The organism is Nocardiopsis sp. NRRL B-16309 (assembly GCF_001279585.1).
In the GTDB taxonomy this organism is placed as follows: Bacteria; Actinomycetota; Actinomycetes; order Streptosporangiales; family Streptosporangiaceae; genus Nocardiopsis.
The window spans coordinates 57672-115342 of record NZ_LGEC01000075.1 but is presented as its reverse complement, the minus strand read 5'-3'; the positions used below and the strand labels follow the sequence as shown (position 1 = coordinate 115342).

The 57671-nt window shown below is 73.5% G+C and carries 47 protein-coding genes and 1 pseudogene (2 of these 48 cut by a window edge); 18 read left to right on the top strand and 30 right to left on the bottom strand.

Annotated elements, in window-relative coordinates; translation table 11 throughout:
- Positions 1 to 280, bottom strand: partial view of a hypothetical protein gene (locus ADL05_RS15605; protein WP_053617690.1) — the 5' portion only. The gene continues 227 nt to the left of window position 1, outside the view; 280 of the gene's 507 nt are visible here — the first part of the coding sequence; the start codon lies at positions 278 to 280; its stop codon lies beyond the left edge, outside the window.
- Positions 281 to 556: 276 nt separating this feature from the next.
- Here ADL05_RS15605 and gndA point away from each other — a divergent pair, with 276 nt between their 5' ends.
- Positions 557 to 1996: an NADP-dependent phosphogluconate dehydrogenase gene (gene gndA / locus ADL05_RS15600; protein WP_053617689.1), complete on the top strand. Its 1440-nt coding sequence runs from the start codon at positions 557 to 559 to the stop codon at positions 1994 to 1996.
- A 151-nt stretch (positions 1997 to 2147) separates the two neighbouring features.
- On the opposite strand, the gene ADL05_RS15595 is transcribed toward gndA, so the two are convergent.
- The gene (locus ADL05_RS15595; protein WP_053617708.1) at positions 2148 to 2852 is read right to left on the bottom strand and encodes an HAD family phosphatase; all 705 of its coding nucleotides are present in this window, start codon (positions 2850 to 2852) and stop codon (positions 2148 to 2150) included.
- A 377-nt stretch (positions 2853 to 3229) separates the two neighbouring features.
- Positions 3230 to 6703 carry a methionine synthase gene (gene metH / locus ADL05_RS15590; protein ID WP_082376438.1) on the bottom strand — a complete coding sequence of 1158 codons (3474 nt, stop codon included), beginning with the start codon at positions 6701 to 6703 and terminating at the stop codon, positions 3230 to 3232.
- Between the two features lie 282 nt (positions 6704 to 6985).
- Here metH and ADL05_RS15585 point away from each other — a divergent pair, with 282 nt between their 5' ends.
- Entirely contained in the window at positions 6986 to 7825 is an 840-nt protein-coding gene (locus tag ADL05_RS15585; RefSeq protein WP_053617688.1) for a PAC2 family protein, read from the top strand.
- A 114-nt stretch (positions 7826 to 7939) separates the two neighbouring features.
- Here the strand turns inward: ADL05_RS15585 and ADL05_RS15580 are convergent, their stop codons facing one another.
- The 3 genes from ADL05_RS15580 to ADL05_RS15570 all read right to left on the bottom strand — a co-directional run bounded on the left by ADL05_RS15580 (position 7940) and on the right by ADL05_RS15570 (position 10295).
- A complete protein-coding gene (locus ADL05_RS15580) occupies positions 7940 to 8524 on the bottom strand; it encodes an HhH-GPD-type base excision DNA repair protein (protein WP_053617687.1) in 585 nt (194 codons plus the stop codon).
- A gap of 70 nt (positions 8525 to 8594) precedes the next feature.
- Positions 8595 to 9005 (bottom strand): ABATE domain-containing protein, encoded by a 411-nt coding sequence (locus ADL05_RS15575; RefSeq protein WP_156365863.1) that lies wholly within the window; start codon positions 9003 to 9005, stop codon positions 8595 to 8597.
- Between the two features lie 114 nt (positions 9006 to 9119).
- Positions 9120 to 10295 carry a hypothetical protein gene (locus tag ADL05_RS15570; protein ID WP_053617685.1) on the bottom strand — a complete coding sequence of 392 codons (1176 nt, stop codon included), beginning with the start codon at positions 10293 to 10295 and terminating at the stop codon, positions 9120 to 9122.
- 117 nt (positions 10296 to 10412) lie between these two features.
- On the opposite strand from ADL05_RS15570, the gene ADL05_RS15565 reads away from it, so the two are divergent.
- Both ADL05_RS15565 and ADL05_RS15560 read left to right on the top strand, forming a co-directional pair.
- Complete coding sequence (locus ADL05_RS15565; RefSeq protein ID WP_053617684.1) at positions 10413 to 10931, top strand: nitroreductase family deazaflavin-dependent oxidoreductase; 519 nt, start codon at positions 10413 to 10415, stop codon at positions 10929 to 10931.
- 226 nt (positions 10932 to 11157) lie between these two features.
- Entirely contained in the window at positions 11158 to 12456 is a 1299-nt protein-coding gene (locus ADL05_RS15560; protein ID WP_053617683.1) for a PHB depolymerase family esterase, read from the top strand.
- A 287-nt stretch (positions 12457 to 12743) separates the two neighbouring features.
- On the opposite strand, the gene ADL05_RS15555 is transcribed toward ADL05_RS15560, so the two are convergent.
- A complete protein-coding gene (locus ADL05_RS15555) occupies positions 12744 to 13685 on the bottom strand; it encodes a C45 family autoproteolytic acyltransferase/hydolase (protein WP_053617682.1) in 942 nt (313 codons plus the stop codon).
- A gap of 403 nt (positions 13686 to 14088) precedes the next feature.
- On the opposite strand from ADL05_RS15555, the gene ADL05_RS15550 reads away from it, so the two are divergent.
- Complete coding sequence (locus ADL05_RS15550) at positions 14089 to 15441, top strand: TrkA family potassium uptake protein (RefSeq protein WP_053617681.1); 1353 nt, start codon at positions 14089 to 14091, stop codon at positions 15439 to 15441.
- A gap of 236 nt (positions 15442 to 15677) precedes the next feature.
- Here ADL05_RS15550 and mshC read toward each other — a convergent pair whose 3' ends face one another.
- From mshC to ADL05_RS15530, 4 genes are all read right to left on the bottom strand, one after another.
- Positions 15678 to 16901: a cysteine--1-D-myo-inosityl 2-amino-2-deoxy-alpha-D-glucopyranoside ligase gene (gene mshC, locus ADL05_RS15545; protein ID WP_082376436.1), complete on the bottom strand. Its 1224-nt coding sequence runs from the start codon at positions 16899 to 16901 to the stop codon at positions 15678 to 15680.
- Between the two features lie 92 nt (positions 16902 to 16993).
- A complete protein-coding gene (locus ADL05_RS15540) occupies positions 16994 to 17206 on the bottom strand; it encodes a hypothetical protein (RefSeq protein ID WP_053617706.1) in 213 nt (70 codons plus the stop codon).
- A gap of 115 nt (positions 17207 to 17321) precedes the next feature.
- Positions 17322 to 17726 carry a hypothetical protein gene (locus tag ADL05_RS15535; RefSeq protein ID WP_053617679.1) on the bottom strand — a complete coding sequence of 135 codons (405 nt, stop codon included), beginning with the start codon at positions 17724 to 17726 and terminating at the stop codon, positions 17322 to 17324.
- A gap of 178 nt (positions 17727 to 17904) precedes the next feature.
- The gene (locus ADL05_RS15530) at positions 17905 to 18507 is read right to left on the bottom strand and encodes a TetR/AcrR family transcriptional regulator (protein ID WP_231640764.1); all 603 of its coding nucleotides are present in this window, start codon (positions 18505 to 18507) and stop codon (positions 17905 to 17907) included.
- Between the two features lie 29 nt (positions 18508 to 18536).
- On the opposite strand from ADL05_RS15530, the gene ADL05_RS15525 reads away from it, so the two are divergent.
- Entirely contained in the window at positions 18537 to 19445 is a 909-nt protein-coding gene (locus ADL05_RS15525; protein ID WP_053617678.1) for an alpha/beta hydrolase, read from the top strand.
- A gap of 243 nt (positions 19446 to 19688) precedes the next feature.
- Here ADL05_RS15525 and ADL05_RS15520 read toward each other — a convergent pair whose 3' ends face one another.
- Entirely contained in the window at positions 19689 to 20474 is a 786-nt protein-coding gene (locus tag ADL05_RS15520) for an NRDE family protein (RefSeq protein WP_053617677.1), read from the bottom strand.
- Between the two features lie 440 nt (positions 20475 to 20914).
- Between ADL05_RS15520 and ADL05_RS15515 the strand changes: the two genes are divergently transcribed.
- Complete coding sequence (locus ADL05_RS15515; protein ID WP_369800945.1) at positions 20915 to 23422, top strand: HAD-IC family P-type ATPase; 2508 nt, start codon at positions 20915 to 20917, stop codon at positions 23420 to 23422.
- A 143-nt stretch (positions 23423 to 23565) separates the two neighbouring features.
- The gene (locus ADL05_RS15510) at positions 23566 to 24828 is read left to right on the top strand and encodes a multidrug effflux MFS transporter (RefSeq protein ID WP_082376435.1); all 1263 of its coding nucleotides are present in this window, start codon (positions 23566 to 23568) and stop codon (positions 24826 to 24828) included.
- Positions 24829 to 24876: 48 nt separating this feature from the next.
- Here the strand turns inward: ADL05_RS15510 and ADL05_RS15505 are convergent, their stop codons facing one another.
- From ADL05_RS15505 to ADL05_RS15495, 3 genes are all read right to left on the bottom strand, one after another.
- Positions 24877 to 26046, bottom strand: a complete 1170-nt coding sequence (locus ADL05_RS15505; RefSeq protein ID WP_053617675.1) for a PP2C family protein-serine/threonine phosphatase — start codon at positions 26044 to 26046, stop codon at positions 24877 to 24879.
- A 358-nt stretch (positions 26047 to 26404) separates the two neighbouring features.
- Complete coding sequence (locus ADL05_RS15500) at positions 26405 to 27502, bottom strand: nitronate monooxygenase family protein (protein ID WP_053617674.1); 1098 nt, start codon at positions 27500 to 27502, stop codon at positions 26405 to 26407.
- Positions 27499 to 28098 (bottom strand): flavodoxin family protein, encoded by a 600-nt coding sequence (locus ADL05_RS15495; protein WP_053617673.1) that lies wholly within the window; start codon positions 28096 to 28098, stop codon positions 27499 to 27501. The genes ADL05_RS15500 and ADL05_RS15495 overlap by 4 nt, the downstream gene beginning before the upstream one ends.
- 131 nt (positions 28099 to 28229) lie before the next feature.
- Here ADL05_RS15495 and ADL05_RS15490 point away from each other — a divergent pair, with 131 nt between their 5' ends.
- A complete protein-coding gene (locus ADL05_RS15490) occupies positions 28230 to 28829 on the top strand; it encodes a TetR/AcrR family transcriptional regulator (RefSeq protein WP_053617672.1) in 600 nt (199 codons plus the stop codon).
- Positions 28830 to 28988: 159 nt separating this feature from the next.
- Positions 28989 to 29660 carry a hypothetical protein gene (locus ADL05_RS15485; protein ID WP_156365862.1) on the top strand — a complete coding sequence of 224 codons (672 nt, stop codon included), beginning with the start codon at positions 28989 to 28991 and terminating at the stop codon, positions 29658 to 29660.
- Positions 29661 to 29704: 44 nt separating this feature from the next.
- On the opposite strand, the gene ADL05_RS15480 is transcribed toward ADL05_RS15485, so the two are convergent.
- Together ADL05_RS15480 and lnt are read right to left on the bottom strand one after the other, a co-directional pair.
- Positions 29705 to 30277, bottom strand: a complete 573-nt coding sequence (locus ADL05_RS15480; protein WP_053617670.1) for an FxsA family protein — start codon at positions 30275 to 30277, stop codon at positions 29705 to 29707.
- 104 nt (positions 30278 to 30381) lie between these two features.
- Positions 30382 to 32040 carry an apolipoprotein N-acyltransferase gene (lnt, locus tag ADL05_RS15475; protein WP_053617669.1) on the bottom strand — a complete coding sequence of 553 codons (1659 nt, stop codon included), beginning with the start codon at positions 32038 to 32040 and terminating at the stop codon, positions 30382 to 30384.
- Between the two features lie 612 nt (positions 32041 to 32652).
- Here lnt and ADL05_RS15470 point away from each other — a divergent pair.
- The 3 genes from ADL05_RS15470 (at position 32653) to ADL05_RS15460 (ending at position 37938) form a co-directional block, all read left to right on the top strand.
- Positions 32653 to 33873 (top strand): ABC transporter ATP-binding protein, encoded by a 1221-nt coding sequence (locus ADL05_RS15470; RefSeq protein ID WP_053617668.1) that lies wholly within the window; start codon positions 32653 to 32655, stop codon positions 33871 to 33873.
- A gap of 249 nt (positions 33874 to 34122) precedes the next feature.
- Entirely contained in the window at positions 34123 to 36501 is a 2379-nt protein-coding gene (locus ADL05_RS15465) for a prolyl oligopeptidase family serine peptidase (RefSeq protein ID WP_053617667.1), read from the top strand.
- 234 nt (positions 36502 to 36735) lie between these two features.
- The gene (locus ADL05_RS15460) at positions 36736 to 37938 is read left to right on the top strand and encodes a JmjC domain-containing protein (protein WP_053617666.1); all 1203 of its coding nucleotides are present in this window, start codon (positions 36736 to 36738) and stop codon (positions 37936 to 37938) included.
- Between the two features lie 20 nt (positions 37939 to 37958).
- On the opposite strand, the gene ADL05_RS15455 is transcribed toward ADL05_RS15460, so the two are convergent.
- Positions 37959 to 38759 carry a TetR/AcrR family transcriptional regulator gene (locus tag ADL05_RS15455; RefSeq protein ID WP_053617665.1) on the bottom strand — a complete coding sequence of 267 codons (801 nt, stop codon included), beginning with the start codon at positions 38757 to 38759 and terminating at the stop codon, positions 37959 to 37961.
- 101 nt (positions 38760 to 38860) lie between these two features.
- Here ADL05_RS15455 and ADL05_RS15450 point away from each other — a divergent pair, with 101 nt between their 5' ends.
- The 3 genes from ADL05_RS15450 (at position 38861) to ADL05_RS15440 (ending at position 42019) form a co-directional block, all read left to right on the top strand.
- On the top strand, positions 38861 to 39844 hold the full coding sequence (locus tag ADL05_RS15450) for an ATP-binding cassette domain-containing protein (protein WP_053617664.1): 984 nt from the start codon (positions 38861 to 38863) through the stop codon (positions 39842 to 39844).
- Positions 39841 to 40698: an ABC transporter permease gene (locus ADL05_RS15445; RefSeq protein WP_053617663.1), complete on the top strand. Its 858-nt coding sequence runs from the start codon at positions 39841 to 39843 to the stop codon at positions 40696 to 40698. Before ADL05_RS15450 ends, ADL05_RS15445 begins: the two co-directional genes overlap by 4 nt.
- Before the next feature lie 460 nt (positions 40699 to 41158).
- Entirely contained in the window at positions 41159 to 42019 is an 861-nt protein-coding gene (locus ADL05_RS15440) for a ferric iron reductase (protein ID WP_053617704.1), read from the top strand.
- Between the two features lie 21 nt (positions 42020 to 42040).
- Here the strand turns inward: ADL05_RS15440 and ADL05_RS30580 are convergent, their stop codons facing one another.
- The 10 genes and pseudogenes from ADL05_RS30580 to ADL05_RS15395 all read right to left on the bottom strand — a co-directional run bounded on the left by ADL05_RS30580 (position 42041) and on the right by ADL05_RS15395 (position 50590).
- Positions 42041 to 42817, bottom strand: a complete 777-nt coding sequence (locus tag ADL05_RS30580) for a hypothetical protein (RefSeq protein WP_156365861.1) — start codon at positions 42815 to 42817, stop codon at positions 42041 to 42043.
- 304 nt (positions 42818 to 43121) lie between these two features.
- Positions 43122 to 44429, bottom strand: a complete 1308-nt coding sequence (locus ADL05_RS15430; RefSeq protein WP_053617703.1) for an MFS transporter — start codon at positions 44427 to 44429, stop codon at positions 43122 to 43124.
- Positions 44430 to 44478: 49 nt separating this feature from the next.
- The gene (locus ADL05_RS30575) at positions 44479 to 44649 is read right to left on the bottom strand and encodes a hypothetical protein (RefSeq protein WP_156365859.1); all 171 of its coding nucleotides are present in this window, start codon (positions 44647 to 44649) and stop codon (positions 44479 to 44481) included.
- Between the two features lie 87 nt (positions 44650 to 44736).
- The gene (locus tag ADL05_RS15425) at positions 44737 to 45063 is read right to left on the bottom strand and encodes a hypothetical protein (protein WP_082376443.1); all 327 of its coding nucleotides are present in this window, start codon (positions 45061 to 45063) and stop codon (positions 44737 to 44739) included.
- 597 nt (positions 45064 to 45660) lie between these two features.
- A pseudogene (locus tag ADL05_RS15420) lies at positions 45661 to 45896 on the bottom strand (hypothetical protein).
- Between the two features lie 113 nt (positions 45897 to 46009).
- A complete protein-coding gene (gene panD / locus ADL05_RS15415; RefSeq protein WP_053617660.1) occupies positions 46010 to 46414 on the bottom strand; it encodes an aspartate 1-decarboxylase in 405 nt (134 codons plus the stop codon).
- Between the two features lie 236 nt (positions 46415 to 46650).
- The gene (locus ADL05_RS15410) at positions 46651 to 47598 is read right to left on the bottom strand and encodes a carbohydrate kinase (protein ID WP_053617659.1); all 948 of its coding nucleotides are present in this window, start codon (positions 47596 to 47598) and stop codon (positions 46651 to 46653) included.
- Positions 47595 to 48443 carry an ATP-binding cassette domain-containing protein gene (locus ADL05_RS15405; protein ID WP_053617658.1) on the bottom strand — a complete coding sequence of 283 codons (849 nt, stop codon included), beginning with the start codon at positions 48441 to 48443 and terminating at the stop codon, positions 47595 to 47597. Before ADL05_RS15405 ends, ADL05_RS15410 begins: the two co-directional genes overlap by 4 nt.
- Positions 48440 to 49495: an ABC transporter permease gene (locus ADL05_RS15400; protein WP_156365858.1), complete on the bottom strand. Its 1056-nt coding sequence runs from the start codon at positions 49493 to 49495 to the stop codon at positions 48440 to 48442. Before ADL05_RS15400 ends, ADL05_RS15405 begins: the two co-directional genes overlap by 4 nt.
- A gap of 45 nt (positions 49496 to 49540) precedes the next feature.
- On the bottom strand, positions 49541 to 50590 hold the full coding sequence (locus ADL05_RS15395) for a substrate-binding domain-containing protein (protein WP_053617657.1): 1050 nt from the start codon (positions 50588 to 50590) through the stop codon (positions 49541 to 49543).
- Between the two features lie 332 nt (positions 50591 to 50922).
- Between ADL05_RS15395 and ADL05_RS15390 the strand changes: the two genes are divergently transcribed.
- Both ADL05_RS15390 and ADL05_RS15385 read left to right on the top strand, forming a co-directional pair.
- Entirely contained in the window at positions 50923 to 53043 is a 2121-nt protein-coding gene (locus ADL05_RS15390) for a glycoside hydrolase family 32 protein (protein WP_053617656.1), read from the top strand.
- Between the two features lie 104 nt (positions 53044 to 53147).
- A complete protein-coding gene (locus tag ADL05_RS15385) occupies positions 53148 to 54221 on the top strand; it encodes a LacI family DNA-binding transcriptional regulator (RefSeq protein WP_053617655.1) in 1074 nt (357 codons plus the stop codon).
- 184 nt (positions 54222 to 54405) lie between these two features.
- Here the strand turns inward: ADL05_RS15385 and ADL05_RS15380 are convergent, their stop codons facing one another.
- Entirely contained in the window at positions 54406 to 57249 is a 2844-nt protein-coding gene (locus ADL05_RS15380; RefSeq protein WP_053617654.1) for an RNA helicase, read from the bottom strand.
- 129 nt (positions 57250 to 57378) lie between these two features.
- Positions 57379 to 57671: the 3' portion of a diacylglycerol kinase family protein gene (locus ADL05_RS15375; RefSeq protein ID WP_053617653.1), read on the bottom strand. Its footprint extends 601 nt past the window's final position; 293 of the gene's 894 nt are visible here — the last part of the coding sequence; its start codon lies beyond the right edge, outside the window — the gene reads right to left on this strand; it ends in the stop codon at positions 57379 to 57381.

The following is a 57671-nucleotide window of genomic DNA, read 5'->3' as shown; positions in this document are numbered from 1 at the left end:
CGTAGAGGACCACCGAGACCCCCACCATGGCCGCACCCGCCCAGACCAGCGGGTTGAACACCAGCCCGGCCACGATGCCCACGAGACTGAGGACGAACTGCCAGATGGCGTTCATCAGCCCGAGCAGGCCCGCGGCCAGCGGAAGCAGGGACCACGCCACACCGCGCAGACCCGAGGCGGCGCCCTTGCGGCGCCAGACGAAGAAGGTGATGAGCAGCCCCACGATGGTGAGGGCGGCTCCCAGGGAAAGGCCGGCGGTTGCTGTGAGGTCGTCAGGCATGGCACCAGTCTCCCATCCGGCGCCGCTCCGCACATCAGGACGATCCCTTAGGGCGAGCCCCCTGGCCCGGCGCCTCGCTCCCGGAGCCCTCGCCCGGTCTCCCCCTCGTCCCCACGCTACCCGCGGCCCACGCGCCCTCACAGGGCTCCGCCCGACGGCTGTGAGGTACCGGACACGCGTGGACGGCGACGCGCGGCCCTCCAGCGGACCACAGCGGCGGCCTCCGCCCTAGTGTGATCGGCAGGGTCCCCCTACAGCCACTCAGGAGTCACGCAGATGAGCACGCAAGCGCAGATCGGTGTCACCGGCCTCGCGGTCATGGGTCGCAACCTCGCCCGCAACCTGGCCCGGAACGGCTTCACCGTCGCGGTCCACAACCGCACCGCGGCCCGGACCGACGCCCTGGTCGCGGAGTTCGGCGAGGAGGGCGACTTCGTCGCGGCCCGCACGGCCGAGGACTTCGTCGCCGCGCTGGAGCGCCCGCGGCGACTGGTGGTCATGGTCAAGGCCGGGGAGCCCACCGACGCCGTCATCGACGAGTTCGCGCCCCTGCTGGAGTCCGGCGACATGATCATCGACGGCGGCAACGCGCACTTCGCCGACACCCGCCGCCGGGAGCGCCGGCTGCGCGAACAGGGCCTGCACTTCGTCGGCACCGGCATCTCCGGCGGCGAGGAGGGCGCCCTGCACGGGCCCAGCATCATGCCGGGCGGCTCGGCGGAGTCCTACGCCGTGCTCGGCCCCATCCTGGAGCGGATCGCGGCCAAGGCCGAGGACGGCACCCCGTGCGTGTCCCACGTGGGCCCCGACGGCGCGGGCCACTTCGTCAAGATGGTGCACAACGGCATCGAGTACGCCGACATGCAGCTGATCGGCGAGGCCTACCAGCTGCTGCGCGACGTGGCGGGCTACACCCCGGGCCGGATCTCCGACATCTTCCGCACCTGGAACACCGGCCGGCTGGACTCCTACCTGATCGAGATCACCGCCGAGGTGCTCGCGCACGTGGACGAGCGCACCGGGCAGCCGTTCGTGGACGTGGTCGCCGACGCCGCCGAGCAGAAGGGCACCGGCCGCTGGACGGTGCAGACCGCGCTCGACCTGGGCGTCCCGGTCTCCGGTATCGCCGAGGCGGTCTTCGCCCGCTCCCTGTCGGGGCACGTGCCGCTGCGCGAGGCGTCGCGGTCGCTGGAGGGGCCCGTTCCCAAGGCGCTGTCGGAGGAGGAGGCCGCCGCCTTCGCCGACCGCGTCGAGCAGGCGCTCTACGCCTCCAAGATCATGTCCTACACCCAGGGCTTCCACGAGATAACCGCGGGCGGCGAGGAGTACGGCTGGGGCATCGACCCGGGCGCGGTCGCCGCCCTGTGGCGCGGCGGCTGCATCATCCGGGCCGCGTTCCTGGACCGCATCCGCGCCGCCTACGACACCCGCCCCGACCTGCCGAGCCTGCTCTCGGACGCCACGTTCGCCCGTGAGGTCGCCGAGGCCCAGGACGACTGGCGCGAGGTCATGGTGGCGGCCACCCGCCAGGGCGTGCCCGCTCCGGGCTTCGCCGCCGCGCTGGCCTACTACGACTCGCTGCGCGCCGAGCGCCTGCCCGCCGCGCTCGTCCAGGGCCAGCGGGACTTCTTCGGCGCCCACACCTACCGGCGCACCGACCGGGAGGGCTCGTTCCACACCCTCTGGGGCGGTGACCGCTCCGAGGTCGAGGCCTGAGGCACGCACCGGGGGCGGGGCCGCGCGCGGTCCCGCCCCCGGTGTCACGTATGCGCGCGATCCGATGACGAAGAAGTCCAACCGGTTCGTGCTCGGCCCGCTGTCACGCGTGGTCACGCGTGCGCGCGCGATCCGGTCGCGCGCCGGGTCCTCAGCGGTCGGCCACCAGGGACTCCAGCCACTCCACGTCCACGCCCACCAGGCTGTCGCGGAAGACCACGCCCTCGCGCGGGGGGATCACGACGTGGTCGGGCACGGCGACGGTCACGCAGCCGGCGTCGGCCGCGGCGGTCACGCCGACCACGGAGTCCTCGAAGGCCACGCACCGGCGGGCGTCCACGCCCAGGCGGCGGGCGGCCCGCAGGTAGGGGTCGGGGTCGGGCTTGTTGGCGGCGACCTCGTCACCGGCCACGGAGTCGTCGAAGCTCTCCAGTCCGATCCCCCCGATGGCGGCCTCGACCAGCTCGCGCTCGGTGGAGGTGACCAGGGCGACGGGGATGCCCGCCTCGGAGACCGTCCGGACCAGCTCCTTGGCGCCCGGTCGCAGCCGGGCCCCGCCCTCCAGCTTGCTCCGGAACTTCGCGTACAGCTTCCGGGCGACCTGGCGCGGGGCGAGGTCGGCGCCGGTCAGGTCGATGATGTACCGGGCCACGGGCTCGGCCGCGTTGCCGACGTTGCGGGCGTGGTCCTCCTCGGTCCACACCCCGCCCAGCTCGGCGACCAGCTCCGACTCGGACTCCCCCCACAGGTGCTCGCTCTCGATGAGCGTGCCGTCCATGTCCAGCAGGACCGCCTGGAGGCGCCTCCCGGTCTCGGCCGCGGACGCGTCTCTGTTCAGCGTGATCGGTTCGCTCATGCGCACGGCGGTGCCCGCGGGCCGGTCGGCCACGGGTGGCACCACGCACTCCCCTCCAGTGTCGGGACTCCCCCGGTCGCCCTCGGGGCGCTCAGGCATTCCTGTGTTCCTGTCGTCCACCCGTCTCCCGACGACGCCCGTGGGGCGCTTCGCGGGGGGTGGGGGCCTCCGCCCTCGGCGGAAAGCCTCCGGTTCCGGTTCCTTCCCCATCGTCCTGGTCCGGCGGCACACGGCCAGTGAAGCGCGACCGTCGGTGCGGCGACCGGTCGGCGAACTCTGGGCGCCACGCGGCCCGGCTCCGGCTCCACCCTCATCGTGGGGGGCGGAGCCGGCCGCGTCGACCCCCGCCCGCCGCGTGGGAGGCGGATCACACGAGGTCAGACGTTGAAGTAGGTCGCCTCGGGGTGGTGGATGACGATCGCGTCGGTGGCCTGCTCCGGGACCAGCTGGAACTCCTCCGACAGCGTCACGCCGACGCGCTCGGGCTCCAGCAGCCGCATGATCTTGGCCCGGTCCTCCAGGTTGGGGCAGGCCCCGTAGCCCAGGGAGAAGCGGGCGCCCCGGTAGCCGAGCTTGAAGAAGGCGTCCAGCTCGGCCGGGTCCTCCCCGGCGAAGCCCAGCTCGGCGCGCACCCGTGTGTGCCAGTACTCGGCCAGGGCCTCGGTGAGCTGCACCGACAGTCCGTGCAGCTCCAGGTAGTCGCGGTAGGCGTTCTTCTCGAACAGCTCCGCGGTGGCGCGGCTGATCGCCGCTCCCACGGTCACCACCTGGAAGGACACCACGTCCAGCTCACCGGACTCCTTGGGCCGGAAGAAGTCGGCCAGGCACAGGTGGCGGTCGCGGCGCTGGCGCGGGAACGTGAAGCGCGTGCGCTCGGTGGCGCCCTCCTCGTCCAGCACGACGAGGTCGTCGCCCTCGCTGTAGCAGGGGTAGTGCCCGTGCACGACCGCGGCCTCCAGCAGGCCGTCGGTCTGGATGCGGTCGAGCCACATCCGCATGCGGGGCCGCCCCTCGGTCGCCACCAGCTCCTCGTAGGTGGGGCCGTTCCCGCCGCGGGACGCCTTGAGCCCCCACTGGCCCATGAAGGTGGCCCGCTCGTCGAGGAAGGCCGCGTAGTCGGCCAGCGGGATGCCCTTGCTGATCCGGTCGCCGAAGAACGGCGGGACGGGCACCCGGTTGTCGGTGGCCACGTCGCTGCGGGCGGGCATGTCCTCGGGCTCGGTCACCTTCAGGGTGGCGCCCTTGCGCACCCGGCGCTGGCGCAGCGCGGGCAGCTCGGCGCCCTCCTCGCCGCGCTTGACGGCCATGAAGGTGTCCATCAGGCGCAGGCCCTCGAAGGCGTCCTTGGCGTAGCGGACGTGGCCCTGGAACATCTCCGCCAGGTCCTGCTCCACGTAGGAGCGGGTCAGGGCGGCGCCGCCCAGCAGCACGGGGAAGCGCTCGGAGATGCCCCGGGAGTTCATCTCCTCCAGGTTCTCCCGCATGATCACGGTGGACTTGACCAGCAGGCCGGACATGCCGATGACGTCGGCGCGCTCGGCCTCGGCCGCCTCCAGGATCGCCGAGACCGGCTGCTTGATCCCGATGTTGACGACGTCGTAGCCGTTGTTCGACAGGATGATGTCGACGAGGTTCTTGCCGATGTCGTGGACGTCGCCCTTGACGGTCGCCAGGACGATCCGGCCCTTGCCGTCGTCGTCGGTCTTCTCCATGTGCGGTTCGAGGTAGGCCACCGCACCCTTCATGACCTCGGCGGACTTGAGGACGAACGGCAGCTGCATCTGGCCGGAGCCGAACAGCTCACCGACGGTCTTCATGCCCGCGAGCAGGGTCTCGTTGACGATGGCCAGCGCGGGCTTCTGCGACAGCGCCTCGTCGAGGTCGGCCTCCATGCCGGCCATCTCGCCGTCGATGATCCGCCGCTCCAGGCGCTCCCAGAGCGGCAGCGCGGCCAGCTCCTCGGCGCGCGAGGCGCGCATGGCCTTGGCGTCCACGCCCGTGAACATGTCGATGAAGCGCGAGAGGGGGTCGTAGTCGTCCGTGCGCCGGTCGTAGACCAGGTCCAGGGCGACCTGGCGCTGCTCCTCGGGGATCTGGTTGATCGGCACGATCTTGGAGGCGTGCACGATCGCCGAGTCCAGGCCCGCCTCGACCGCCTCGTGCAGGAACACCGAGTTCAGCACGATGCGGGCGGCGGGGTTGACGCCGAAGGACAGGTTGGACAGGCCCAGGGTGGTCTGCACGTCCGGGTAGCGGCGCTTGAGCTCGCGGATGGCCTCCAGCGTCTCGATGCCGTCGCGGCGGGTCTCCTCCTGCCCCGTGGTGATGGGGAAGGTGAGGCAGTCGATGATGATGTCGCTGGTGCGCAGGCCCCACTCGCCGGTGATCTCGTCGATGAGGCGGGTGGCCACCCGCACCTTCCACTCGGCGTCGCGGGCCTGGCCCTCCTCGTCGATGCACAGGCCGACCACGGCGGCGCCATGCTCCTTGACCAGGCGCATGATGCGCTGGAAGCGGGAGTCGGGGCCGTCGCCGTCCTCGTAGTTGACGGAGTTGATGACCGCGCGCCCGCCCAGCGACTCCAGGCCCGCCTCCAGGACGGCGGGCTCGGTGGAGTCGAGCATGATCGGCAGGGTGGAGGAGGTGGCGAAGCGGAAGGCGAGTTCGCGCATGTCGCGCACGCCGTCGCGGCCCACGTAGTCGATGTTGAGGTCGAGCAGGTGGGCGCCGTCGCGGATCTGGTCGCGGGCGATCTCCACGCAGGCGTCCCAGTCCTCGGCGAGCATCGCGTTGCGGAACTTCTTGGAGCCGTTGGCGTTGGTGCGCTCGCCGACCGCGAGGTAGCTGGAGTCCTGGCGGAAGGGGACGCTCTGGTAGAGCGAGGACGCCGAGGCCTCCACCAGGGGCTTGCGCTGCCTGATCCCGCGGCCCTGGACGCGCTCGACCACCTGGCGCAGGTGCTCGGGGGTGGTGCCGCAGCAGCCGCCGACCATGCTGAGGCCGAACTCGGTGGTGAAGGTGTCGTGGGCGTCGGCCAGCTCGGCGGGCGTGAGCGGGTAGACGGCGCCGTTGGCGCCCAGCTGCGGCAGGCCGGCGTTGGGCATGCAGGAGATGGGCACGGTCGCGTGGTGCGAGAGGTAGCGCAGGTGCTCGCTCATCTCGGTGGGACCGGTGGCGCAGTTGAGGCCGATGACGTCGATGCCGAGCGGCTCCAGGGAGGTCAGCGCGGCGCCGATCTCCGAGCCCATCAGCATGGTGCCGGTGGTCTCGATGGTGACCTGGGCGATGATCGGCACGTCCCGGCCCAGGGCGCGGCGGGCGCGGTCGGCGCCGACGACGGCCGCCTTGACCTGGAGCAGGTCCTGGCAGGTCTCGATGAGGATGGAGTCGGCGCCGCCGTCGATGAGGCCGCGGGCGCACTGCTCGTAGTAGTCGCGCAGGTGCGCGTAGGGGGCGTGCCCCAGGGTCGGCAGCTTGGTGCCGGGACCCATCGAGCCCAGCACGTAGCGCGGCTGGTCCCTGGTGGAGTAGGCGTCGGCGGCCTCACGGGCCACGCGGGCGCCGGCCTCGGCGATCTCGTAGGTGCGGTCCTCGATGCCGTACTCGGACAGGCCGCCGAAGTTCGCGGAGAAGGTGTTGGTCTCGACACAGTCCGACCCCACGGCCAGGAAGGCGGCGTGGGTGTCGCGCACGATGTCGGGCCGCGTGACGTTGAGGATGTCGTTGCAGCCCTCGTGCCCCTGGAACTGGTCGAGGTCGAGGTCGTGTGCCTGGAGCATGGTGCCCATGGCGCCGTCCGCGACGATGACACGCTGGGACAGTGCTTCACGGAAGTTCAGGCGAGCGCTCATAGTGCACAACTCTAGTCTCGGGGCACCGCGGGAACCCAGTCTGTTCCCGGCGGGTGCGGCGCTGGATCGACCCCCGGTGCGGGCGGGTCGGGACGTCCGGGGACAGCTGTGTCCTGGGCGTTCACTGCTGGCGAGGCTACCTCATGGCCAGTATCGCCAGTTGAGACAACCGTCCCAAAATTTGTCAGGTTCCGGGCTCGGGGGGCTGCCGGGTCCCACGGTTTCCCGGGCGGCGCGCCACCCCATAGGGTGGAGTGCGTCCGCGGCAGGAAGGGGCCACCGATGATCAAGCTCGCACGCGAGCTCGTCGAGCCTGTCATGGTGGCGGCGTTCGAGGGCTGGAACGACGCGGGTGAGGCGGCCAGTCTGGCCATCGAGCACCTGGCGGAGCAGTGGGACACCTATGACCTGTGCGAACTGACTCCGGACGACTACTACGACTTCCAGGTGACCCGGCCGAGGCTGACGGTCGTGGAGGGCCTGGCCTCCGCGGTCGAGTGGCCGACCACGACAGTGAGAGTCGCCACTCCCCCGGGTGCCGAACGCGACGTCGTTCTCGTCACCGGTCCGGAGCCGAACATGCGGTGGCGGTCCTACACGGCCGACCTGCTGGCGATCGCCCGCGAGCTGGGCGTGCGGCGGGTGCTCATGCTGGGCTCGCTGCTGGCCGACGCCCCGCACACCCGGCCGATCCCGATCACCGGGATGGCCTCGCCCGTCGAACTGGGCGAGCGGTACGGCCTGGAGGCGACCACGTACTCCGGACCGACCGGGATCGTGGGCGTGGCCCACGAGACCTTCGCGTCGGTGGACGTGGAGACGGTCTCGCTGTGGGCGGCGATTCCGCACTACGTCGCGCAGCCGCCGTGCCCGAAGGCGACCCTGGCGCTGCTGGCGTGGGTCGAGGACTACCTGGACGTGCGCGTGCCGCTGGGCGAGCTGCCCGAGGACGCCGTCACGTGGGAGGCCAACGTCAACGAGCTCACGGCGGAGGACGAGGACATCGCCGCCTACGTGCGCGGCCTGGAGGAGGCCAAGGACACGGCCGAGCTGCCCGAGGCCTCCGGCGACGCGATCGCGCGGGACTTCGAGCGGTACCTGCGCCGCCGCGACGAGAGTTGACGCGCGCCCACCGAACCACCGGGCCCCGGAGACCGTGCGAACGGCCTCCGGGGCCCGTTTCGTGTGCGTGGAACCGGTTCCGGGCCCGCGCGGGGCCGTGGTCCGGTCTCGGCGTCAGCCCTTCTTCTCGGCGGCCTTCGCGGCCTTGGCGGCCCGCTTGGTCTCGCGGACCTCGGTGAGGGACTGCTCGTCGACGATGTCGGCGACCGAGCGCCGCGAGCCCTCCTCGCCGTAGGGCCCGGCGGCCTCGCGCCAGCCCTCGGGCCGCACGCCCCGCTGCTTGCCGAGCAGGGCGAGGAAGACGCGCGCCTTCTGGTCGCCGAATCCGGGCAGGGCCTTGAGGCGGCGGAGCAGTTCCCGCCCGTCGGGGTCGCCGGAGGTCCAGACCCGCTCCGCGTGCCCGTCGTAGTCGCTGACCAGGGCCGCGCACAGCGCCTGCACCCGCTTGGCCATCGAGGAGGGGAAGCGGTGCACCGCCGGGGTGCGCCCGAAGACCTCGGCGAGTTCCTCGGGGTCGCGCCCGGCGAGGTCGGCGGCGTCCAGGGAGCCGAGCCGGTCGGCGATCTTCCTCGGCCCGGCGAAGGCCACCTCCATGGCGACCTGCTGGTCCAGGAGCATGCCGATCATGAGCGCCAGCGGCTCCCTCGACAGCAGGGCGTCGGCCTCGGCGTCACCGGTGATGTGCAGCGTGTCGTTCATGCCCACGATCCTGCCACCGCCGCCGCCCGTACCCGCCCGCGACGAGCCGGGGACACCGGTCCCCGGGGCCTCAGTCGCGCAGGTCGCGCCACTCCTCCGTGGCCAGGACCGCCGCCCACGCGCCGGCGACGCGGGCCAGGCCGCGCCGCACCTCGTCCACCACCGCCGGGGCCAGCGGCACCGCGCCGTCCGGGTCGGGCTCCATGCGCACCGTCACCCGCAGCCCGTCCAGCACCTTCTGCCCGCGCGCGACCGCCTCGGGGTCGGTGTCCGACCCTCCGTCCAGGACCGCGCGGATGCCGTCGCGCAGCGCGACCGCCTCGTCGAGGTCGGCCAGGGTGATGGGAATGGCCCCCTCGGTGACCAGACGGTACTTGCGCAGGAAGCGGGCCAGGTCGGCGCGGTCGGCGAGGTGCCCCTCCGCGGAGACGAAGTCCTTGATGAGTTCGGCGGCCCGGCCGGGCCGCGTGGGGGTCGTCATGCAGGCCATGACACCACGGTTCGGCCGCCGATACAGGAGAACACGGTACTCGGTGGCCACCTGTGGCCACCGAGTGCACGCGAAGGGCCGGAACGGCTCCGCTTCCTCGCGGTGTCAGGCGTCCACGAGCTCCTGGACGCCCTCGCGGTCCATCGGCAGCCCCAGGGCCTTGAGCCGGACGGAGAAGTTGGCGACCGTGCCGGCCCAGATGTCGTCGTTGTCCAGCAGCGCCCGCAGGTAGGCCTTCTGGACCGCGGTCGGCTCGTGCGGGGCGCCGTTCCCGGGTGCGCGGGAGAAGGCCAGGTCCAGCAGCGGCCCGCAGTCGGCCTCGGCCGTGTAGGCCGACGACAGCGCGGCCATCCGGCGGTGGACGGGCAGCAGGCGGGCGGCGTCCTCGGGGCCCGCCCGCTCGGCGAGGGTCCGCACCAGGGTGAACCTGACGTGGCCGCCGAAGGCCGCGGGCCGGTTCCCGAACCACTGGTCCGCCTCGCGCGGGTCCTCCAGAGCCTCGACGAGGACACGGGTCGCCCGGGGGTCGCCGCTCAGGGCGGGGGCGAGCGCGGCGCAGGCGCGGATGGCCGGGTCGGCGTGGGTGAGGAACTCGGAGGTGTCGCCGCCCGCCTCCCCCTTCGCCAGGACGATGACGGCCGCCTCGTCGCGGGTCTCGGCCATGTCGGCGGCCCCGGACAGGTCCAGGTCCAGCCCGCCCAGGGCGGCGACGGCCGCGGCGGCCTCCACCGCGCGCGAGCGCAGCAGGGCGTCCGGGCAGGTGAGCAGGGGCTGGACGGCGTCGCGCAGGACGGGCGCGGCGGCGCGCAGGTCCACCACGGCCTGCCACGTCAGCGCCTCCAGGGCTGGCTCCTCCCACACCTGCTCGTCATCGGCTCGGATCGCCCCGAGGACGCGGTCGCGTTCGGACGGCGACAGCCGGGCGCGCTCGGCGAGTTCTGCGTCGGTGCCCGGGATGGCGGCGCTCTCGGCCGTGTCCCGGAGGAAGCCCAGCAGCGCGGCGCGCAGCGGTTCGCGGCCGGCCCCGGCCTCCGGGTGCGGCCGGCCCGTGTCGGGGCGCTCCAGCAGCCCGGCGACGAACAGGACGGTCGGCACGGTCGCCGGGTAGAGCGTGCCCTGGTGGAGCATGGCGCTGTACAGGTAGTCCAGGCTCCGCGTGAGTGTGTCCGGGTCGTCGGCGAGGAGCCCGGACAGTCGCCCGGGCGCGTCCCCGGACACACCGTAGGCGTGGAAGGTCCGGTCCCAGTCGGTGGTGTGGAGTACGTCCAGTCCTGTCTGCATACGCGCATCCTGCCAGCGGGCACCGTCGTTCCATGGGCGTGCCTACCGTCGGCCCGGCGCGCCGGACGAGTACTGTCGTCTCCTCCGCCCCTGCCCCGTCACAGGAAGGTCCCGCCGATGTCGATCTCCCGGCCGCCGACCACACCGATGCGCAAGGCCCTGTTCCGGGCGCCGATCTGGATCTACCGGCTGGGGCTGGGACCGCTGATGGGACGCCGCTTCGTCCTGCTGACGCACAAGGGGCGCACGACCGGCACGGCCCGCCAGGCCGTCCTGGAGGTGATCGGCTCCAACGAGGCCACCGGCACGGTCCTGGTGGCCTCGGGGTACGGGCGCCGGTCGCAGTGGTACCGCAACATCCTGGCCGAGCCGCGGGTGATGTTCCAGGTGGGCGCGCGCCGCCACCGGGGCCGGGCCACGCCGCTCCCGCCCGAGGAGGCGGGGAGGGCGCTGGCGCACTACGCCCAGCACCATCCCGCGGCCGCGCGGGCACTCCTGGGCGGGCTGGGCTTCGAGGTGGACGGCTCGCCGGAGTCCTTCGCGCGGGTGGGCGCCGACCCCGAGGGCGTCCCGATCGTCCGGCTCGCGCCGACCGACCCCCCGCGGTCGGACTTCCCGGACCTCTCGGACCGGTAGGCACCCGCCCCCACCGGGGCTCGGTCCGCGAGGTCCGCCCCCGGGCGTGAACGGCCCGTCACTGCGGGGGTTGACGGAGAGCGCGAGGGCCCGGATAGTTTTCGGGAGCGCTCCCATACGGCGGCTCCCACCGCCGGGCGCGCTGGGGCCGCCCGGTGGCACACCGGCTCCGCCGGCGCGGCGCCCGGACGATCCCCACCCCCGCAGCCGGGAAAGGTCCAGGCACGTGACCAACGAACGCAAGAACCCCCTGGCCAGGGTGAGCGGCATCCTCGCCGCCACCGTCCTGCCCCTGTTGGCGGCCCTGCTGTGCGCCGCCCCGTCGGCCTCGGCCGCCACGCTGACCGAGATCGACGACTTCGGCTCCAACCCCAGCGACCTGCGCATGTTCCTCTACGTCCCGGACAGCGTCGCCGAGGATCCACCGGTCCTCGTCGCGCAGCACTGGTGCACCGGTACCGGGCCCGTCTTCCACGCCAACACCGAGTACGCCGCGCTGGCCGACCAGTACGGCTTCATCGTCGTCTACCCGTCCGTCACCCGCAGCAGCCAGTGCTTCGACGTCTCCTCCCCGGAGGCCCTGCGGCGCGACGGCGGCAGCGACCCGGTGGGCATCCGCTCGATGGTCGACTACACCGTCCGCACCCACGACGCCGACAGCGAGCGCGTCTTCGTCACCGGCGTCTCCTCCGGCGCCATGATGACCAACGTGATGCTGGCCAACTACCCCGACGTGTTCGCGGCCGGATCGGCGTTCGCCGGGGTGCCGTTCGGCTGCTTCGCCACCACCGACGGCTCGGGGTGGAACAACGAGTGCTCCAACGGGCGGATCGACCGCACCCCGCAGGAGTGGGGCGACCTGGTCCGGGACTCCTACCCCGGCTACGAGGGCCCGCGTCCGCGCATGCAGCTGTGGCACGGCAGCGAGGACGACGTGCTGCACTACGCGAACTTCGCCGAGGAGATCGAGCAGTGGACGAACGTCCACGGCCTCGGCACGGACCCCGCCGCCACCGACCGGCCCCAGCCCCACTGGGAGCGGACCCGCTACGGCTCGACCGGTGACCAGGCGCCGGTGGAGGCGATCAGCGTGGAGGGCGTCGGACACAACGTGATCACCTCCGGCATGGCCGCCCACGTGATCACCTTCTTCGGCCTGGACCAGGACACCGGCCCGGGGCCCGGACCCGACCCGGACCCGGTCGAGGGCGAGTGCCGGGTCACTGCCTCTGCCAACGGGTGGAACACCGGCCTCACCGCCGCGCTGACCATCACCAACACCGGCGACGCGCCCGTCGAGGACTGGTCCCTGGAGTTCACCCTCCCCGGGGGGCAGAGCATCGGCTCCGGCTGGAACGCCACCTACAGCCCGAGCAGCGGGACGGTCGTGGCCACCCACGTCGCGCACAACGCCACCATCGCCCCGGGCGCCGAGGTGGGCATCGGCTACCAGGCCTCGCACACCGGCGACGCCGGTGCGCCGACCGGCTTCACCCTCAACGGAACGGAGTGCACCACGGGCTGACTCCGGCCCGGCGCGGCTCCGCTCCGGCGGGGCCGCGCCCCCGGATCCCGGTCCCGGACCAGGGAGGGCCGGCCCGGGGAGAGCCAGGCCGGGGAGCCGGACCAGGGTTCCGCGAGCCGCCGTTCACCGCGTCCCCGCCTCCGAGTGCTCGGTCCACGGTGGCGGCGGCACCGCCGGACGGGACGACCAGCGCGTCCTCCCGGGTGAGCGAGCCATCCCGTCCCCCGACGCCCGGAGGAGGGGGCGCGTCGCGCGCCCGTTCCTCCGAGGGCGGAGACCGCGCGGGCTCAGCCGACGGCGCCCAGCGCCACCGTGCGCGATCCCGTCGCGAACCCGCCGAAGGACTGCTCCCAGCGCTCCCCCGGCCAGTAGTAGGTCACCCGGCCCTCCGCCGGTCGGTAGTCCGCGGTGTACAGCGTGCCCAGACCCTCGTCGTAGGCGATCATGTACAGCGGCGGCCGCAGCATCGCCGCCACGTCCGCGCCCGCGGCGCGCACGCGCTCCAGCCGCTCACGGGTTCGGGAGAACCGCTCCTGCCCCTCGGGCACCGGCGCCATCTGATGGTTGGCCGCGCAGGCGTCCGGCGCTTCGGTCAGTGCGATGTCCGGCCCCGTGTACACGGTGACAGCGCGGTGGGAATCGGCCAGAGTGAGGTTCTGGGCGGTGCTGACCGGGATCGTCCGCAACCGGCCGAGCGCCTCGGCCACGGTCGCGCAGGTCTCCAGCAGGTAGCGCAGGACGAGGGGGACGGCGAACCCGGGACCGTGGACGAACCGCCCGCCGAACGTGAGCGAGACCGCCAGTCCGGCGTCGTTCATCCCGTCGAGCAGGCCCCAACCCGCCTCCTGCGTTCCGATCACCGGGCGCAGGAAGCGGGAGTGCGTGATCGTTCCCTCACAGCGCTCGGGCGCGAAGTCGTAGTTGCGCAGAAGCCGGCCCGCGCCGCCGGTCTGGGTGCAGCCGGCGAAGGACGTCCGCATGTTCGCGAAGGTGAGGAAGGAGTCGCCGTCCGGCCGGTCCAGCTGGGCCGCGAGCCGCTCGCGGACACCGACCAGCTCCGGCATGTGCTCCGCGAACAGTTCGCGGCCCCGGGCCGCGTGTTCCGGCGTCCGCCGCTCCGGGTCCAGCCACCAGGACAGCTCCGGCCACCGGGAACGCGCGTAGTCGGCCCAGCGGCCGTCACCGCCGTCGCCGACCTCGATCGCCCTGAACGTCTTGCTGTGGCCCATGACCGCCCGCTCCCTCGCCCGCACCGCCGTGTCTCCGGACGATCCAACCCTGTTCCGGAGCGGCGCGCCAGACCCTGGAGAGGCGCCTTCGGCGCGCCCCGCATCCGCCGAGCGGACCCCGGGCAGGTCACCGGCGGCGCCGGCCTCTACACTCTGACCCCAGATGACGGCTTCGTCCCGAATCACGGGCCCGGAGCCGTCGCCTCCCCCTGCCGGTCACGGCGCGCCGTGCGCGCCCCCAGGGGAAGGTCGCACCGCTCCCGGGAGAGACGACCACGCATCCCGCCCCGGACCGGAGCCAGGACCGACGCCGCCGCGCTCCGCGGTGCGCCATGCCCGGGATCATCCGATCACCCCGACACCGGTCGGCGGCAACGAGGCCGTCCGACCAGGGAACCGACCCATGAGTCACGTGCCCGACCCCCTCCAGCACCGATCCTTCGCCATCGTCGGCGACACCAACCTGGCGCGCCGGGTGTGCGCGTCGCTGCGCCAGGAGGCCTACGCCGTCCAGCACCTCGCCCGGCCAGGGGACGAGGAACTGCGCGAGGCGATGGCCGCACCCCACGACGCCGTGGCGGTGCTGCTGCACGACGACGCCGCCGCCCTGCGCTACGCGCTGGCGATCGCGCACATGTGCGCCGACGTCCCGATCGTCGTGACCGTCTTCGACCGCACCGTCGCCGACGAGCTGCTCCGGCTCCTGCCGCAGTGCCATGTCACCTCACCGGCCGATCTGGCCTCCCCCGCCCTGGCCGGGCCCTGCGCGGACGCCGGCGTCGCCGCGCTCCACGGCCGGGCCGGACGCGGTCGAGCGGTCCGGCTCGACGGGACGGGCAGGCCCCGCGCCGAGGACTGGACACGTCGGCGCGCGGGCTGGCGGGCCTGGTGGAGCCGCCTGGCGAGTCAGCTGCGCTCGCACGACGCGGGCACCCGCCTCATGCTCGGCGGGCTGACCGGGATACTGGCCTCGCTGCTGGCCGACTGGGTGTGGCTGCTCGGCCTCGGCCATCCCCCCGCCGAAGCGCTCTTCGACGCCGCCCGCGTGGTCTCGACCGTCGGCCCGGCGACCGACGTGCACTCCACCGCCTACCAGCTGGTGTCCAGCCTGCTGATGCTCGGCACGATCGTCTTCACCGCCATGTTCACCGCGGGCCTGGTCGAGCGCATGCTCGGCCCCCGGCTGGTCGGACTGATCGGGCCCCGGACCGTCCCCCGGTTCGGACACGTGATCGTCGTCGGCATCGGACAGGTGGGGCTGCGGCTGTGCTGCGAGCTGCGCGGCCTGGGCATCCCGGTCGTCGGCGTCGAACGCGACCCGCACGCGCCGAACGTGCGGCTGGCCCGGTCCCTGGGCATCCCGGTGGTGACCGGGCACGGCGGCGACCGCGCCGTGCTCGAACGACTGCACCTGCGCCGCGCCCGCGCACTGGCCGCCGTCGGCTCCGACGACCTCGACAACATCACCGTGGCCATCGCCGCCCAGGGCGTCTCACGGGACACCAGGATCGTCCTGCGCGCGGGCGAACACGAGGCGATCGCCGAGACCCGCTCGCTGCTGCCGCTGGGCACGATCCGCGACGTGACGAGTCTGTCCGCCGCCTACGTGCTGGCCCGGCTCCGGGGCGTCCCGGCCACCGGCGTCATCGCGCACGGCCACGACGTGTCCGTACGCCTGCCCGACGGCCGCTTCGCGCCCTGGCCGCTGGCCGCGCGCGAGGGCTGCGCGCACGTGGAGACCGCGGTCCCCGCCTGAGGCCCCCGCCCGGTGGTCGTGCCCGGGTGCAAGGCGTTCCCGCCCGCCGACGACGGCGCCCGCGCGTCGTCGGGGGGCGGGTGGACCTGACGGGACGTCACTCGAACCCGCGGGGCGAAGCCCCGCACCGGAGGTCCGGCGGTCGTCCCCCAGAGAAACGACGAGACGAACCGGCGAGCGCGGTCACGCGCGAGCAGGGTCGTCTCGTCGTCGGGTGGGCGCCGCCTGATCGGAGACTAGAGTTCCACGCCCAGGAGGGTGTCGATGGTGGCGCGGGCCAGGGCGGGCGCGCCGGTGTCGGTCCCGCCCTCGGTCAGGGCGGCCACCGCCCACGCGTCGACCGCGTCCAGGGCGGCCGGGGAGTCCAGGTCCTCGGCCAGCGCCGCGCGGACCGTCGTGAGCAGGGGGCCGGCGTCCGGTCCCGAGCCCAGGGCCACGGCGGAGCGCCAGCGCTTGAAGCGCGCGCAGGCGATGGGCAGCTCGGCGTCGGTCCACTCCCACGGCGAGCGGTAGTGGTGGGCCAGCATGGCCAGGCGGATGACGGCCGGCTCCACGCCCTGCTCGCGCAGCTTGGACACGAACACGAGGTTGCCCAGGGACTTGGACATCTTCTCGCCGTTGAGCCCCACCATGCCCACGTGCAGGTGGTGGTGGGCGTTGGGGCCGCCCGTGGTGCTGCGGGTCTCGGCCGCGCCCATCTCGTGGTGCGGGAAGACGAGGTCGCTGCCGCCGCCGTTGAGGTCGAAGTTCGGGCCGAGCCGGTCCAGGGCGATGGCGCTGCACTCGATGTGCCAGCCGGGGCGGCCGCGGCCCAGCGGGCTCTCCCAGGCGGGCTCGCCCGGGCGCTCGGCGCGCCACAGCAGCCAGTCCAGCGGGTCCTTCTTGCCGGTGCGGTCGGGGTCTCCGCCGCGTTGGCCGAACAGCTCCAGCATCTCCGCGCGGTCCATGCCGCTGATCTCGCCGAACCCGTCCGCCTCGGCCACGGAGAAGTACACGTCGCCGTCGAGGTCGTAGGCGGCGCCGGTGTCGCGGATCCGGGCGGCCAGGTCGCTGATGAGGTCGACCGACTCGACCACCCCGACGTAGGAGGTCGGGGGGATGATCCGCAGGGCGGCCATGTCGTCGCGGAACACGTCGATCTCGCGGTGGGCCAGATCCCGCCAGTCCACGCCGATCGCCTCGGCCCGCTCCAGCAGCGGGTCGTCGATGTCGGTGGTGTTCTGCACGTAGTTCACGTGGTGCCCGGCGTCCCGCCACACCCGGTTGACCAGGTCGAAGGTCAGGTAGGTGAACGCGTGCCCCAGGTGGGCGGCGTCGTAGGGCGTGATGCCGCACGCGTACATGCCCGCGCGCGGGCCCGGATCCGTCTCCCGTATCCGACCGGCGGCCGTGTCGTGGATCCGGAGGGGGCCGCCGGTACCCGGCAGGGAGACGATGTCAGGCGCAGACCATGAACGCATACCGGGAAGACTATCCGGACACCCGGTCGGCAAACGCCCCCGGGACGGTGCGCGGGCCGGGTGATGATGACCCCACACGCTCCGGGAATAGCTCAGCGGTGGGCGGTGGAGTCCTCGTGGGTGCGGCCGATGAGGAAGGCGCCGAAGACGGCCGCGGCCGTGCATCCGGCGGCCAGGACGACGTTGCCCAGCCGCCAGTGCAGCAGCGCTCCGCTGACCGAGACCACGTACAGGAGCCAGTAGGCTCCCGTCTCCATCAGACCCGTCGCCCAGCCGGATCCCGTTCCGCCGTCCGATTCCCTCATGGCCACCCCTGCTTCTGAGCGCGTGCCGCGCACGCGCGTCCGACGGCGTTCGCGCCGTCCCTCAGGAGACGCCCCGGTCACACAGGGGGTTGACAGTGTCACCATGTCGGACGCGTCACGGCCGCGCCGCCAGCTCCCATTCCAGCTGGTCCAGGTCGGCCGCGGCGAGGTCCCGGGCGCGGGACAGGCCGGTGTCGCCGGCGGGGGCGAACTCGACCAGGTCGGCGCGGACCGCGCGCAGCTGGGCGCGGGCACGGCGGGCGGGGGCGGGGGCCGCCTGGCCCGCGCCCGGGACGGGTTCGACGGACGGCCGACCGGTACCGCCGACCTCCTCGAAGGGGGTCCGCAGCGTCCACTCCCACTCCCCCGCACGCGCGGTGGGGGCCGCGTGGACCAGGACACCGACGTACTCGGCTCTCTCCTGGCGCAGGCGCACCCAGCGTCCGACGAGGGCGGCGGGGTCCGCGAAGGGGCGGGCGGTCAGGGTGTACGGCTGGTCGGTGGCCGGAATGGCGTTCATCGGGGGTCCTTCCGAGTCGGGTCGGGATCACGTTCGGGACCGCCTTCGGCACGGCCCCTCATGGATACGCTCCCCCACGCCGCATATGACGCGGTTTCGGACACGGATTCCTACCCGTTTCCGAGGCCGACCCACGGACCGTTCCCATCCGTGATGTCACGGTTGTCCGGCCGTCCGTTCAGGACAACGCGAGAAGCGACCGGCCCAGTTCCGCCTCGGCGTCGTCGGCTCCCAGCAGGACCCCGTGCAGCTGCGCGTCGGCGGCGTGCACGAGCAGGGCCGCGGTCCGCGACGGGTCGGTCCCGCCGTGCCCGCAGCGGACGAGGTGGCCGGCCAGCTCCGCGGCCAGGGCGGTCCGCAGCGCCTCCAGCCGGGCCACCCCCTCGGGCGCTCGCGGGGCGTGGGCGCTCATCAGGGCGTGCAGCCGGGGCCGGTCGCGGTGCAGGTCGACCACCGCGGCGGCCATGAGCCGCACCGTGCCCTCCCAGTCGGGCCGCTCCCGCTCCAGGCGGTCGGACAGCTGCCGCAGCGCGTCCTCGGCGTCGTCCAGGTGGCGCTCGGCCAGGGCGTAGAGCAGCGCGTGCTTGTCCGGAAAGTACTGGTAGAGCGTGCCGACCGAGTATCCGGCGCGCTCGGCGATGCGGTTGGTGGTCGCGTCCAGGCCCTCGCGCTCGAAAACCTGAGCAGCCGCCTCCAGGAGGGTCGCGACCGTCAGGCGCGACCGCAGCTGGCGCGGGGTTCTGCGCGCGGTGCCGATGGCTCCTCCAACGCGAGTTGTCACGACCGTCGGGGACGTCGAGGATCGTGGCCATGGACGATCACGATCCCTACACGGCCCACATGCCCGCGTCGCTGCGCCCGAACCCCCGGCCCGCCCGCGTCTCCACCTGGTGGCGCCGTCCGGGGGCCGAGGTCCACGTCGAGCGGGTCGGCGACCCCCGGGCACGGCACCGGATCGTCCTGCTGCACGGGGCCGGCGGCCACGCCGGGCTGCTGTGGCCCTACGCGGCGGCGGTCGCCGCCCGGGGCGCGCACGTGGTCGTGCCCGACCTGCCGGGTTACGGGCGCACCCGGGTGCGCCGCCCCGGCGCCGTCCGCTACGCGGACTGGGTGCGGCTGACCGCCGACCTGCTCCGGGCCGAGCGCGCGGACCACGACGGCCCGCTGAGCGCCGTGGGCGCCAGCCTCGGCGGGATGCTCGCCTTCGACGCGGTCACGCGCACGGGCGCGGCCGACCGGGTGGTGGCGACCTGTCTGCTGGACCCCCGCGACCCCGCCGCCCTGCGGTGCATGTCCCGGTTCCCGTGGGCGGGCGGAGCGGCGGTGGCGCTGCTGCGCGCGCTCGCCGGACCGCTGGCGGGGATCCGGATCCCGATCCGGTGGCCGGCGAAGATGCGGGCGATGAGCAACCGCCCCGCGCTGACCAGGGCCGTGGCCGCCGATCCCCGCGGCGGGGGCACGCGCGTGCCCCTGGGCTTCCTGCGCGACTACCTGGAGTCGGCGCCCGCGGTGGAACCGGAGCAGGCGGCGTCCGTCCCCGTGGTCCTGGCGCATCCGGCGCTGGACCGCTGGACGCCGCCCGCCGTGAGCCGGGCGTTCCTGGACCGGATCGCGGCGCCCACCCGCTACGTCCCGTTGGTGGGCTGCGGCCACCTGCCGGTCGAGGAGCCGGGGGTGAGCACGCTGGTCGACCTCCTCGCCGACACCCCGACGCGGTGACCGGCCGCACGCTCCGCGGGTGGCGGTCCGGGGCGGCGGGCACGGCCCCGGCCGCGCCGCTGCGGGTGGTGGCCGGGCCGCAGCTGGGACGCCCGGTGCTGCTGGGGCCCGGGGTAGGAGGCGTGCGGCCGCGCCGCGTCGCCAGGCTGGGGAGGTGCCGGGGCCGCCGTCCTCCGTCCGAGCGCGATCGCGCCGAGCCGGAAGCCGATGCCGCGGCCGGGCCCATGGTCGCGTCCGACCAGATCAGAGGTCGATCATCCGCCAGGCCCCCGGATCGGCGGGGGTGTCGGTGAAGGCGTAGCGCACGGTGTGCGAGTCCAGGGCCAGCAGGGTCACCGAGCCGGTCGCCCACACCAGGCCGTCGCCCAGGTCGGCGTGGGCGATCAGCCCGGAGGGGTCGCCCGACTCGTCACTGCCGGCCGAGCGCGGCCTGGCCAGCGCGGCCTCGGTCACCAGGTCCGGCCACCGGCCCCAGACCTCCGCCGTCCCGTCCCGTTCCGCCAGCGGCGACGGGTCCGGCCGGGCGGCGGCGAACTCGGGCGTGTGCCGCACCGCGCGCGGGTCGGCCGGGTCGAGCCCGGTGTTGACCACCGTGCTCACCCCGACGGGTACAGGACCTGAGTGCAGCCGCCGCCCGTCCCAGCTGTGCAGGTCGGCGTGGCCGGCGTCGGCCACCAGCAGGTGGAAGGGCGCGTACCGGGCCAGGTCCTCGTCGGCGAGCGGATCGCGCGCGGAGACGGCCAGGGCGTGCAGGGGCAGGTCGCCCCGGCTCGCCGGGTAGCTGCCCTCCCACGGCATCCGCCCGTCCCACGGCCAGCCGTTGAGCAGCGCCGCCACCCGCGGGCCGGTCGGGTCCACGGCGAGCCAGGTGCCGCCGGCCAGCCGGTCACGGCCGCCGACCACGGAGGGCTGGTCCGGCCAGTGGCGCCCCGGCCCGTCCCAGGGGCGTGAGCGCATCTCGTCCCTGATCGCGGTGATCACCAGCGGTGTGTGCGCCGCGGGATCGAAGCCCACGATGACCGTGCACATGGTGCCCCTCACTGTCGTGCCGCGGTGGCCGGTGCGGCCCGGAACCGGGACCGCACGGTCCTCCTTCCATGAAACCGCACCCGCACGCGCCCCGCCGAGACCGGGGTGGGAACCCCCGCACCCCATAGGCCCCGCCCGAAACCGGGCCCGGGCCGCCGCGCCCCGCGCTCCCCGGGTGCGGGCACCACCCGCGTCCGGGGGCGGGCGCGCCCGACACCCCCCGCGGAGTCTTCTAGGCTGGGGCGTGCCTCGCATCGAGGCCACACCCGTGTCGGGAGCCTCCCGTGTACCCCGCTTCCCGTCCTACCTGTCGCAGCCAGGAGAAGTGCGTGCCCGAATCATCCGACCGTCCCTCCGACCGGTCCGCCGACCGGCCCGGCGACGGCCGCCACGGCGCCGACGCCGACTCCCCTCCCCTTCCCGCCGCGTCGGCCCCGACCATCACCGGCGACCGTCCGGACGACGGCCCCCGGGACCAAGCCGAACCCTGGACCGAACAGGGGCTGGCCCGCGCCGAGGTGGCCGAGCGGATCGCGGCCGGCCGCACCAACGACGTGCCGGTCCGCGCCAGCCGGAGCGTCGCCCAGATCGTGCGCGGCAACGTGTTCACGCGGATCAACGCGATGATCGCGGTGCTCTTCGCGATCATCGCCGTGATCGGCCCCGTCCAGGACGGACTGTTCGCGCTGGTCATCGTCATCAACACGCTCATCGGCATCGTCCAGGAACTGCGCGCCAAGCGCACCCTGGACAAGCTCGCGATCGTCAACGCCGCACGGCCCCGGGTGGTGCGCGACGGCGCGACCGTGCGCGTGGCCGCGCAGGAGATCGTCCTGGACGAGATCCTGGAGGTCGGAACGGGGGACCAGATCGTCGTCGACGGCGTGGTCACCTCCGTCAGCGGTCTGGAGGTCGACGAGTCCCTGCTGACCGGCGAGGCCGACCCGGTCCTCAAGCGCCCCGGCGACACGGTGATGTCGGGCAGCTTCGTGGTGGCGGGCACGGGCCGCTTCCGGGCCACGAAGGTGGGACGGCACGCCTACGCCGCCCGGCTGGCCGAGGAGGCCAGCCGGTTCTCGCTGGTGCGCTCCGAACTGCGCTCGGGCATCAACCGCATCCTCACCTGGATCACCTACGCGCTGTTCCCGATCGGCGGCCTGCTCGTCTACAGCCAGCTGTTCATGGGCGGCCAGGTCGCCCTCGACGAGCCGGTCGCGGGCGGGCAGATCTCCGGCCCGCTCGCCGACGCGCTGCGCGGCATGGTCGCGGCCCTGGTGTCGATGATCCCCGAAGGGCTCATCCTGCTCACCAGCATCGCCTTCGCGGTCGGCGTGATCCGCCTGGGCCGGCACCGGTGCCTGGTCCAGGAACTCCCGGCCATCGAGGGCCTGGCCCGGGTGGACGTGGTCTGCACCGACAAGACCGGCACGCTCACCGAGGCCGGGATGCGCCTGGCCGAGATCCGCGACCTGGGCGGCGGCCCCGACGGCAACGGAGCACCCGCGACCTCCCCCACCCGGGTGCTGGCCGCGCTGGCGGGCAGCGACCCCGACCCCAACCCGAGCATGGCCGCCATCGCCCAGGGCTGCGCGGCCTCGGGCGACCCCGCGCCGGACTGGCCGGTCACCGCGCTGGCGCCCTTCTCCTCCGCCCGCAAGTGGAGCGGCGCGAGCCTGCGCACGCCCGCCGGGGAGGAGCACTGGGTCCTGGGCGCGGCCGACGTCCTGGCCTCCACCGACGACCCGGCCGCGGCCGAGGCCGCCCGACTGGGCGCCCAGGGGCACCGGGTGCTGCTGCTCGCCCGGACCGGTGAGCGCGTGGACGCCGAGGGCGCGCCGGGGTCCGTGCGGCCCGTCGCGCTGGTGGTCCTGGACCAGCGGGTGCGCGAGGACGCCGCGCCCACCCTGGACTACTTCGCCGAACAGGGCGTGGACGTCAAGATCGTCTCCGGCGACCACGCGGCCTCGGTCGGCGCCGTGGGGCGCGAGCTGCGCCTGCCCGGGGCCGACCGGCCCGTCGACGCCCGCGACCTGCCGGAGGACGCCGACGGCCTGGCCCGCGAGGTCGAGTCCCGCTCGGCGTTCGGGCGGGTCACCCCCGAGCGCAAGCGCGACATGGTGCGCGGGCTGCGCGACCGAGGCCGCACGGTGGCGATGACCGGCGACGGCGTCAACGACGTGCTGGCGCTCAAGGAGGCCGACATCGGTGTGGCGATGGGGTCGGGCAGCCCGGCCTCGCGCTCGGTGGCCCAGCTGGTGCTCCTGGACGACCGGTTCGCCGCCCTGCCCAGGGTGGTCGCCGAGGGCCGACGCGTCATCGGCAACATCGAGCGCGTGGCCAGCCTGTTCCTGACCAAGACCGTGTACACGATGACGCTGGCCACGATCGTGGGCCTGCTCGCGGTGTCCTACCCGTTCTTCCCGCGCCACGCGACCCTGATCAACGCGGTCACGTTCGGCATCCCGTCGTTCTTCCTGGCGCTCGCGCCCAACACCGACCTGGCCCGGCCGGGGTTCGTCGGGCGCACCCTGCGGCTGGCGATCCCGTCGGGGATGGTGGCGGGGCTGGCGGCGGTGACCACGTACCTCCTCGTGCTGGGCGGTCGGACCGTGCCGGACCCGGCCGACCGCACCGCGGTGGTGATCACCCTGTGCGCGACCACGCTGTGGGTGCTGCTGCTGGTGGCCAAGCCGTACGTGTGGTGGAAGGTCGTGCTCGTCGCGTCGATGGTGGGGCTGCTGACCACCATCATGGTGACGCCCCTGGGCCAGTGGTTCTTCGACCTGGACGTCAGCGATCCGACCAAGGTGCTGACCGGTCTGGCGGTGGCGGGCGTGGCGATCGTCGCGATCACGGTGATCCGGGTGGTCGACGACCGGATGACCGCGAAGGCGCGGCGCGGAGCCGATTCTGACGAACCCGCGTCAAGCCCGGCGCCGACGGGGTGACCGGGGGCGATCGCGCGTTTACGCTGGCGGGTGACCACGGCGCTTGGCCCGTCGACCGATGGGGACTCGTCGATCGCGCTGATCGCGCCGCCGGGACGTCACGCGGCGGGGCGCGTCTCCACCGCACACGCCCGAGGAGGGCCGTGACACCGCAGCACCCCACCGGACGCGCCCGTGTCGGCCTGGCCCTGCTCCTGGGCCTGCTGTCGGTCCTGGGGCCGGTCAGCATCGACATGTACCTGCCCGGGCTCCCGGCCATCGCCGACGACCTCGACGCGGCCGCCTCCGTCGTCCAGCTCAGCCTCACGGCGTGCATGGTGGGGCTGGCCGCGGGCCAGGTGGTGGTCGGCCCGCTCAGCGACGCGCGCGGGCGGCGGGGGCCGCTGCTGGTGTCCCTGGCCCTGTTCGTGCTCTCGTCCCTGCTGTGCGCGCTCGCGCCGACCGCGGGCACGCTGGTGGCGGCGCGCTTCCTCCAGGGCTTCACCGCCTCGGCCGGGCTCGTGCTCTCGCGCGCGGTCGTGCGCGACGTGTTCAGCGGAGGCGACCTCACCCGGTTCTTCGCGGTCCTGACGGCGATCACCGCCGTCGCCCCGCTCGTCGCGCCCGTCATCGGCGGCGGGATCCTGTGGCTGCCCCTGGGCGGGTGGCGGGCCGTGTTCGTCTTCCTCGCGGTGCTCGGCGCCGCCGTCACGCTGGTCGCCGCGCTGGGGCTGGGTGAGACCCTGCCGCGGGAGCGGCGCGTGCCGGGCAGTGTGGGCGGGTCCCTGCGGTCCATGGGCGCGCTCCTGCGCGACCGGGGCTTCTTCGGGTACGCGCTCGTGGTCGGGCTGCTGCACGGCGGGAGCTTCGCCTACGTGGCGGGGACGCCGTTCGTGTACCAGGACCTGCACGGGGTGTCGGCGCAGGCCTTCGGCGCGCTGTTCGCCGTGAACGGGCTGGCCATGGTGCTGGGCAGCGCGTCGGTCGGGCGCCTGAGCGACCGGTGGTCGGAGCGGGCGCTGCTGCGCGCGGCGGCCGTCGCGGCCGTCGTGTCGACCGGGGCCGTGCTCGCGGCGGCCCTGGTCGGCGCTCCGCTGGCCGCCCTGGCGGTGCCCCTGTTCGTGTACATGGCCGCGATGGGCGCGACGCTGGCCTGCGGCTTCGCGTTGGCGATGCACGGACAGGAGCGCCGGGCGGGTGCCGCCAGCGCGCTGATCGGGGCGTTCCCGATGGTCGTCGGCGCGGTGGCCGCTCCCCTGGTCGGTCTCGACGAGACCACGGCCGTGCCGATGGGCGCCGTCCTGTTCGGCTCCGCCGCCCTGGCGCTGCTGGCCCTGTGCGCGCTGACCGGCACACGGGCGGGCACCGGCGCGGGAGCGCGGCCCGCGGCGTCGCGCGACCGGCGCCCCGGTGAGCGCGAGGAGTAGCGGACACGCGGGGACCGGCCGGCGGGCTCGACCTGGCCGGGACCGCTCTCACCCGTGCCACTCGCAGAACAGCACCGTGGCGTCGTCGTCGAGCCTGCCGTGGTGGTAGTTCATCAGGGCCTGGACCAGACGCCGCAGCGTCTCGGGGACGGGCAGCCGGTCCGCGTCGTGGCGGATCACGAAGTCGACGAACCTGTCGAGGCCGAACTCGCGTCCCTGGGCGTCACGGGCCTCGATCATGCCGTCGGTGTACAACAGCAGGCGGTCCCCCGGCTCCAGCTGCTCGTGGCACACCGTCACCGGCAGTCCCAGCTCCGTCCCCAGCGGGTGCGAGGGCTCGCACTCCAGCTCGTGGGCCTTGCCGCCCCGGATGAGCACGGGCGGCAGGTGGCCGCAGTTGACCCAGGCCAGATCGCCGGTGGCCATGTTCAGCTCGCCCATGACCGCGGTGGTGAAGCGGGTGCGTGCGAACTCCTCGGTCAGCATGGTCTCGACCGCCCGGGGGATCGCCTCCAGCTCGGTGCCCCTGCGGCGCTCGTTGCGGAACACGCCCACCGTCAGGTTCGCGAGCAGGCCGGCGGCGTTGTCGTGGCCCATCGCGTCGAACATCGCCAGGTGGGCGATGTCTCCGGACAGCGCGTAGTCGAAGGCGTCCCCGGCGTTGTCATAGGCCGGTTCCGTGGCCGCCGAGATCGTCACCCTCGTGTTGGCGAAGGTGCTGGGCGGCATGAGCGACCACTGCATCTCCGCCGAGACCGACATGGGCCTGGTCCGGATGAGCCGGGCGTAGGCGTCGCTGTTGGCGCGCTTGTCGACCACCAGCAGCCCGACCATCGACGCCAGGATCCGCATCGCCTCGAAGTCGGGCTCGCCCTCGTTGGCCACGTGCAGCACGCCCAGGCGCTCGGTCCCGTCCAGGACCGGAACCCAGCAGCGGTGGCCCCGGTCGACGCGCACGGGTTCGCCCTTGGTGTAGGCCAGGCCCGCCACCGTGCCGTCGACGCGCATCTCCGCGCCGCCGCGGTGGGCGTCGGGTCCCTCCCCGGTCACCTCGCGCAGGAAGCGCTCCTGCCGGTCGGCGATGAAGAGGCGCGCCTCGGGCAGGCCCGCCCGTGCCGCTTCGCGGGCCACCAGGGCCGGGAGTTCGGTGAACGAACTCCGATGGCTGGCGAGCGCCAGCGTCGCCACGGCCGTGTCGATCCCGCATGGTGTTGACATGCTGTCACCTGGGATTCCGTTGGGTCCTGTACCTTGCGCACTACCCGTCACGGCCCCGCACTCACGTCATCGGGGCCACCGTGTCCGCCGTTATCGCCCGCCCGCCTGACCGGGCCGCCCCGGGCAGGGGCGCCCCCGTCCGAGCGTCGGCCCGCACGCGACGAACACCGCCGGGACCACGGAAGCTCTCCGCCGAGCGAGCGGCATACGCGCGGCTCATGGAGCAGGGCTACGGCGACACCCAGGACTGCCGGGCCCGGGGTCCCGACCGCGGCGCCGCCCCGCCCCTGCGCCGCGCGGGGCGGACACGGATCCGCCGTGCCCGCCCCGCGGTCCGCGCCGTCCGACCGCACGATCCCTACAACGGCGACCCGAGCACCTTCCCGGCGTCAGTCACGAGGGCGGCCAGGTAGTCCCCGGCCCCGCCGCCGGAGGCGAGGCGGGCCGCCTGCCCGGACCACAGGTTGAGTCGGTCCGGTCGGTCGAGTTCGGCGGCCCTGGCCCGGATCGGCAGCATGAGGTTGTTCTGCGCCGGATAGGGCGGGACCCGGTCCTCGGCGTCGGCCATGCCCCGCACCAGCGCGTTGGCGATCCCCCTGGCCGGGCGGCCGGAGAAGAGCCGGGTGAGCACGGTGGTCTGCGCCCGTTCGGATCCGAGTGCCGCGCGATGGACCGCGCTCGCGCCCGACTCCCGGGTCCGCAGGAATCCCGTGCCCACCTGCACACCGTCGGCGCCCAGGGTCAGGGCCGCGGCGAGGCCGCGCCCGTCGGCGACACCGCCCGCCGCGACCACGGGGACGGGCACGGCGTCGCTCACCTGGGGAACGAGGGAGAAGGTGCCCACGAGCGACTCGCGGACGGGGGCGAGGAACGAGCCGCGGTGCCCGCCCGCGTCACTGCCGGAGGCCACGATCACGTCGCAGCCGGCCTCGTGGAGGGCCCGGGCCTCGGCGACCGTGGTGGCCGTGCCGACGAGCGCCGCCCCGATCCGCCGGGCACCCTCGACCAGCCGCCGGGGCGGCGGACCCATCACGACGCTGATCACCGGCGGCCGGGCGCCCAGGACCGCGTCCAGCTGGGCGTCGAAGTCCACCCGGCGGTTGACGGCTTCCAGGTCGGGTGGCGTCAGATCGAACTCGGCGTAGTGGGCGGCGAGCCGGTCGGTGTGCGCGGCCAGCGCCGCCTCGTCCGGGACGGGCCGCTCCTCCTCCGCCCGCGGGATCCACAGGTTGACGGCGAACGGCGCCGACGTGGCCGCGCGGATCCGGTCCACCAGGGGCCCGATCCGTTCGGGGGCCATGGCGTGCACGCCGTACGACCCCAGTCCGCCCGCGTCGGAGACGGCGGCGGTCAGGCCGACCGTGGACAGCCCACCGCCGAACGGCCCCTGGATCACCGGGTAGCGGACACCGAGGGCGTCGGTGAGGGCCCTCCCGGGAGTCGGACCGGGGCTCACGCCGCCACCGCCGCGCGCCCGCGCACGAGGTGGGCCGCCATCGTCGCGACCTGGGCGCCCAGGTGCTCGGCGGTGCGCAGGTCGCTCTCGGCCGGGGCCAGGTCGGGCCCCAGGTCGGCCGGGGACTGGGCCATGGCGCCGGTGAAGCCCCCGAGGCGGTTGAGGTCCTCGCGGCTGCCCTGCGTGGAGTACTCGCCGCCGGGGGCCAGTCCGAGCGGCACCCAGACCATGCCGTGCTGGGCGGCGAACACCGCGAGCGCGCTGAGCGTGGTGTCCTTGTTGCCGTTGACCCCGGCGGAGTTGGTGAACCCCGCCGCGAGCTTGCCCTGCCAGCCCCGCTCCTGCCAGATCGGGGCCGTGGCCTCGGCGAAGCCCTGGAAGGCGGCGGAGGGACCGCCCATGTAGGTGGGCGTGCCGAAGACGATCGCGTCGGCGGCGTCGAGCGCGGCCCACAGGGCGTCGTCGGCGGCGGTGAGGTCGTGGAGCGAGGAGCGGGCGCCGTTCGTGCTCGCGGCTCCCCGGGCGACCGCCTCGGCCTGGCGGGCGGTGTGGCCGTAGCCGCTGTGGAAGGCGACGGCGACTCGTACGTCGTGCATGGGGCACTCTCTCCCTTGGTCGGGTGGGCTCGCTGCCCATGGAGAGCAAAGTAGACGACCGGTCAACTATTTAGCAACCCCGGCCATGGCACTTCCGGGCGAATAGTTGACCGACCGTATACTCTCGGCCCATGGGACGGACGAGCGACGCGAGGGAACGCATCCTGGACTCCTCGCGCAGACTCATGCGCACGCGGGGCTACACCGCCCTCGGCGTCGCGGAGATCTGCGCCGACGCCGGCGTGAAGAAGGGCAGCTTCTACCACTTCTTCGACTCCAAGCAGGCCCTGACCGTCGAAACGGTCGCGGAGCACTGGGCGGAGGAGCGCCGTGCGCTGGAGGCGGCGGTGACCGAGACGGCGGAGGACCCCGTCGGGCGGCTGCGCGCCCTGGTCGAGTGCCTGGTCGGCGGCCAGCGCACCGACCACAGCGAGTCGGGGACGATCCACGGCTGCCTCTACGGCAACCTCGCCCTGGAGCTCAGCGGGCACGAACCGGACGTGCGCAGCCGCCTGGCGGGGGTGTTCGAGGAACAGGCCGCCATGGTCGCCCGCATCATCGCCGACGCCCAGGAGGCGGGCCTGGTCGGATCGGCGACCGGGGCCGACGCGCTGGCGAGGTCGATGGTCGCGCAGATCGAGGGGACCGTGCTGCTGGCCCGGGTACGCAACGACCCCGCCCTGCTCGACGAGATCTGGCCGAGCGCCGAACGGCTGCTGGGCCTGGCCTGACCCCCGGGACGCGGGCACGGCGCGTCGGACCGCCGGTCACCGCGGATCGGACCCGCGGCACGCGGCGGGGGAACCGGGCTCTCGTGGCATCCGTCGGATACCTGTGACAGGACCGGCCCCGGGGCCGCCACCGGCTCGGGACGGCGGTGGAGGAGAGCTATGCGGCAAGAGACAGCCAACGCGTTCACGGTGGGACCCGATTCCAGGACCTATCGGGAGGAGATGAAGCGCCCCCGCACGATCGTGCTCCTGGTCATCGCGCTCATCACTCTCGTGGTCGAGTCCGCCGCCGCCTGGTACTCCTTCGAGCAGGACGACCCCGGATCCGGTGTCGTGGGCGTGATGAGCCTCGGCGCCTTCATGATCATGCTCTGCGGCGTGCTTGTCCTCTGCAGCATCTTGTTCTACCGCAACAGTCGGCTGGTGCTCACTCCGGAGGAGATCGTCCACCGGAACTGGCGGGGGCGTACGCGCAGGCTGCCCCGGAACCGGATCGCCGGGGTCTCCAAGGCGATCTACGCGGAGGACCCGAGCGGGGTGAAGAACGGGGGCGTGCTGACCGTCATCGCCGACACGGACGGCCGCACGATCAGCTTCGGCACCGGAGGCTGGCCGGAGGAGGAGTTGGCGGAGCTGTGGCAGCGGCTCGGCGCGCCCTGTGAGCAGTGGCTGGCCCCGGAGGCTCCACCGATGAAGGAGTTCCGTCGGCGCAACCGCGTGCGGCTGCCCCTGTACCACGCCCACTTCCAGGGGTTCATGATGCTGGTGGGCACCGCGATCACATTTCCGCTGATCGTGGTGATCATGGCCGTGGCCTCCGCCTTCGGCTGACAGCGGAACGGTGTTCGGCGCCCTGGCACCGGCACCGGAGGCAGTCAGTCCTGGGGACGGTCCGGGCCGTCGGAGCGCTCGGGTTCGAACTGGCCCTGGATGACCCGGCCACCACCGGATCCGCCCGAACCGCCGGTTCCGCCCTTCCCCGGGTCGCCGCCGGGGCGGCGTCCGAACGGGTCCCCCGGCCGTCCCTGGCCGGGAATCCGGACGCCCTGGGCGGCGAACTCGTCGTTCATCCGCTCCTGCATCCGGCGCATCCGGCGCTGGGCCCACCCGGCGAACGCCCACCGCAGGGCGGGACGGGTGACCGGCATGACCAGCAGCAGCCCCAGGAACGCGGTGACGAAGCCGGGCACGACGAGCAGCACGCCGCCCGCCATCAGCATGAGGGGGTCGAGCAGGCCGCCGCGCGGCGGCTCACCCGTGCGCATGGCCTGGTCGGCGTCACGGAAGGCCCTGGTCCCGGCCCGGCGCAGGAGGAACACGCCCAGGACGGTCAGCGAGACGAGGACGGCCAGCGTCCAGGGCACCCCGATCCATCCGCCGACGACGATCATCAGCCACACTTCCACGAACGGAAGGGCCATCAGCGCCAACACGGCCAGCAGCGGCATCGTGAACCATCCTCAACTCAAGGGCGGCGGGGTTCTGTGGGAGGAACGCTCCCGCGTCCCCTATCGTTCCCCGCCACGGGCGGACCACCCCTGGCGCGCGGCCCTCAGCCGCGCGCGCGGCGACGCGTGACGACGACGGCCGCGAGCACCGAGGCCACCCCCAGGGCACTCAGCACCGCCTCCGGGGCCGCGCCGAGGCGGGTGCCGAGCGTGTGGCCGTCCATCGCGGTGATCTCGGCCACGTGGACGTCGGGCTCGGCCTCCGGCGACTCGTAGGCGACGGTGCCGTCGGGGTCGACGACCGCGCTCACCCCGCTGGTGGAGACCACCACCGCCGAGCGGCCGTGCTCGACGGCGCGCAGCTGGGTGATGGCGAGCTGCTGCTGGGTCTGGCCGGTGAAGTTGTAGTTGGCGTTGTTGGTGGGCACGACGATGATCTGCCCGCCCGCGGCGACCGACTCGCGCACCGGCGGGTCGAAGGCCACGTCGAAGCAGATCCCCACGGCCAGCGTGGTGCCCGCGACGTCGACCGCGCCGGGCTCCGTGCCGGGGACGGCGTCGGAGCTGACCTGCTCCAGGCGCTGCACGAACCGGGTGAAGAAGTCGCGGTAGGGGATGTACTCGCCGAAGGGCACCAGGTAGCGCTTGACGTAGACGTCGCCGGGACCGGTCTCGGGATCCCACACCACGCTCTGGACGTAGCGGGTGCCGTCGTCGTTGAACCGGCTCATCCCCCACAGCAGCGGGACGCCGATGTCCCGGGCGGCGGCGGAGATGACCTCCTCGGCCTCGGGGTCGCGGAACGGGTCGATGTCCGAGGCGTTCTCCGGCAGCAGGACCATGTCGGGCCGCGGTTCCTCGCCCGCCCGGACGGCCGCGGCGAGTTCGTGGACGCCGTCGGCGTGGTTGCGCAGCACCTGCATGCGCTCGCCCAGGATGGACATCTGGCCGACGCCCGGGACGTTGCCCTGCACCATGGCGACGGTGACGGTCTCGGCGGGCGCGGGACGGGCCACGGCGGGCGCCAGGGCCCCGCCCGCGAGCACGGCGGCGGCGACCAGCACCCCGACGGCGGCCGAGGCCGCGCGCACCCGGGCCGGGGCCGTCGCGGACGCGGCACGCAGCACCGACCACAGCAGCACGCCGCCGGTCAGGGCGACGGCGAAGGACACCAGCGCGGACGACCCCAGGGCGGCGTACCCGACGAAGGGCGTGTCGGGCTGGGCGAAGGCGAGCTTGCCCCACGGGAAGCCGCCCAGCGGCCAGCGGGCGCGCACGGCCTCCTGGGCCACCCACAGCGCGGCGGTCCACACCGGCCACCCGGGCAGCCGCAGGGCGAGCGCGATCCCCATCGCCATGGGGAGGAAGTAGACGGTCTCGGCCCCGGCGATGGCCAGCCACACGTCGACGCCGAAGATGTCCTGCCACCGCACGAGCGGCACCATGAGCGTGGCCCCGGAGAGCGCGCCCAGCCAGGCGGCCCGGCGCAGCCGGACCCCGGCCACGGCGAAGGCGAGCAGCGCGGCGCTGAGCGGCCCCAGCCACCACAGGCCGTAGGGCGGGAGCGCCAGGAGTTGGGCCAGACCGGAGCCCACCGCGGCCAGGACCCGCCACAGCAGATCGAAGCGTCCCCAGCGGTGGCCCAGGAGGGCCACGGTCGCGGGTGCGGGTGGTACCGCGGCCGCAGGTCCCCTCCCCGCCGTGCTCGACGCGGGTCTGTCGGAGCGCGGGGACTCGCCCTGCTCGGTGTGCTCGGCGACCACCTGGGTAGCTCGCTTTCCGCTGGCGCGTGAAGATGCTGGCGGTTAGAGCATATGGGGGGACGCGGAAAAGGCCCGAGCCACCCTTCGGACCGGCTCCGTCCCGTCGGCGGCGAGCTCGGAAGACCGTTGTCTACTGGATGTTCGGGCCTTTTCCGGGTCCAACCCCCCGCCCGGTCGCGGTACTCCTCCCCTCACCCGATCGCAACCGCACCTGGCGTGTGATGCGGCGTCAGATCGGACGAGCGGGGGCCGCACAACCGGTCCGTCCAGTGCTGGACTGGTCGTTAGGTTACCCAGACTCCCCGACCTCGTGCCTCAACCCGGCGGCCGTGTCGTCGGTGCCGTGTCGTGGTGGTGAAGGGGAGAAAGTGAAGAACCGTCGGACAGGCTAACGCACCTGGGCCCGCCACGCCAGCTGAGCGTCGGGGGTTTGTGTCTGACCACAATCAGATCGATGCTCCGCCAACTCTGGACATTTCGATCAAGATCGTGTCTGATGTGATCAATGAAACTTCCTGGTTCGATCAACTTCGGAACCAGGGCGGTGAACAGGGGTCGTCGGCCACGAGACCCCCTCACCGCGGACCACGAACCAGCGGGAGCTGACCAACCATGGCGGAGATCGTCCTCGACGGCGTCGACAAGATCTACGGCGGCAATGTCAAAGCCGTCAACGACCTCAACCTCAAGATCGAGGACGGCGAGTTCATGGTGCTCGTCGGCCCCTCGGGCTGCGGCAAGTCCACCGCGCTGCGCATGATCGCCGGACTGGAGGAGATCTCCGACGGCACGCTGCTCATCGGCGACGAGGTCGTCAACGACCGTCCGCCGAAGGACCGCGACATCGCGATGGTCTTCCAGAACTACGCCCTCTACCCCCACATGAGCGTGGAGCAGAACCTGGCCTTCGGCCTGAAGCTGCGCAAGGTCAGCAAGGCGGAGATCGCCCGCCGCGTGGGCGAGGCCGCCGAGATGCTGGGCCTGGAGCCCTACCTCAAGCGCAAGCCGGGCGCCCTCTCCGGCGGTCAGCGCCAGCGTGTGGCCATGGGCCGCGCGATCGTGCGCGAGCCGCGCGCCTTCCTCATGGACGAGCCGCTGTCCAACCTGGACGCGAAGCTGCGGGTGCAGATGCGCGCCAGCCTCAACCAGCTGCACGAGCGCCTGGGCGTCACCACCGTCTACGTCACCCACGACCAGATCGAGGCCATGACCCTCGGCGACCGGGTCGCGGTCATGCGCGACGGCCGCCTGCAGCAGGTCGACACCCCCAAGCGCCTGTTCGACGCACCCAAGAACCTGTTCGTGGCCGGCTTCATCGGCTCCCCGGCGATGAACTTCGTCGACGCCGAACTCACGCGGGACGGTGAGGGCGCGGTGCTCGCCTTCGCCGAGCACAAGCTGCCGATCCCGGCGAGCGTGCTGGACAGCCGCCCCGGGCTGCGCGACTACCTGGGCCGCAAGCTCATCCTGGGCATCCGCCCGTCCGACTTCAGCGACGCCGAACTCGACGGCAACGGCGACCCGCGCATCGACGTCACCGCCGGTGTGACCGAGGAGCTGGGCACCGAGATCAACGTCATCTTCAGCGTGGACGCCCCGCCGATCCGCCACGAGGACGCCGCCGCCCTGGCCAAGGACGCCGCGGGCGACGAGGAGGACAGCGCCGACTCGACGTTGCCCCTGAGCGAGAACAAGTCGCAGTTCACCGCGCGGGTGAGCCCCCGCAGCTCGGTCAAGCCGGGCCACACGATCAGCCTGTCGGTGGACGTCAGCCAGCTGCACTTCTTCGACCACGAGAGCGGCCTGGCGATCGGCCACCCCGACAACGTCTAGCCCGACCGGGCTCCCGGGGCCGCCCCCGACCGCCTCCCGGCGGCCGGGGGCGGCCCCGTCCGTGTGAGGCCCGTTCGGCGTCTGGGCGAGGAGGACACGGAGCCGACCGCGGCCCTGCCCCGAGCCGCGACGATGGCCCGGGCCGTCCCTGAGGCGCCCCCGCCAAACCTGACCTGGCGGTGACACTCGCGTGCCATGGGGCCAGGGACCCTTGCCTTGACCGTCGCGCCGCCCAGAGCCAAGCATGTGATGGTGCGCAACCGAGCCCCCGGAGCCGCCCTCGTCCACGATCCCGCCTCCGTCCTGGACACCCTCCACGGACGGGCCGTGCCCGATCCCTACCGCTGGCTGGAGACCGCCGACTCCCCCGAGACGATCAACTGGATCGAGGAGCGCGGCCGCGAGTACGAGCGCGAGGCCGCCACCTGGCCGCTGCGCGGGCGTCTGGCGGAACGGATCCGCGCGCTGGTGGACACCGACCTGTGGACCCCGCCCGTGGTCCGACCCGGCCGGGTCTTCGCCACGCTGCGCCCGGCGGGCGCCGAGCACCCCCGGCTGGTCGTGTTCGACGACGACGGCCGGGGACCGCCGCGCACCGTCTTCGATCCCGCCGCGCACGACCCCAGCGGACGTACCACCCTCGACGCCTGGGAGCCCGACCCGGACGGCCGCCTGGTCGCCCTGCAGACATCGTCCGGCGGAGTCGAACGCGGCGGACTACGGGTGCTGCGCACCGACTCCGGTTCCCAGGTCGGGCCCGCCGTCGCGGGCGTGCGCTACTCCCACGTCGCCTGGCTGCCCGGGGAGGGCCCGGCCTTCTGCTACGTCCGCCGCGACGGCGCCCAGGGCGTGCGCGGAGTGTGGCTGCGCCGGGTCGCCGACGGCGCCGAGACCCTCGTGCACGCGTGCACGGCACCCGACACCGTGCCCGGCGTGCGCGTGCTGGGCGGACGCTGGCTGCTGGTCACGGAGAGCCACGGCACCGGGCACCGCACGGACCTGTGGCTGGCCGACCTCGGCGCACGCCCCAGCCGCACCCGCGGCCCGCGGCTGAGCGCCGTGCAGGTCGGGGAGGACGGCGAGACCGAGGCCCGGCTCGGGCCGGACGGGCTGCTGTACCTGCGCACGACCCTGCGGGCGCCGCATCGTCGGATCTGCGCGGTCTCCCCGCACGAGCCCGGTGTCGGGCACTGGCGCGAGGTCGTGGCCGAGGAACCGGGCGCCACGCTGGACGCCTTCACCCCGTGTGCCGGTCCGGGCGGCCCCGCCCTGTTCGTGGCACGCACCCGGCTGGGCATCAGCGAGGCGGCTGTGCACGACGCGCGCACGGGTGCGCGCCTGTACGCGGTGGACCTGCCCGGCGAGGGCATGGTGTCCACACCCGGGGACGCCCCGGACGGGACGGTCCACTTCGGGTACGCCGACGTGGCCGTGCAGCAGCGGGTGCTTTCCCTGGCCCCGGGCGACCCGGTGCCCCGCCCCTGGCCCGCCCACGGGGACCGCCCGGGGAGCGGTGACCCAGCACCCACGCTCCCCATGCCACCGCGAGGCCCGAACCCGACCCCGACGAACGACGACACGGCCACGCCCGCGCCCCATGAGCCCCACGGCACCAGAGCGGACCACGCGTCTCGTCCGCCCCACGAGCGGCACGGCAACATTGCGGACCGGGCGGCTCGCGCTTCCCGCGAGTCCCACAGCATCGTCGCGGACCGGGCGGCTCGTGCTTCCCACGAGTCCCATGGAACCGGTGGTGCCGGCGCAGGCCCGCACGGGTCCTCCGTCCGGCGTACGGTCCTGTGGTGCCGGTCCCAGGACGGCACCCGGGTGCCGATCAGCGTCTTCACCCTGCGCGAGCACCCCTGCCCCGAGGGCGCCCCCGAGCCACCACCCGTGCCCGGCCCGACCATCCTGCACGCCTACGGCGGCTTCGGCCGACCGCGCCAGTTCGGGTTCAGCGCCACCGTGCTGGCCTGGCTCCAGGCCGGGGGCCGCTACGCCGTCGCCCACGTGCGCGGCGGCGGCGACGCCGGGCGCGACTGGCACCTGCGCGGGTCGGGGCGCGACAAGCCGCGAGCGGTGCAGGACCTGGTGGCGGCGGCCGACGCCCTGGTCGGCGCGGACGTGTGCGCACGCCACCAGCTCTGCCTGTCCGGCGGCTCGGCGGGCGGCCTGCTCGTCCTGGCCGCCGCCGCGGCCCGGCCGGACCTGTGCGAGGCGGTGATCGCCTCCGCTCCCCTGGCCGACATGGCCCGGTTCGAGCGGCTGGGGCTGGGCCGGATGTGGACCCGCGAGTTCGGCACCGCCGCCGACCCCGACGACTTCGCCGCGCTCATGTCCTACTCCCCCTACCACCGGGTCCTGGACAGAGCCGTCCACTCGCCCGGCCACCGCTATCCCGGCATCCTGCTCACCGGGTTCGCCGGGGACACCAGGACCGGCGCCGCGCATCCGCGCAAGATGTGCGCGGCGCTGCTGGCGGCGGCACGCCACGGCGACCGCCCGCCGGTCCTGCTGCGCTACGAGCGCGACGTCGGCCACGGACCGCGCGCGGTCGGCCGGGCGGTCGCCCTGGCCGCGGACGCCCACGCGTTCGCGGCCCAACGAACGGGGCTGCTGCCGCGCTGAGCGCGGTGGCCGCCCTGCCAGAGAAGGTAACGGCACACAGAAAGTGAGGTGCGGTGCGCATGGACCCCATCGAGGTTGAGGTCGAGGACCTGGCGGAGGTCACCTCCCGCGACATCACCGCGGGCGGCGACAGCGACGGAACCGACGGCAGTTCCGACTTCATCTGATCCCGGCCCGTCCGGTCCGGGCCCCGGGGTCCGGACCGGACGGGTCCCCCCTCGTGGAAGGACCGCCGTGACCGACCCCGGCCAACTGTTCACCGGACCCCTGAGCGACGTCGTGGGCCGGGAGGCCCTGACCACCCGCCTGTCGGAGGAGTTCTTCTTCGCCGAACTGGGCGCCGGCGCCGTCCGCTCCCTCTTCACCTTCGACGATCTCAACGACGTGCTGACCACGTGCTCTCCCGAGCCGCCTCGGCTGCGCCTGCACCAGGACGGCTCCCCCGTTCCGGTCGACCGCTACACCGCGGGCGCCACCTCCTCGCGCACCGCGCGCCGGATCGTGCGCCCCGAGGCCCTGTACCGGGAGCTGCGGGCGGGAGCGAGCCTGGTCCTGGACAGCGTCGACCGGATGCACCCCGGTGTCGGCGCGGCGGCCGACGACCTCATGCGGCTGGTCCGCGAGCGCGTGCAGGCCAACCTGTACCTGATCTGGGGCGAGTCGCGCGGATTCGACACCCACTGGGACGACCACGACACGATGATCGTGCAGCTGGAGGGCACCAAGCACTGGAAGGTGCACGGCCCGGGCACGCGCGCGTTCCCGATGAAGGACGACACCGACCACGCGCACACCGCGCCCGTGGACGCCGACGGCCGGACGCACACGATCTGGGAGGGCGTCCTGCGACCCGGCCAGATCATCCACGTGCCGCGCGGGTGGTGGCACACGGTCACCGGCACGGGCGGTGTGAGCATGCACCTGACGTTCGGCTTCACCCGGGCGACGGGGATCGACTGGGCGAACACGCTGGTGCGCCGACTGTTCGAGGAGGAGACCTTCCGCCGCGACCTGCCCCGCTTCGCCGCACCCGACGAGCGGCGCAAGCACCAGCACGCGCTGGTGGCGCGGCTGCTGGAACTGGCCGAGGCGTGGGACATGGACGAGGTCCTGGCCGAGCGGGACGCGCGCTTCCCCCGGCGTACGTCGTTCGCGCTGCCCTGGGCCGTACAGGACGACCCGCCGCCGCCCGGGGCCCGGGTGGAGTTCGTCCCGGTCCTGCCGCCGCCTCTGGAGCACGAGGACGGCCGGGTGGCGGTCTCGGTGTCCGGCAAGCGCTACCGGCTCCCGGCCGTGGCCGCGCCGGTGCTGGAAGCCCTGGCCGAGCACCGGGTGCTGACCGTGGCCGACCTGGCCGAGCGCGCCGGGACCCCGGCCGAGGAGACCGCGCGGGTGGTCGCGGCCCTGGCTCGGCACCACCTCGTCCTGATCCGCTGACCCGACCGGAACACCCCGCGTCACGCGCCCCGAGCGTCCCCGTCCTTGGCTCGGACGTAGGCATCGATCCCGTCGAGGATGCGTTGGAGGCCGAAGTCCAGCCCTTCGGCGGGGCCTCCGGGCTGCCCGCCCTCCGGCGGGGGCGACGCGGGCTCCTGGTCCAGGACTCCTTCCTCCAGCATGCGGCTGAGGGTGGGGAACCGTTCGGGCGTGACCACCGCGCGCAGGGCCCGGGCGTAGTCGCGTTCGCTCTCGGGCAGGGTGGTTCCGGCCTCCGCCGCGGCCCGGCCCATCTCGACCTCCATGCGGATGGTCTCGCGCAGCGCGGCGGTGATCAGGAGCAGCATCTCCAGGGCCTCCCCGGAGCGCAGTCCGGCCCCGACGAGCTCGCGTAGTCCGGCCTCCATCCACCGCAGGCCGTTGGGGCCGCTCGGGGGCCCCGAGAGCTGGACGAAGACCATCCAGGGATGGGCGCGGTACCGGCGGGTGGTCGCGTCGGCCCAGTCCTCGATGCCGGCGCGCCAGTCGCCGTCCTCACGCGGTTCGGGCGGCGCGTTCCCCGTGGCCGCCTCGCCCATCAGCGTGAGCAGGTCCTCCTTGCTGTCCACGTGGCGGTACAGCGACATCGTCGTGTAGCCGAGTTCCTTGGCCACGCGCTGCATGGAGACGGCCTCCAGTCCCTCGGCGTCGGCGAGGGCGACGGCGGCCCCGACGACGGCCTCCCGGCTGAGCTTGGGCTTGGGGCCGCGCCGGGGCGAGGCGCGCGGTCCCCACAGCAGGTCGATCTCGCGCGCCATCCGGTTCGGTTCCTGCTGTCGCATGTGCCACCACGTCGTCGGGATCGTCGTTGACACCCATCCTAAATCTGTGTATTACTTAAACAGTAAGGCGTATGGGATATACAGTTTAGGCGGTACACACCATGTCCGAGCCGATCGAACCCGTCGCGGCGATCAGGGCCGAGGGGGTGGGCAAGAGCTACGGGGCCACCCGCGCGCTGGACGGACTCGACCTGACCGTGCGCGCCGGCACCGTCTACGGCCTGCTCGGCCCCAACGGGGCGGGCAAGACCACCGCCGTGCGGGTGCTGGCCACCCTCCTGCGCCCCGACTCCGGACGCGCCGCCGTCCACGGCCACGACGTGGTCGCCCAGGCCGACCGGGTCCGCGCCCGGATCGGGCTCACCGGCCAGTACGCCGCGGTCGACGAACTGCTGACCGCGCGGGAGAACCTCGTCATGTTCGCCCGCCTGTACGGCTATCCGGACCGGGTGGCCCGCGAGCGCGCCGAGGAGCTCCTGGCGCGCTTCGACCTGGTCGGGGCCGCCGACCGGCGCGCCGACGGCTACTCCGGCGGGATGCGCCGCCGGCTGGACCTGGCGGTCAGCCTCCTCCAGGACCCCGACGTGCTGTTCCTGGACGAGCCCACCACCGGCCTGGACCCGCGCAGCCGCCTCCAGGTCTGGGAGTCCGTCCGCGTCCTGGTGCGCGCGGGCACCACCGTGCTGCTGACCACCCAGTACCTGGAGGAGGCCGACCGGCTGGCCGACCGGGTGGCCGTGATCGACCGCGGGCGGGTCATCGCCGAGGGCACCCCGAACGACCTGCGGTCCCGGGTCGGCGGCGACCGGCTGGACGTGGTCGTACGCGACCCGGCCGACCTGGACGCCGTCGCCGACCTGCTCGGCCGGGCCCTGGGCGTCCGGCCGACCATCGACGCCGCCGAGCAGCGGGTCAGCGCCCCCGCCGCGGACCGTATGGACACCCTGACCCGCGCCGTGCGCGCGTTGGACGGCTCCGGCGCGCGTGTGGCCGACGTCGGCGTCCGCCGCCCCAGCCTGGACGAGGTCTTCCTGGCCCTGACCGGCTCGGCCGCCCCGGCCGACACCGCGGAGGTGGCCGCGTGAGCAGCGCCGCACACACCACGGCCCCGGGTCCGGGCACCCTTCGTTCCAGGCCCCGACGCGCCGCCGGGCCGCGCAAGACGTGGTCGGACACGCTCGTGCTGACCCGGCGCAACCTGCGCCACATGGCCCGTGACCCCTTCGAGCCGGCCATCGCCCTCACGATGCCGGTGATGATGCTGCTGCTCTTCGGCTTCGTGTTCGGCGAGGCCATGGCCCCGCCGGGCGCCGAGGACTACCCGGCCTACCTGGTACCCGCCATGCTCGCGATGGTCATGGTCTACGGGATCGCGGGCACGGCCGCGGGCATCGCCCGCGACACCGCGCGCGAGGTCATGGGCCGGTTCCGGTCCATGCCGATGGCACCGGTCTCACTGCTCGGCGCCCGCGTGCTGTCCGACATGCTGCGCGGCGCCGTCGAAGTCGTGCTCCTGCTCGGGGTCGGACTCCTCCTGGGCTGGCGGGCGGAGGACGGGGCCGCCTCGGCGGCGGGCGCCGTCGGCGTCCTGCTGCTGTTCCGGCTGGCCCTGGTGTGCCTGGGCGCGTTGCTGGGCCTGGTCATGCCCACCGCCGACTCGGTGAGCATGGTCGTCTACCCGCTGGCCTTCCCGCTCACGATGCTCTCCACGAGCTTCCTGCCCGCCCAGGCGATGCCCGCCGCGCTCGCGCCCGTCGCCGAGTGGAACCCGCTCTCGGCCGTCGTCACGGCCACCCGTGAGCTGTTCGGCAATCCGTCCCTGCCCTCGGACGCCTGGCCTGCCCAGCACGCCCTGGCGCTGGCCCTGGCCGTGTCCACGGCCGTGGTGCTCGTGGCCGCGCCCCTGGCCGTGCGCCGGTTCCGGTCGCTGGACCGCTGACCCGGACCGGCGCCCGCGTCCGTCCGCCCACTCGCCCGGTCCCCGACCGCCCGACCACCGAGGACCCCCTCGTGCCCACGAGCACCGCCGCCACCGCGCCTGAGCGCGTCCCGAACCGGAGGCTCCCGGGCCCGCGCTGGTGGACGCGGCCGTGGAGTGGCGGCTCGAGTACCGCCGCCCGCGCCGCGGTGCGCGCCGAACCGGCCGACCGGCCGCCTGAGGCGGGGCACGGCGGCCCGGGACGCGGGCCGAGCCCCGCCCACCGGGCCGACCCCCCGCCCGGACCAGCCCTTCTCCGCCCCAAGGAAGCGTCACGACACGCCGATGATCATTGCGGTCCGCCAAATCGTTAGGGTAGCCTCACTTAAGAGGCGCAGATGAAACCGTCACACCGGTGGTCACTGCGACCGCACCCACCCCGGTACATGACGGCTTCACGCGACGAAGGGCAGGTTCCGTGGTGACTCCTGATCCGCTCGACGCGATCCGTGACGCGTGCGCGTCACTGCGGTTCGCGCCCCTGCCGGACCTGGTCACGTCCCAGGACCTGCGCCGGAGCGCCTCGGGTTCCCTGCAGCGGCACCGGGCCGACGTCCTCGCCCACGACGGCTCCCTGCCGGTGCTCTTCGACAAGCTGCGCACCGAGCACGGACCCGGCCACCGGCTCCCCGCCGCGACCGGCTTCCTGCGCGCCACCCTGCGCGAACCGATCTTCCTGCTCTCGGCCTCGCTCTACCTCACCGGCCGGGCACCGCTCCTCATCCCGCAGTCCCTCGTGCTGCCCTGGGACACCGAGCGCTGCCGTTTCGGCACTCCCGCGGTGGTCGACACGCGGCTGGCGGTCCTGCCCGACGACCCGGCCGCCGACCGGCCGGACACGGTGGTCGCCCGGGACGAGGACGACTTGCTCAGGATGGCCGCCGAGGGGTTCGTGGCCACGGTCGGTCCGCTCGTGGAGGCCCTGCACGCCCACTCCAGGGCCGGGCGCCGCACGCTGTGGGGCTGGGTGCTGGACACCCTGCACTTCTACATGCTCAACCCCGCCCGCTACCTGGGCCGCGACGCCGAGCAGGCCTGGGACCTGGCGTCCCGCCTCGGCGACGCCGTGGTGGCGGCGGGCGCGGTCACGCGCAAGCGGCCCCGGCTCTTCTCCTTCGCGCCCGAACACCCGCAGGGCACGTGGGCGGTGCGGGGGACGTGCTGCTTCGACTACAAGGGCGACCCCGAGCACGGGTTCTGCACGACCTGTCCGCTCAAGTGCGACAGCGAGCGCCAGGAGACCCTGGCGGAGTGGCTGCGCGACCCGGCGCTGGCCCCCTGACCGGACGCGTCCCCGGACGCCCTACCGGAACTCCACGCCGACCAGGATGAGCATCAGGACCGACACCACGGCGCTGACGAGCATCACGACCAGTAGCACCCCGCAGCCGATCCCGACGATCTTGCCCCAGGGCGTGGACTTCTCCTCCGGCTGCCCGTAGGCGTAGGACCCGTACCCCGCCGACGGGGTCCCCTGCCCGTATCCGGGCCCCTGGACGTAGCCCGGCGGCTGGCCGTACACTCCGCCCGGCTGGCCGTACACCCCGCCCGGCTGACCGTACTCGGGCGGCTGCGTCCAACCGGGCTGCGGTCCGGTGGGCGATCCCATCGGCGGACCCGTCTGCTGTCCGGCCTGCGGGCCCGTCTGCTGGCCCGCCTGCGGACCCATCTGCGGTCCGGGCCGGCCCGGACCGCTCCACGGCTGCCCGATGGGCGGAACCGAGCCCGGTCCGGCGCCCGGTTCGTCCGCCTCCCCGTAGCCCGGCGCGTATCCGGCGTGCTCGAAGCCCGCCTGCGACGCGCCGCTGGGGCCCTCGGAGCGCTCGCCCGTGATCGGCTCGGGCGGCGCCCCCGTGGGGTGCTCACCCGGCGCGAAGCCCCGCGGCCGCTCGTACGGGGGCCCGGCCTGCGCGGAGCCATGGGGGTACTCGTGCGGTGGCTCGCCCGGCGGCTGCGGGCCGCCCTCCATAGGGTCCCCGGGGTCGCCCGGCCGCCACTCCTCGGGCGGACGGTGGTTCACCGGGTCCGCTGACGCCCCGGACCGTTCCTCGGGTCCTTGCTCGGGCTCTCGATCGGTCACTGGGACCACCCCTCACGTCCGGCGACTGCGCCCACCCGGGCCGGTGGGCCCCAGGGCGCGTTCGGCGGACACCCCCTGCCGCGCGTCGGCCCGGCGGCGCTCCCGCCGCGTTCCCACCAGTCGGCGGACACACGGGGAAGACGTCTACTCCGGCCTCGCCAGAGCACCGCTGCCTGACCCGATCGCGCCGGACGGCACCCGCCACACACGCCCTACGTTGGAAGGTAACCGCGCGCGGGCGCGTCGCACAGCAGCTCCCGGGGCGTTTCCGGTAAAGCTCCGGCCGTGTTCGGCGGGCGGCGGCTCAGATCCCCGGCGCCGTGCGGCGGCGGGCCGCCAGCACGCGCAGGGCCAGAACGAACACCGGCACGGTGAACAGGGCCGCGAAGAGGTTGAGGCCGCCGAAACCCGTCTGGGCCAGCACCACGCCGGACAGGGCACCGGCCGCGGCGCCGCCGAGGTTCATCAGCAGGTCGCTGACTCCCTGGACCCGCGGACGCACCTCCGGCGCCAGCGACTCGGCCAGCAGCGCGGTTCCCGAGACCAGGCCGAGGGACCAGCCCAGGCCGAGCAGGACCAGCCCGGTGGCCACCAGCACCTCGTCGTGTCCGGCCGTGCCCGCCACGGCGGCCGCCACCAGCAGCACCACCTGGCCGGACAGCAGCACGGGCAGCCGTCCGCAGCGGTCGGTCAGCCAGCCGACCACCGGCGACAGCGCGTACATCCCGGCGATGTGCAGGGAGATGGTCAGTCCGATCACGGTCAGGGCCGCCCCGTGGTGCGACATGTGCACCGGGGTCATCGTCATGACCGCGACCATGACCGTGTGGCTGGCGACGATGCCCACGACCGCCAGCAGCGCGGCGGGGGTGCGGCCGACCACGGCGAGCGCGCCGGGCACCGACAGCGTGGCGCCCCCTCCGGTGTCGGGTCTCCCGGCCGCGCGCGAGGCCGCGGCGACCGCGGCGGTGGCCGTCCTCAGCGGGTCCGGGCGCAGCAGCGCCATGGTGAGGACGGCGCCGAGGACGAACCCGGCGGTGGTGAACAGCGCCGGGCCCAGCAGCTCCGGCAGGCCCAGCGACCGCGCCACCCGCCCGCTCGGCCCGATGAGGTTGGGCCCCACCACCGCGCCGACGGTGGTCGCCCACACCACGACCGAGAGGTCGCGGCCCCGGCTGCGCTCGGAGGACAGGTCGGCGGCGGCGTGGCGGGCCTGGAGGTTGGTGGCGGTCCCGGCGCCGACGAGCACCATGCCCGCGAGAAACAGGACGAACGAGCCCAGCACGGTGGCGCCGATGACGACCGTTCCGCCCACGGAGCCGAGCGCCCAGCCCAGGGCCAGCCCCGGACGGCGGCCGTGGCGGGCGGCCAGGGACGCCAGGGGCAGCGCGAACACGGCGGCACCCAGGGTGATCATGGTCGTGGCCATCCCGGCCCAGGCGTCGGACCCGGTCAGGTCCTGCGCGATGAGCGCGCCCACGGCGAGCATCGCGCCCATGCCGATCCCGCCGACGACCTGGGTGAGCATGAGCGAGACGACGGTGCGCCGCTGCAGACGGGCGCGAAGGTCCTCGGTCAGGATCTCGGTCGGCGGGGTGGTTCCTGTGGACACGGGGGAGACCTTCCGATTCATCGGTTATGGGATGAATCGTAGCCTTTCGTCACCGACGGCCGTAGCGCCACCTCAGGTATCCGTGCTCGCGCTGCTCGCGCTCGACCTGGCGCATGTGGGTGTAGAGGAGGTGGGGGTCCTCGGCGCTGATGACCACGCCGCCGCGCGGGATCACCGGCCAGCAGGCGTACGAGGCGTCGGCTCCTCTCCGAACCCCCACCGATCATGGCAACGAGAACCTGGCTGTTCCCCTGGAAGGGGCCGGGATGACCACGCGGGCATGCGGGAGCGAGGCGACCCGGACACCCTAGGCGCAGGCTGCGTCGACCTGGCGCACCGTAGGCTTCGGATACCGGCCGAGAAGAGACGTCTCGCACTCCGCGGCGAGGAGAGCCGTGCGCACGTTCGCGATGAAGATGCGCTCGGCATCCTGGACGGTGCTCGCCTTCACACCCATGCTGATGGTCAGTGAGCGCTTGGTCAGATTGCCGGCAGAATCAGGATCGACGATGCCGTCATCCTGCTCCTCGAGATCGAGCAGGGTATCGAGGATCCGGTCAGCGAAGGCGTCGAAGTCGTCGTCCTCGGCGGTCTGGAACACCAAGTCGGCCGTGAGGTAGGTGAGGGTATCCATCACGCGTCGTCACTCCAACATGTCGCGCGGCGCAACTGGCCGATGAGGTTCTTCAGGTAGTTTGCCCCTGAAGGACTGAGCTTAACTGTCTTGAAGTGCTTTTCCGGGCACGGACAGTACAGCTTGAATATCTGCTGCCTCGTTTGACGGTCCACCCTTTGGACTCTGCCGTCCGTAGGACGTCTTCATACTGCGGCTTCGGGTGTTTGGGTCGGACCATGCAACTTCCCAGCTCAGACGGGGGGCGCGTGGGGAGGCAGACGGTCGGTCCGTCCACAAGGATAAGCCGCATAGTAGGTGAGGCGGAGCCGCAGGAAGGTGGCTTTGCCAACTCGTGATCAATACTCGCGATTCTGACCAATCATTGAATCGTCAGTTTTGATAGCCAGCGGCTATCCGGCTGCGGACCAGGTTGTCGCCCGAGGCATGGCAGGAGTGCGTCAGACGGCTCGCCGGCCCGCTGGAATACACGTCGTGGACGCGGATCCCCCAATGGCGCCATGAGGTCCGGGTGCTCGTCCTGGTACAGGGCAGGACAGGCCCGCTGACGTGCGCTGCCACGACCTCCGCCGTATCGGTGTGAGGCGGCTGCGTTCGTCACCGGCGGCCGTAGCGCCACCTCAGGTATGCTCGCGCTCGACCTGGCGCATGTGGGTGTAGAGGAGGTGGGGGTCCTCGGCGCTGATGACCACGCCGCCGCGCGGGATCACCGGCCAGCAGGCGTACGCCCAGAACCGGCGGGTGTACACGCCCCAGAGGACGACCCAGGCGCCCTGCTTCTGCCATTCGATGTGCTCGGCGACCAGGCGCCGCTCCTCGTCCCGTGTGTCCATGCCTTCTCAGGGCATACCCGGCACCGGGGCCGCCGAGCAGGCCGGAACCGGCCAGGGAACGGGGGTGGCGGCCGTGCCCGCGCGGGTGCGGGCGCGGGCAAGGCCGCGAGGATTCAGCGCCCGGAGACGAGCGTGCTGCCCGGGATCGGCTCCGCGGGGTCGTTGCCCAGGGCGACCACCTTGTTGTCGGCGTCCACGTGCACGATGTGCTGGACGTGCTCGGCGCGCTCGGCCTCGGTCACCTGGGCGTAGGAGATGATGATGACCAGGTCACCGGGGCTGACCAGGCGCGCCGCGGCGCCGTTGATCCCGATGACGCCGGTGCCGCGCTCGCCCGTGATCGCGTAGGTGACGAGCCGGCTGCCGTTGTCGATGTCGACGATGTGGACCTGCTCACCGTCGACGATGTCGGCGGCCTCCATCAGGTCGGCGTCGATGGTGACCGATCCGACGTAGTGCAGATCGGCCTGCGTGACCGTGGCGCGGTGGATCTTGCCGTTGATAAGGGTGCGCAGCACTGATCGAGCCTCGTTTCCGATGCGTGGTGGCGACTACAGGCCCCGGTGCGGGGTCCCGTGCGTCCACCATGATGACCTCTCCCCCGGTCCGCTTCGACCAGTGGGTCCCACTAACGGCCCAACGCCCCGTTCGTCCCCCGTGTTCCGGTGCCGCGCGCGCGGGCGCCGCCGACCGCGCGGACACGGTCGGCGGCGCGTGGGAGGAGGCGGGCGGAGAACGCTCCCCCGCACCCCGGTCAGACCAGCAGGGAGACCAGGCACGACTCCACGTCCGCGCGGCGCGGCGGATCGGCGCCCTCGGTCGTGCAGGCCAGCGCCCCAGCGGCTGCGGCGAAGGCCAGGGCGTCGCGGACCGTGGCCGGGTCCGGTGCCGCCGGGCCCCGCGCCAGCACGCCCCGTTCGGACAGGCGGGCCAGGACCGCGGCCCCGAAGGCGTCCCCCGCCCCCACGGTGTCTCGGACGTCGACCCGCACACCCGGCACCCGCACCCGGTCGCCCCAGTGGGACGACAGCGCCACCGCGCCATCGCCGCCCCTGGTGAGCAGGAGCAGGTCGAGTTCGTGGCGCACCACCCACCGCTCGGCGACCAGCAGCGGGTCGCGGCCCGGCTCCAGCCAGGCGATGTCCTCCTCGCTGGCCTTGACCACGTGCGCGACGTCCATCCACTCCGCGGCCTGGCGGGCGGCCTCGGCCCGCGCCACGCCCACCGCCGGGCGGGCGTTGACGTCGTAGAACACCGTGGTGCGGTCCCGGTGGGCGCGGGCCCACGCGCGCAGCCGCCCCGCGCCGGGTTCGAGCAGGGCCGCCAGGGAGCCCACGTGGACGGCCTCGGTGCCCGCGTCCAGGTCCGGCAGCTCCTCGGGCCGCCACTGCCAGTCGGCGGTGCCCTGGAGGTAGAAGCCGTAGTCGGCGCCACCGGAGGCGTCCAGCGCCAGCACCGCCAGCGTGGTCGGCTCGGTCGCGGCCACCGCCAGCCGCAGGTCGACGCCGCGCTCGACCAGGTGGGCGCGGATCTGGCGGCCGAAGGCGTCGCCCGACAGCCGGCACAGCAGCGCCGGGTCCGAGCCCAGGCGGGCCAGGGCGACGGCCGCGTTGGCCGGTCCGCCGCCCGGCACCGCCCGCCACCGGCCCGCGCCGGGCTGGGGCACCAGGTCCACGAGCGCCTCGCCGCACACCACGATCACGGCGCGGCTCCCGGGGCCAGGGCGCCATCGGGCAGCTCGGCGGGGTCCAGGGCCCCGGTCATCACGGCGACCGCGTCGGACATGCCGCACCCCGACGGGTCGAGCGTGGCGACCCTCCGGCCCAGGCGCTGGACATGCACCCGGTCGGCGATCTCGAACACGTGCGGCATGTTGTGGCTGATGAGGATGACCGGCAGCCCGCTGTCGCGCACCCGCAGGATGAGGTCGAGCACGGCGCGCGACTCGCGCACGCCCAGCGCGGCCGTGGGCTCGTCCATGATGACGACCTTGTTGCCGAACGCCGCCGCCCGCGCCACCGCGACCGCCTGCCGCTGCCCGCCCGAGAGGGTCTCCACCGCCTGGTTGGGGTTCTGGATGGTCCTGATCCCCAGCTCGTCGAGGTGGCGGGCCGCCTCGGCGCGCATCCGGGGCCGGTCCAGCATGCGCAGCACCGAGCCGAGCACGCCCGGTCGGCGCAGTTCCCGGCCCAGGAACAGGTTGGTCGCGATGTCCAGGGACGGGGAGACCGCCAGGCTCTGGTGGACCGTCTCGATGCCCGCGTCGCGCGCGGCGATCGGGGTGGGCAGCCGCACCGGGCGCCCGTCCACGAGGATCTCGCCCGCGTCGGGGACGATCGCCCCGGACAGGGCCTTGATGAGGCTGGACTTGCCCGCCCCGTTGTCGCCGATGACGGCGAGGATCTCGCCGGGGTACAGCTCCAGGTCGGCTCCGTCCAGGGCGGTCACGCCGCCGTACCGCTTGACCAGGCCGCGGGCTTCCAGGACCGGCTCGGCGTACGCATGCGGGGCCGGGGTGTCGGCGGTACCGGTGGTGGTCTGGTTCATCGTCGGGCCTTCCTGATCCACTGGTCGAGGGACACCGCGAGGATCACCAGGACGCCCACGGCGAAGTTCTGCCACAGCACGTCCACCCCGGCCAGCGAGAGCCCGTTGCGGCACACGCCCACGATGAGCGCGCCCATGACGGTGCCGATGATCAGGCCCCGGCCGCCGAAGAGGCTGGTGCCGCCGAGGACGACGGCGGTGATGCTGTCGAGGTTGTCCATCATCCCGGCCTGCGGGCTGGCCGAGGCGATCCGGCCGATGAGGATCCACGCGCCGACCGCGTACACCAGCCCCGCCACCGCGTACACGCTCAGCAGGATCCGGTCGACCCGGACCCCGGCCAGGCGGGCGGCCTCCCGGTCGTCACCGGTGGCGTACACGTGGCGGCCCCAGCGGGTGCGGTGCAGCGCGTAGGCGAGCAGCGCGCAGATCGCCAGCATGAGCAGCGATCCGTAGGTCAGCCGCATCCCGCCGACGGTGACGACCTGCCCGGTCCACAGCAGTACCTGGGACATGTCCGTGCCGCGCACGGTCTCGCTGCGCGAGAACCACAGGTTCAGCGCGAAGAAGATGTTGAGCGAGCCCAGGGTGACGATGAACGGAGGCAGTTTGACCCGGGTCACCAGCACCCCGTTGAACAGTCCGCACGCCATGCCGCAGGCCAGTCCCACCAGCAGGGCGAGCGGCCCGGGCACGCCGAAGTCGGCGGACAGGCGCCCCATGACGATGGAGCACAGCACCATGATCGAGCCCACCGACAGGTCGATGCCCATGGTCAGGATGATGAGCGTCTGCCCGAGGGCGAGCGTGCCGATCACGGCGGTCTGCTGCAGGATCAGCGAGATGTTGGCCGGAGCCAGGAAGTTCGGCGCGACGACCGAGAACGCCACGATGGTGAGCAGCAGGACGCCCGCCGGCCCCAGAGTGGCCTGGGCGTGCAGGAGCCGCTGGGCCCGGTCCACCAGCGTGGGCGGCCTGACGTCCTCGACCGGAACGGTCGGTGGCGGCTGCGGATCGGAGGTCGGTACCCGCGAGGTGTTCGGTGTGGTCACGGTGGTTCAGTGCTTCCTTCGTGTCGTCGCGTGCGTGGGTGCGGGTCAGCCCCAGCAGTTCTCCAGGCCCCAGGCGCTGTCCTGGCTCTCCACGCCGTCCATCGGCTGGTCGGTGATCAGTTCGACCCCGGTGTTGACGAAGTCCAGGCCCTCGGTGGGCTCGGGGGTCTCGCCCGAGGCGGCGTGCTCGACGACGGCGTCCACGCCCTGCGCGGCCATGTCCAGGGGGAACTGCATGGCGGTGGCGCCCAGGATCCCGCTCCCGACGTTCTCCACACCCGGGCAGCCGCCGTCCACCGACACGATCACGACGTCCTCGGCCACGCCCGCGGCGTCGAGCGCCTCGTAGGCCCCGGCCGCGGCCGGCTCGTTGATCGTGTAGACGAGGTTGATGTCGGGGTCGCGCTGCAGGAGGTTCTCCATCGCGGTGCGCCCGCCCTCCTCAGCGCCCTCGGTGACGTCGTGGCCGACGATGCGGTCGTCGTCCTCGTCGCCGATCTGGCCGGGGTCGGCGATGTCCACGCCCAGGCCCTGGAGGAAGCCCTGGTCGCGGGCCACGTCGACGGCGATCTGGTTGGGGTTGAGGTCGAGCATGGCCACGCGCGGGTCCACGCCCTCGGCCTCGAAGTGCGCGGCGGCCCACTGGCCGATGTACTCCCCGGCCAGGAAGTTGTCGGTGGCGAAGGTGGCGTCCACCGCGTCCTGGGGCTCGGTCGGGGTGTCCAGGGCGATCACCATGATCCCCGCCGCGCGGGCCTGGTCCAGCGCGGGCACGATCGCCTCGGAGTCGTTGGGGGTGACGAGGATGCCGTCGGCGCCGGCGGCGATGAGGTTCTCCACCGCCTGGACCTGGGACTCGTTGTCGCCGTCGTAGTCGCCAGAGAAGGACTGCAGGGTCACGCCGTGCTCGTCGGCCGCCTCCTGCGCGCCCTCCTTCATCTTGACGAAGAAGGGGTTGGTCTCGGTCTTGGTGATGAGCCCGACCAGGACCTCGCCGTCGTCGGCCCCGGCGTCGGAACAGGCCGCGAGCGAGAGCGCGAGCCCGGTGCCCGCGGCGGCGGCCAGTGCCCTGCGGGTCCATGGTGCGTGCGTCATTGGGGGACTCCTTCGTCGGCGTCCCGCTGCCGGCGGGACGAGGGGGCGTGCCTCGTGACGCCAGTCACCGAGACAACGATGTCCCGAAAGTTTCAACGAGACATCGTCGGTATGTCAACCCCCGCAATCCGCTGAGTTCAGCGAGCCGAAGGAGAACGCGGACTCCGCTTGACAACGTTGACTCGCTCCATGCAGGGTGATCCACACCACCGACTCCCGGTCACCCACCGATCACCCCTCGGAGCGCCCCGCGGACGGGTCAGCGCCGACTCCCCCGCACCAGGGCGCGGTTCGCGGTGGGCACGACGGGAGTCGAGATCGGAGACCCCCTCATGCACCGACCACCGCTCCCCCACCCTCCCCGCGGGCCCCGGCGCCCGGCCGGGACCACCGCACGGACGGCCACGATCGCCCTGGTCACCGGCGCCGCCCTCACCCTCACCGGCGCGGCCGCGCCCGCGGCCGCCGAAACCGACCACCCCCACCGGCCCCGGATCCACTTCACCCCGGCACAGAACTGGATGAACGACCCCAACGGGCTCATCCACCACGACGGCGTCTACCACCTGTACTTCCAGTACAACCCCGAGGGCGACCGCTGGGGCAACATGTCCTGGGGGCACGCCACGAGCACCGACCTGCTCACCTGGGAGGAACAGCCGCTGGCCCTCCCCTACACCGACGACGAGCACGTCTTCTCCGGCGGCATCGTCTTCGACGAGCACAACACCAGCGGTCTGGGCACCGCGGAGAACCCGCCCCTGGTCGCCCTGTACACGAGCGCCTACACCGGCGCCTCCGAACGGCCCGGCATCCAGGCCCAGTCCGCGGCCTACAGCCTCGACGGCGGCTACACCTGGGAGCGCTACGACGGCAACCCCGTCCTGGACATCGGCTCCGGCGAGTTCCGCGACCCCAAGGTGTTCTGGTACGAGGAGGGCGGCTACTGGGTGATGGCCACGGTCGTGGCCACCGAGCACACCGTCCACTTCCACCGCTCAGACGACCTCCTGGAGTGGGAGTTCCTCAGCGACTTCGGGCCCGCCCACGCCGACGGCGGCGTCTGGGAGGTCCCGGACCTGTTCGAGCTGCCCGTGGACGGCGACCCCGACGACACCCGCTGGGTGCTCATCGTCAACCTCAACCCCGGCTCCGTCGCCGGGGGCTCGGGCGCCCAGTACTTCGTCGGCGACTTCGACGGCACCGCGTTCACCCCCGAGCGCCTGGTGGAGACCGGGCCTCCCGACGGCGAGGTCTTCGCCGGCTTCGAGGACGGCTACGGCGGCTGGGAGGTCGTCAACGACCTCGACGGCCTGGGCGGCGAGGGCCCCTTCGGCACCGAACCCGCCGCCGGAACGCTGGACGGCCAGCACCCCGTGACCGGATACGAGGGTGAGCGCCTGCTGAACAGCTTCGTCGGCGGCGACGCCCCGCGCGGACACGCCACCTCGCCCGAGTTCACCATCGACCGCGACTTCGTGAACCTGCTCGTGGGCGGCGGCCACCACCCCAGGACCGGCGGGGGCGGCCACGCCTCGGTCGACCTGGTCGTGGACGGCGAGGTCGTGCGCACCGCCACCGGCCAGGACAGCGAGAGCCTGGACTGGGTCTCCTGGAACGTCGCCGACCTCGTCGGGCACACCGCCCGGCTGCGCGTGGAGGACGACGCCACCGGCGGGTGGGGGCACGTCCTGCTCGACCACGTGATGTTCTCCGACGACCCGGTACCCGGCCTGGCCGACTACGACTGGCTCGACTGGGGCCGCGACTACTACGCGGCCGTCTCCTACAACGACACCCCCGACGACGCCCGCGTCACCATGGCGTGGATGAACAACTGGCAGTACGCGCAGGACACGCCCACCTCCCCCTGGCGCGGCGCCATGGCCCTGCCCCGGCAGCTGGAGCTGGAGACCGTCGACGGCCGCCCCCAGCTGGTGCAGAACCCCGTCGACCAGCTGGAGTCGGTCTACGGCGACCCCGTCTACGAACGCGACCGCGCCCCGGTGCACGCGCGCGGTCTCGACCTGCCGCCGGCCGAACCCGGCCAGGCCTACCAGATCGAGCTGACGCTGCGCCCGGGCCGGGCCGGGGAGATCGGTCTGCGCGTGCACGAGGGCGCCGACCAGGCCACCGTGGTCGGCTACGACACCGCCGCCCAGGAGCTGTTCCTGGACCGCACCGCGTCCGGGAACACGGGCTTGCACCCCGCCTTCCCCAGTCGCAGCACGGTCCCGCTGCCCCTGACGGACGGCGCCCTGCGCCTGCGCGTGGTCGTGGACACCTCCTCGGTCGAGGTGTTCGCCGACGGCGGCCGGGCCACCCTGACCGACCTCGTCTTCCCCGACCCCGACGCCACCGGCATCTCCGTCCGCGCCGACGGCGGCACGGGCTCGGTCGAGGACGTGGTCATCCGTCCGCTCGGCCCCGATCCGAACGGTGCGGCAGAATGAGTCCGTCCCCCCGCGTACCCGGACGGCGGTGAGCGCCGGGGCGGCACCCCCATGGTGCCGCCCCGGCCACGCCCGGGTGCGCCGCCACGGTGTCCGGAGAGTAGATGCAGGTGTCGGTGAACCAGAGAGACAGTGACCAGCGGACCGCGACCGGAGAGCCGGCGCGCCGGGCGACCATGCGCGACGTCGCGGCGTTGTCCGGGGTGAGCATCAAGACGGTCTCGCGGGTCATCAACGGCGTCTCCACCGTCTCCGACGACCTGCGCGACCGTGTCACCCGCGCCATCGCCCAGCTCGACTTCCAGCCCAACCTCGCCGCCTCCAGTCTGCGCCGCACCGACGGCGCCACCCGGCAGATCGCCCTGCTACTGGAGGACGTCGCCAACCCCTTCTCCGCCACGCTGAGCCGGGCGGTGGAGAACGTGGCCCGCGAGCACGACACCCTGGTGTTCGCCGGAAGCCTGGACGAGGAGCCCCAGCGCGAGTTGGAACTGGTGCGTGCCGCCACCCTGCACCGGGTCGACGGGATCATCATCGTCCCGGCCGCCCCGGACCACGGCTACCTGCACCGCGAGATCCGCACCGGCACGCCGGTGGTGTTCGTGGACCGGCCCCCGCGGGGGCTGGCGGCCGACGCGGTGCTGGCCACCAACACCGAGGGGGCCCGCGAGGCCGTCCTGCACCTGGCCGACCACGGCCACAGCGAGATCGCCTTCCTGGGCGACGAATCCTCCATCACCACGGTCGGCGAGCGCCTGACGGGCTACCGCCGGGCCCTGGCCGAGCGCGGCCTGCCCGAACGCCCCGGCCGGGTGGCCCTGGACCTGCCCGACCCCGGGAGCGCGGCCCGGGCCGTGGCCGCCATGCTCGACTCCCCGCACCCGCCCACGGCCCTGTTCACCGCCCAGAACCTCGTGACCATCGGTGCCATCCAGACCCTCCAGGAGCGGGGACGGCACCAGGACGTGGCCGTGGTGGGCTTCGACGACTTCCCGCTGGCCGACCTGCTGGCGCCCCGGGTGACCGTGGTCGCCCAGGACGTGATGCGCATCGGCACGCTGGCCGTCCAGCGCCTCTTCGAGCGCATCTCCGGGGACGACGGGGCGCCCAGGGAGGAGCGGGTCCCCACCTCGCTGATCGTCCGCGGCTCCGGGGAGATCCCGCCGCCCGGCCACTGATCCGGCGGGACCCTCCGCCGGAGCGGGAACAGCACGATGTCGCAGGGGTGGCCGGGCCGGGGGCGGTTGATGCGGCCTTCGCGCCACCACGGGCCGCGGACTAGTGCCCCCGGCACCGGCACCCGCTCGGCCGGGCCGGGGGCGAACCCGCCCCGGGCCCGGTGGGACGGCCTCGGCCGCGTTCCTAGGTGAGCGAGGTGTAGGCCACCACGCCGCGCCGGACGAGGTCGGACGCCCGGCGGGCGTTGGTGCGCACCTCCGGGTCACCGGAGGCACCGGCGATCTGGCCGAGCATGTCCACCAGCATCTTGGCCGTGCGCACGAAGTCGCCCGCGGGCATGTCGGCCTGGCGCAGGATCGCGTCGAGGCGGTCGCCGCGCGCCCACCGGTGCGCCGTCCACACGAACCCCAGGTCGGGCTGGCGCAGGAACGACACCCGGTGGCGCGACTCCACCTCGTGCAGCTCGCCCCACAGCCGCACCATCTCCGCCAGGGTCTCCTCGATCCGCCCGCCGGGCAGCCGCGGATAGGCGTCGTCGTTGCGCCGCGCCTCGTAGACCAGGGAGGCCACGCACGCGGCCAGCTCGGGCGGCGTCAGGTCCTTCCACACCCCCCGGCGCAGGCACTCGGCGACCAGCAGGTCCAGTTCGGAGTAGACCTTGGCCAGCCGGCCGCCCTCCTCCGAGACCGTGTCGCCCGACAGGTACTCCAGGTCCTCCAGCACCCCGCACACGCGGTCGAAGGTGCGCGAGATGACGTGCGAGCGCCCCTCGACCCTGCGGCGCAGGGCGTCGGTCTCCTTGGCCAGCCGGAAGTAGCGCTCGGCCCAGCGGGCGTGGTCCTCGCGCTCGGCGCACCCGTGGCAGGGGTGCTCCCGCAGTTGCGCGCGCAGCCGCCGCACCTCGGCGTCCTCGCCCTGCCCGCGCGGCCTGCGCTCGACGGCGGGATCGGTGCCCTGCTCCTTGAGCTTGGCGCGCAGGGTCGAGGCCAGGTCCTGGCGCGAGCGCGGGGAGCGAGCCGAGAACGACTTCGGGACGCGCATGCGCCCCGAGGCCTTCACCGGCACGGTGAAGTCGGTGGAGTTGATCCGCTTGACCTGCTTGTCCACGGTCAGCACCAGGGGCGCGGGCGGGTCGTTGCGCAGGCCCGGGTCCAGCACGACGGCGTGCCCGGAGAAGCGGCCCGAGGGGATGCGGATGATGTCGCCCGTGCGCAGCAGCTCCAGGGCCTCCAGGGCCTCGTCGCGGCGCTGGATCGACCGCGTCCGCGACAGGACGGCCTCGCGGTCGCTGAGGGCGCGGCGCAGTCCGGCGTACTCCATGAAGTCGCCCAGGTGGCACTCGGCGGCCCGCGCGTAGCCCTCCAGTGCCTCCTCGTGCTTGCGCAGCTGCTTGACCAGCCCCACCACGGCGCGGTCGGCCTGGAACTGGGCGAAGGACGCCTCCAGCATGTTCCGGCTGCGGCGGCGGCCGACCTGGCCGACCAGGTTCACCGCCATGTTGTAGGAGGGCTGGAAGCTGGAGTTGAGCGGGTAGGTGCGCGTTCCGGCCAGGCTGGCCACCGACTCGGGGTCGGTACCGGCCTGCCACACCACCACGGCGTGGCCCTCCACGTCGATGCCGCGGCGCCCGGCCCGCCCGGTGAGCTGGGTGTACTCCCCCGGCGTGAGCTGGGCGTGGGTCTCGCCGTTCCACTTGTCCAGCTTCTCGATGACCACGGTGCGGGCGGGCATGTTGATGCCCAGCGCCAGGGTCTCGGTGGCGAAGACCGCGCGGATGAGCCCGCGCGAGAACAGCTGTTCCACGACCTCCTTGAACGCGGGCAGCATGCCGGCGTGGTGGGCGGAGATCCCCGCCTCCAGGGCGCGCAGCCAGGCGTCGAACCCCAGCACGGTGAGGTCGGCGGCCGGGATGTCGGCGCACTGGGACTCCGCGTACTCGCGGATCTCGGCGGCCTCCTCCGGCGTGGTCAGGACCAGGCCCGAGGCCAGGCACTGGCGCACGGCGTCGTCGCAGCCGGCCCGGCTGAAGATGAAGGTGATCGCGGGCAGCAGGCCCTGGTCGTCGAGCTCCTCGATCACGGTCGGCCGCTGGGGCGGGGCGAACCGCGAACGGGGCCGCGGCGTGCCGCCCCGCGCCCGCGACTGCGGGTGGCGGCGCCGGTCGGCGAGCTGGGTGACCCGCGCGTCCTCCTCGGCGAACCGGGTCAGGCTCGGGTTGATGTGCAGCGTGCGCCCGCCGACCTGGATCTCGCGGGGACGCCCGCCGCCCTGGCGGCGGCGTTCGCGCTTGCGTTTGCCCTTGCGGCCCTCCGGCCGCTCCTCACGGGTCTCGTCGGTCTCCTCCGCCACGTCCACGAACAGGTCGTGCATGCGGTGGCCGACCATCACGTGCTGCCACAGCGGCACGGGACGCGTCTCGTCGACGATGACCGTGGTGTCCCCGCGCACCTGCTGCAGCCACTCACCGAACTCCTCGGCGTTGCTCACGGTGGCGGACAGGGCGACCATGCGCACCGACTCGGGCAGGTGGATGATCACCTCCTCCCACACCGCGCCGCGGAACCGGTCGGCGAGGTAGTGGACCTCGTCCATGACGACGTAGGCCAGCCCGCCCAGGGTCGAGGAGCCCTCGTAGAGCATGTTGCGCAGCACCTCGGTGGTCATCACGACCACGGGCGCCTCGCCGTTGACACTGTTGTCACCGGTCAGCAGGCCGACCTGGTCGGCGCCGTACCGGCGGACCAGGTCGTTGTACTTCTGGTTGGACAGCGCCTTGATGGGCGTGGTGTAGAAGCACTTGGTGCCCTCACCCAGGGCCAGGTGCACGGCGAACTCGCCGACCACGGTCTTGCCGGACCCGGTCGGCGCGGCCACCAGGACCCCGTGCCCCTTCTCCAGGGCCTTGCACGCCCTGACCTGGAAGGGGTCGAACTCGAACCCGTAGAGGCCCTGGAAGGCCTCGATCGCGGCGCTGGAGGCGCTCTTGCGCCGACGGAAGGCGGCGTACCGCTCAGCGTGACTACTCATAGGGCACCCAGCGTCTCAGATCTCACGCCTGTGATCCTATGCGGGACGCCGAGTCCGGCGGTGTGGGCCGCCGCACCCGCAGTGCCCGGCGCACCCGGTTCGCTGGGGCGTGTTCCGCGGGCGCTCGCCCTAGGCCAGTTCCAGCAGCTCGACCGACTTGGGGACCACTTCGCACTCCAGGCGCGGCGGACCCACGCGCTCGCCGTCGGCGTAGGCCGCGCCCGCCTCGCCCTCGATGGTGACCGTGCGCCCGCGCTCCACCACGATCTCGTCCAGGCTCGTGTGGCTGCCGTTGAACACACGCGGGAACAAGCGCAGGAACCGGCCCAGCGGCGCCTGGCGGGCGAAGACCACGTCGATCAGCCCGTCGTCGGGGACGGCGTCCGGGCACACGTGCATGCCGCCGCCGTAGGCGCTGGTGT

Excerpts from the sequence above, each read along its gene's own strand:
- ADL05_RS15465 (WP_053617667.1), top strand. The coding sequence starts at position 34,123 with ATGGTGCGCAACCGAGCCCCCGGAGCCGCCCTCGTCCACGATCCCGCC.
- metH (WP_082376438.1), bottom strand. The coding sequence starts at position 6,703 with ATGAGCGCTCGCCTGAACTTCCGTGAAGCACTGTCCCAGCGTGTCATC.
- ADL05_RS15575 (WP_156365863.1), bottom strand. The coding sequence starts at position 9,005 with ATGACGACCCCCACGCGGCCCGGCCGGGCCGCCGAACTCATCAAGGAC.
- ADL05_RS15525 (WP_053617678.1), top strand. The coding sequence starts at position 18,537 with ATGGACGATCACGATCCCTACACGGCCCACATGCCCGCGTCGCTGCGC.
- ADL05_RS15535 (WP_053617679.1), bottom strand. The coding sequence starts at position 17,726 with ATGAACGCCATTCCGGCCACCGACCAGCCGTACACCCTGACCGCCCGC.
- ADL05_RS15405 (WP_053617658.1), bottom strand. The coding sequence starts at position 48,443 with ATGAACCAGACCACCACCGGTACCGCCGACACCCCGGCCCCGCATGCG.
- ADL05_RS15505 (WP_053617675.1), bottom strand. The coding sequence starts at position 26,046 with ATGTCAACACCATGCGGGATCGACACGGCCGTGGCGACGCTGGCGCTC.
- ADL05_RS15495 (WP_053617673.1), bottom strand. The coding sequence starts at position 28,098 with ATGCACGACGTACGAGTCGCCGTCGCCTTCCACAGCGGCTACGGCCAC.
- ADL05_RS15395 (WP_053617657.1), bottom strand. The coding sequence starts at position 50,590 with ATGACGCACGCACCATGGACCCGCAGGGCACTGGCCGCCGCCGCGGGC.
- ADL05_RS15490 (WP_053617672.1), top strand. The coding sequence starts at position 28,230 with ATGGGACGGACGAGCGACGCGAGGGAACGCATCCTGGACTCCTCGCGC.
- ADL05_RS15580 (WP_053617687.1), bottom strand. The coding sequence starts at position 8,524 with ATGAACGACACGCTGCACATCACCGGTGACGCCGAGGCCGACGCCCTG.
- ADL05_RS15385 (WP_053617655.1), top strand. The coding sequence starts at position 53,148 with ATGCAGGTGTCGGTGAACCAGAGAGACAGTGACCAGCGGACCGCGACC.
- ADL05_RS15555 (WP_053617682.1), bottom strand. The coding sequence starts at position 13,685 with ATGGGCCACAGCAAGACGTTCAGGGCGATCGAGGTCGGCGACGGCGGT.
- ADL05_RS15470 (WP_053617668.1), top strand. The coding sequence starts at position 32,653 with ATGGCGGAGATCGTCCTCGACGGCGTCGACAAGATCTACGGCGGCAAT.
- ADL05_RS15485 (WP_156365862.1), top strand. The coding sequence starts at position 28,989 with ATGCGGCAAGAGACAGCCAACGCGTTCACGGTGGGACCCGATTCCAGG.
- gndA (WP_053617689.1), top strand. The coding sequence starts at position 557 with ATGAGCACGCAAGCGCAGATCGGTGTCACCGGCCTCGCGGTCATGGGT.
- ADL05_RS15550 (WP_053617681.1), top strand. The coding sequence starts at position 14,089 with ATGAGTCACGTGCCCGACCCCCTCCAGCACCGATCCTTCGCCATCGTC.
- ADL05_RS15520 (WP_053617677.1), bottom strand. The coding sequence starts at position 20,474 with ATGTGCACGGTCATCGTGGGCTTCGATCCCGCGGCGCACACACCGCTG.
- ADL05_RS15565 (WP_053617684.1), top strand. The coding sequence starts at position 10,413 with ATGTCGATCTCCCGGCCGCCGACCACACCGATGCGCAAGGCCCTGTTC.
- ADL05_RS15540 (WP_053617706.1), bottom strand. The coding sequence starts at position 17,206 with ATGAGGGAATCGGACGGCGGAACGGGATCCGGCTGGGCGACGGGTCTG.
- ADL05_RS15450 (WP_053617664.1), top strand. The coding sequence starts at position 38,861 with ATGTCCGAGCCGATCGAACCCGTCGCGGCGATCAGGGCCGAGGGGGTG.
- ADL05_RS15390 (WP_053617656.1), top strand. The coding sequence starts at position 50,923 with ATGCACCGACCACCGCTCCCCCACCCTCCCCGCGGGCCCCGGCGCCCG.
- ADL05_RS15595 (WP_053617708.1), bottom strand. The coding sequence starts at position 2,852 with ATGAGCGAACCGATCACGCTGAACAGAGACGCGTCCGCGGCCGAGACC.
- ADL05_RS15480 (WP_053617670.1), bottom strand. The coding sequence starts at position 30,277 with ATGCCGCTGCTGGCCGTGTTGGCGCTGATGGCCCTTCCGTTCGTGGAA.
- ADL05_RS15585 (WP_053617688.1), top strand. The coding sequence starts at position 6,986 with ATGATCAAGCTCGCACGCGAGCTCGTCGAGCCTGTCATGGTGGCGGCG.
- ADL05_RS15455 (WP_053617665.1), bottom strand. The coding sequence starts at position 38,759 with ATGCGACAGCAGGAACCGAACCGGATGGCGCGCGAGATCGACCTGCTG.
- mshC (WP_082376436.1), bottom strand. The coding sequence starts at position 16,901 with ATGCGTTCATGGTCTGCGCCTGACATCGTCTCCCTGCCGGGTACCGGC.
- ADL05_RS15425 (WP_082376443.1), bottom strand. The coding sequence starts at position 45,063 with ATGGATACCCTCACCTACCTCACGGCCGACTTGGTGTTCCAGACCGCC.
- ADL05_RS15570 (WP_053617685.1), bottom strand. The coding sequence starts at position 10,295 with ATGCAGACAGGACTGGACGTACTCCACACCACCGACTGGGACCGGACC.
- ADL05_RS15380 (WP_053617654.1), bottom strand. The coding sequence starts at position 57,249 with ATGAGTAGTCACGCTGAGCGGTACGCCGCCTTCCGTCGGCGCAAGAGC.